Annotated in this window: 55 protein-coding genes, 1 tRNA gene, 1 other RNA gene and 1 pseudogene (2 of these 58 running past the window's edge); 45 read left to right on the top strand and 13 right to left on the bottom strand. The window is 33.3% G+C overall.

The features are described from left to right. The 4 genes from pheT to WMO14_RS03445 all read left to right on the top strand — a co-directional run. Positions 1–362, top strand: the end of a protein-coding gene (gene pheT / locus WMO14_RS03460; RefSeq protein WP_349153285.1) for a phenylalanine--tRNA ligase subunit beta. It extends 2,065 nt beyond the left edge of the window; the window shows 362 of its 2,427 coding nt (coding positions 2,066–2,427); its start codon lies off the left edge, out of view; its stop codon occupies positions 360–362. Positions 363–519: 157 nt separating this feature from the next. Beyond that, positions 520–1,551 carry a tRNA preQ1(34) S-adenosylmethionine ribosyltransferase-isomerase QueA gene (queA, locus tag WMO14_RS03455; RefSeq protein ID WP_055174128.1) on the top strand — a complete coding sequence of 344 codons (1,032 nt, stop codon included), beginning with the start codon at positions 520–522 and terminating at the stop codon, positions 1,549–1,551. A gap of 49 nt (positions 1,552–1,600) precedes the next feature. Further along, positions 1,601–1,989, top strand: an RNA gene (rnpB, locus tag WMO14_RS03450) — RNase P RNA component class A. A 165-nt stretch (positions 1,990–2,154) separates the two neighbouring features. Beyond that, positions 2,155–4,170, top strand: coding sequence for a DUF4012 domain-containing protein (locus WMO14_RS03445; RefSeq protein WP_349153284.1), 2,016 nt, complete (start codon positions 2,155–2,157; stop codon positions 4,168–4,170). A 121-nt stretch (positions 4,171–4,291) separates the two neighbouring features. Here WMO14_RS03445 and WMO14_RS03440 read toward each other — a convergent pair whose 3' ends face one another. Next, positions 4,292–4,627 (bottom strand): hypothetical protein, encoded by a 336-nt coding sequence (locus tag WMO14_RS03440; RefSeq protein ID WP_022503309.1) that lies wholly within the window; start codon positions 4,625–4,627, stop codon positions 4,292–4,294. Then, positions 4,624–6,012 (bottom strand): alanine/glycine:cation symporter family protein, encoded by a 1,389-nt coding sequence (locus tag WMO14_RS03435; protein WP_349153283.1) that lies wholly within the window; start codon positions 6,010–6,012, stop codon positions 4,624–4,626. The genes WMO14_RS03440 and WMO14_RS03435 overlap by 4 nt, the downstream gene beginning before the upstream one ends. A gap of 254 nt (positions 6,013–6,266) precedes the next feature. Here WMO14_RS03435 and WMO14_RS12930 point away from each other — a divergent pair. Next, positions 6,267–6,547, top strand: a pseudogene (locus WMO14_RS12930) (transposase); the annotation flags it as partial. A gap of 207 nt (positions 6,548–6,754) precedes the next feature. On the opposite strand, the gene WMO14_RS03425 reads toward WMO14_RS12930, so the two are convergent. Both WMO14_RS03425 and pyrB read right to left on the bottom strand, forming a co-directional pair. Next, positions 6,755–7,183 (bottom strand): aspartate carbamoyltransferase regulatory subunit, encoded by a 429-nt coding sequence (locus WMO14_RS03425; RefSeq protein ID WP_022503311.1) that lies wholly within the window; start codon positions 7,181–7,183, stop codon positions 6,755–6,757. Between the two features lie 16 nt (positions 7,184–7,199). Further along, on the bottom strand, positions 7,200–8,120 hold the full coding sequence (gene pyrB, locus WMO14_RS03420) for an aspartate carbamoyltransferase (protein WP_022503312.1): 921 nt from the start codon (positions 8,118–8,120) through the stop codon (positions 7,200–7,202). Positions 8,121–8,282: 162 nt separating this feature from the next. On the opposite strand from pyrB, the gene trpS reads away from it, so the two are divergent. Further along, positions 8,283–9,368, top strand: coding sequence for a tryptophan--tRNA ligase (gene trpS, locus WMO14_RS03415; protein ID WP_349153282.1), 1,086 nt, complete (start codon positions 8,283–8,285; stop codon positions 9,366–9,368). A 107-nt stretch (positions 9,369–9,475) separates the two neighbouring features. Here the strand turns inward: trpS and WMO14_RS03410 are convergent, their stop codons facing one another. After that, on the bottom strand, positions 9,476–10,525 hold the full coding sequence (locus WMO14_RS03410; protein WP_022503314.1) for a lactonase family protein: 1,050 nt from the start codon (positions 10,523–10,525) through the stop codon (positions 9,476–9,478). A gap of 78 nt (positions 10,526–10,603) precedes the next feature. Then, a complete protein-coding gene (locus WMO14_RS03405; protein ID WP_022503315.1) occupies positions 10,604–10,858 on the bottom strand; it encodes a PRC-barrel domain-containing protein in 255 nt (84 codons plus the stop codon). Positions 10,859–11,038: 180 nt separating this feature from the next. Here WMO14_RS03405 and WMO14_RS03400 point away from each other — a divergent pair, with 180 nt between their 5' ends. The 7 genes from WMO14_RS03400 (at position 11,039) to aroQ (ending at position 15,959) form a co-directional block, all read left to right on the top strand. Then, entirely contained in the window at positions 11,039–11,722 is a 684-nt protein-coding gene (locus WMO14_RS03400) for a zinc metallopeptidase (RefSeq protein WP_022503316.1), read from the top strand. 139 nt (positions 11,723–11,861) lie between these two features. Continuing rightward, complete coding sequence (gene sigG, locus WMO14_RS03395) at positions 11,862–12,638, top strand: RNA polymerase sporulation sigma factor SigG (RefSeq protein WP_022503317.1); 777 nt, start codon at positions 11,862–11,864, stop codon at positions 12,636–12,638. Positions 12,639–12,990: 352 nt separating this feature from the next. Beyond that, positions 12,991–13,440, top strand: coding sequence for a transcriptional regulator NrdR (gene nrdR, locus WMO14_RS03390; RefSeq protein ID WP_022503318.1), 450 nt, complete (start codon positions 12,991–12,993; stop codon positions 13,438–13,440). 67 nt (positions 13,441–13,507) lie between these two features. Continuing rightward, positions 13,508–14,029, top strand: a complete 522-nt coding sequence (locus WMO14_RS03385; protein ID WP_022503319.1) for a YqeG family HAD IIIA-type phosphatase — start codon at positions 13,508–13,510, stop codon at positions 14,027–14,029. A 109-nt stretch (positions 14,030–14,138) separates the two neighbouring features. Then, positions 14,139–15,011, top strand: a complete 873-nt coding sequence (aroE, locus tag WMO14_RS03380; RefSeq protein WP_055174136.1) for a shikimate dehydrogenase — start codon at positions 14,139–14,141, stop codon at positions 15,009–15,011. After that, positions 15,004–15,513, top strand: coding sequence for a shikimate kinase (locus WMO14_RS03375; protein ID WP_055306138.1), 510 nt, complete (start codon positions 15,004–15,006; stop codon positions 15,511–15,513). Before aroE ends, WMO14_RS03375 begins: the two co-directional genes overlap by 8 nt. A gap of 2 nt (positions 15,514–15,515) precedes the next feature. Continuing rightward, positions 15,516–15,959 (top strand): type II 3-dehydroquinate dehydratase, encoded by a 444-nt coding sequence (aroQ, locus tag WMO14_RS03370; protein WP_022503322.1) that lies wholly within the window; start codon positions 15,516–15,518, stop codon positions 15,957–15,959. A 177-nt stretch (positions 15,960–16,136) separates the two neighbouring features. On the opposite strand, the gene efp is transcribed toward aroQ, so the two are convergent. The 7 genes from efp to WMO14_RS03335 all read right to left on the bottom strand — a co-directional run bounded on the left by efp (position 16,137) and on the right by WMO14_RS03335 (position 22,470). Then, positions 16,137–16,694, bottom strand: coding sequence for an elongation factor P (efp, locus tag WMO14_RS03365; protein WP_022204406.1), 558 nt, complete (start codon positions 16,692–16,694; stop codon positions 16,137–16,139). 90 nt (positions 16,695–16,784) lie between these two features. Beyond that, a complete protein-coding gene (locus WMO14_RS03360; protein WP_022503323.1) occupies positions 16,785–17,096 on the bottom strand; it encodes a DUF1540 domain-containing protein in 312 nt (103 codons plus the stop codon). Positions 17,097–17,230: 134 nt separating this feature from the next. Beyond that, entirely contained in the window at positions 17,231–17,944 is a 714-nt protein-coding gene (lepB, locus tag WMO14_RS03355; RefSeq protein ID WP_082437063.1) for a signal peptidase I, read from the bottom strand. A 75-nt stretch (positions 17,945–18,019) separates the two neighbouring features. Next, positions 18,020–20,014 carry a molecular chaperone HtpG gene (gene htpG, locus WMO14_RS03350; protein ID WP_055306137.1) on the bottom strand — a complete coding sequence of 665 codons (1,995 nt, stop codon included), beginning with the start codon at positions 20,012–20,014 and terminating at the stop codon, positions 18,020–18,022. 205 nt (positions 20,015–20,219) lie between these two features. Continuing rightward, on the bottom strand, positions 20,220–20,723 hold the full coding sequence (locus tag WMO14_RS03345) for a DUF5721 family protein (RefSeq protein WP_055174137.1): 504 nt from the start codon (positions 20,721–20,723) through the stop codon (positions 20,220–20,222). A gap of 143 nt (positions 20,724–20,866) precedes the next feature. Then, entirely contained in the window at positions 20,867–21,685 is an 819-nt protein-coding gene (locus WMO14_RS03340) for an ABC transporter permease (protein ID WP_349153280.1), read from the bottom strand. Then, positions 21,682–22,470, bottom strand: coding sequence for an ABC transporter ATP-binding protein (locus WMO14_RS03335; protein ID WP_116443776.1), 789 nt, complete (start codon positions 22,468–22,470; stop codon positions 21,682–21,684). The genes WMO14_RS03340 and WMO14_RS03335 overlap by 4 nt, the downstream gene beginning before the upstream one ends. 174 nt (positions 22,471–22,644) lie before the next feature. Between WMO14_RS03335 and WMO14_RS03330 the strand changes: the two genes are divergently transcribed. The 32 genes from WMO14_RS03330 to WMO14_RS03175 form a co-directional block, all read left to right on the top strand. Next, positions 22,645–22,717, top strand: a tRNA-Thr gene (locus WMO14_RS03330). Positions 22,718–23,017: 300 nt separating this feature from the next. Beyond that, positions 23,018–23,761, top strand: coding sequence for a YveK family protein (locus tag WMO14_RS03325; protein WP_349153279.1), 744 nt, complete (start codon positions 23,018–23,020; stop codon positions 23,759–23,761). A 31-nt stretch (positions 23,762–23,792) separates the two neighbouring features. After that, the gene (locus tag WMO14_RS03320; protein ID WP_090141372.1) at positions 23,793–24,722 is read left to right on the top strand and encodes a CpsD/CapB family tyrosine-protein kinase; all 930 of its coding nucleotides are present in this window, start codon (positions 23,793–23,795) and stop codon (positions 24,720–24,722) included. Between the two features lie 45 nt (positions 24,723–24,767). Beyond that, positions 24,768–26,210 (top strand): exopolysaccharide biosynthesis polyprenyl glycosylphosphotransferase, encoded by a 1,443-nt coding sequence (locus tag WMO14_RS03315; protein WP_349153278.1) that lies wholly within the window; start codon positions 24,768–24,770, stop codon positions 26,208–26,210. A 24-nt stretch (positions 26,211–26,234) separates the two neighbouring features. Beyond that, entirely contained in the window at positions 26,235–27,065 is an 831-nt protein-coding gene (locus WMO14_RS03310; RefSeq protein ID WP_349153277.1) for a glycosyltransferase, read from the top strand. Next, complete coding sequence (locus tag WMO14_RS03305) at positions 27,062–28,060, top strand: DUF6625 family protein (protein ID WP_349153276.1); 999 nt, start codon at positions 27,062–27,064, stop codon at positions 28,058–28,060. The genes WMO14_RS03310 and WMO14_RS03305 overlap by 4 nt, the downstream gene beginning before the upstream one ends. A 629-nt stretch (positions 28,061–28,689) precedes the next feature. Further along, on the top strand, positions 28,690–29,838 hold the full coding sequence (locus tag WMO14_RS03300) for a glycosyltransferase (protein WP_178473595.1): 1,149 nt from the start codon (positions 28,690–28,692) through the stop codon (positions 29,836–29,838). Continuing rightward, a complete protein-coding gene (locus WMO14_RS03295) occupies positions 29,828–31,129 on the top strand; it encodes an O-antigen ligase family protein (protein WP_349153275.1) in 1,302 nt (433 codons plus the stop codon). The genes WMO14_RS03300 and WMO14_RS03295 overlap by 11 nt, the downstream gene beginning before the upstream one ends. Positions 31,130–31,248: 119 nt before the next feature. After that, the gene (locus tag WMO14_RS03290; protein WP_349153274.1) at positions 31,249–32,154 is read left to right on the top strand and encodes a glycosyltransferase; all 906 of its coding nucleotides are present in this window, start codon (positions 31,249–31,251) and stop codon (positions 32,152–32,154) included. Next, positions 32,154–32,696: a DapH/DapD/GlmU-related protein gene (locus WMO14_RS03285; protein ID WP_349153273.1), complete on the top strand. Its 543-nt coding sequence runs from the start codon at positions 32,154–32,156 to the stop codon at positions 32,694–32,696. Before WMO14_RS03290 ends, WMO14_RS03285 begins: the two co-directional genes overlap by 1 nt. Before the next feature lie 17 nt (positions 32,697–32,713). Next, positions 32,714–33,367: a DUF1919 domain-containing protein gene (locus tag WMO14_RS03280; RefSeq protein ID WP_349153272.1), complete on the top strand. Its 654-nt coding sequence runs from the start codon at positions 32,714–32,716 to the stop codon at positions 33,365–33,367. A 266-nt stretch (positions 33,368–33,633) separates the two neighbouring features. Then, complete coding sequence (locus WMO14_RS03275) at positions 33,634–34,566, top strand: acyltransferase family protein (protein ID WP_349153327.1); 933 nt, start codon at positions 33,634–33,636, stop codon at positions 34,564–34,566. 59 nt (positions 34,567–34,625) lie between these two features. Continuing rightward, positions 34,626–36,020, top strand: a complete 1,395-nt coding sequence (locus tag WMO14_RS03270) for a lipopolysaccharide biosynthesis protein (RefSeq protein ID WP_349153271.1) — start codon at positions 34,626–34,628, stop codon at positions 36,018–36,020. Between the two features lie 12 nt (positions 36,021–36,032). Then, the gene (locus WMO14_RS03265) at positions 36,033–37,319 is read left to right on the top strand and encodes a hypothetical protein (protein WP_349153270.1); all 1,287 of its coding nucleotides are present in this window, start codon (positions 36,033–36,035) and stop codon (positions 37,317–37,319) included. A gap of 352 nt (positions 37,320–37,671) precedes the next feature. Further along, positions 37,672–38,325, top strand: a complete 654-nt coding sequence (locus tag WMO14_RS03260; RefSeq protein WP_349153269.1) for an acylneuraminate cytidylyltransferase family protein — start codon at positions 37,672–37,674, stop codon at positions 38,323–38,325. Next, positions 38,322–39,362: a hydroxymethylglutaryl-CoA lyase-like TIM-barrel protein gene (locus tag WMO14_RS03255; protein ID WP_349153268.1), complete on the top strand. Its 1,041-nt coding sequence runs from the start codon at positions 38,322–38,324 to the stop codon at positions 39,360–39,362. Before WMO14_RS03260 ends, WMO14_RS03255 begins: the two co-directional genes overlap by 4 nt. A 312-nt stretch (positions 39,363–39,674) precedes the next feature. Continuing rightward, entirely contained in the window at positions 39,675–40,208 is a 534-nt protein-coding gene (locus tag WMO14_RS03250) for a thiamine pyrophosphate-binding protein (RefSeq protein WP_349153267.1), read from the top strand. Beyond that, a complete protein-coding gene (locus WMO14_RS03245; RefSeq protein WP_349153266.1) occupies positions 40,153–41,274 on the top strand; it encodes a thiamine pyrophosphate-binding protein in 1,122 nt (373 codons plus the stop codon). The genes WMO14_RS03250 and WMO14_RS03245 overlap by 56 nt, the downstream gene beginning before the upstream one ends. 30 nt (positions 41,275–41,304) lie before the next feature. Then, a complete protein-coding gene (locus WMO14_RS03240; protein WP_349153265.1) occupies positions 41,305–42,204 on the top strand; it encodes a YhcH/YjgK/YiaL family protein in 900 nt (299 codons plus the stop codon). Between the two features lie 326 nt (positions 42,205–42,530). Further along, positions 42,531–42,983 carry a sugar phosphate nucleotidyltransferase gene (locus WMO14_RS03235; RefSeq protein WP_349153264.1) on the top strand — a complete coding sequence of 151 codons (453 nt, stop codon included), beginning with the start codon at positions 42,531–42,533 and terminating at the stop codon, positions 42,981–42,983. Positions 42,984–43,011: 28 nt separating this feature from the next. After that, the gene (locus tag WMO14_RS03230; protein WP_349153263.1) at positions 43,012–43,557 is read left to right on the top strand and encodes a hypothetical protein; all 546 of its coding nucleotides are present in this window, start codon (positions 43,012–43,014) and stop codon (positions 43,555–43,557) included. A gap of 2 nt (positions 43,558–43,559) precedes the next feature. After that, a complete protein-coding gene (locus tag WMO14_RS03225; protein ID WP_349153262.1) occupies positions 43,560–43,856 on the top strand; it encodes a hypothetical protein in 297 nt (98 codons plus the stop codon). A 9-nt stretch (positions 43,857–43,865) separates the two neighbouring features. Then, positions 43,866–44,261, top strand: a complete 396-nt coding sequence (locus WMO14_RS03220) for a protein-export chaperone SecB (protein WP_116443795.1) — start codon at positions 43,866–43,868, stop codon at positions 44,259–44,261. Between the two features lie 264 nt (positions 44,262–44,525). Then, entirely contained in the window at positions 44,526–45,935 is a 1,410-nt protein-coding gene (locus WMO14_RS03215; RefSeq protein ID WP_349153261.1) for a methyl-accepting chemotaxis protein, read from the top strand. 229 nt (positions 45,936–46,164) lie between these two features. Beyond that, the gene (glmS, locus tag WMO14_RS03210; protein ID WP_349153260.1) at positions 46,165–48,003 is read left to right on the top strand and encodes a glutamine--fructose-6-phosphate transaminase (isomerizing); all 1,839 of its coding nucleotides are present in this window, start codon (positions 46,165–46,167) and stop codon (positions 48,001–48,003) included. A gap of 119 nt (positions 48,004–48,122) precedes the next feature. Continuing rightward, a complete protein-coding gene (locus WMO14_RS03205; protein WP_349153259.1) occupies positions 48,123–49,550 on the top strand; it encodes a sugar transferase in 1,428 nt (475 codons plus the stop codon). 15 nt (positions 49,551–49,565) lie between these two features. Then, positions 49,566–50,345, top strand: coding sequence for a DUF4422 domain-containing protein (locus WMO14_RS03200; RefSeq protein WP_022501504.1), 780 nt, complete (start codon positions 49,566–49,568; stop codon positions 50,343–50,345). 98 nt (positions 50,346–50,443) lie between these two features. Further along, positions 50,444–51,556, top strand: a complete 1,113-nt coding sequence (locus WMO14_RS03195; protein WP_349153258.1) for a glycosyltransferase family 1 protein — start codon at positions 50,444–50,446, stop codon at positions 51,554–51,556. Next, the gene (locus tag WMO14_RS03190) at positions 51,556–52,677 is read left to right on the top strand and encodes a glycosyltransferase (protein WP_349153257.1); all 1,122 of its coding nucleotides are present in this window, start codon (positions 51,556–51,558) and stop codon (positions 52,675–52,677) included. Before WMO14_RS03195 ends, WMO14_RS03190 begins: the two co-directional genes overlap by 1 nt. Before the next feature lie 18 nt (positions 52,678–52,695). Further along, positions 52,696–53,742 (top strand): glycosyltransferase, encoded by a 1,047-nt coding sequence (locus WMO14_RS03185; protein ID WP_055306106.1) that lies wholly within the window; start codon positions 52,696–52,698, stop codon positions 53,740–53,742. A gap of 18 nt (positions 53,743–53,760) precedes the next feature. Continuing rightward, positions 53,761–56,226, top strand: coding sequence for an oligosaccharide repeat unit polymerase (locus WMO14_RS03180; RefSeq protein ID WP_022501508.1), 2,466 nt, complete (start codon positions 53,761–53,763; stop codon positions 56,224–56,226). 18 nt (positions 56,227–56,244) lie between these two features. Next, on the top strand, positions 56,245–57,671 hold the 5' portion of the coding sequence (locus tag WMO14_RS03175) for a flippase (RefSeq protein ID WP_349153256.1). 40 nt of this gene lie beyond the right edge of the window; only the first 1,427 of its 1,467 coding nucleotides appear in the window; it begins with the start codon at positions 56,245–56,247; its stop codon lies off the right edge, out of view.

Genomic DNA, 57,671 nt, shown 5'->3' with positions numbered 1-57,671 from the left:
ACAGAACATATATTGTTGTTATTGACCTTTCAATTGTAACTAAGATGGCAAGCTTTGACAGAAAGTTTGAGGGTATTGCCAAGTTCCCAGCAGTTACAAGGGATATAAGTATGGTTATGCCTAAGTCAGTTCTTGTAGGAAAGATTGAGAAGATAATCGAGAAACGCGGCGGAAGCATACTTGAGAGTTACAAGTTATTTGATATATATGAAGGTGCCCAGATTAAAGAGGGCTACAAGTCAGTAGCATATTCAATATCTTTTAGAGCTAAGGACAGAACACTTGAGGATAAGGATATCACACCAGTAATGGAGAAGATATATAAAGACTTAAGTGATAATGGAATCGAACTTCGTATGTAGTGAGCGAAAGAAAAAGCAAGCGACTGCGTAGCAGGCATTTGCTTTTTCTGAGCCACTAACGAACGAATAGTTATGCGAAGCAGAACGATGGAGCACATAAGTGCGAATTCGTGAGTATAGTGTGCAATAGAGTGCACAATCTGAATAGAGGATTATTATGGATTTACATGATTTTTATTATGATCTGCCAGAGGAACTTATAGCACAAGACCCTCTGTCAGACCGTTCAAGCTCCAGATTGATGGTTCTTGATAAGAACACAGGAGCTATAGAACACAAGATATTTAGGGATATAACAGAATATCTTAAGCCGGGTGACTGCCTTGTAATTAATGATACTAAGGTTATACCTGCAAGACTTATCGGTGAGAAAGAAGGAACAGGTGCTGCCATTGAAGTGCTTTTGTTAAAAAGACTCGAAGACAGACAGGATACGTGGGAAGTCCTTGTTAAGCCAGGAAAGAAATGCAAGGTTGGTGCAAGGATAGTATTTGGTGGCGGAAAGCTTACAGGTGAGATTATTGATATAGTTGAGGAAGGTAACAGACTTATACAGTTTAGTTATGATGGCATATTTGAGGAAATTCTTGATGAACTAGGACAGATGCCGCTTCCACCATATATCACACATAAGCTTGAAGATAAGAACCGCTATCAGACAGTATATGCCAAGCACGAGGGTTCAGCAGCAGCACCTACGGCAGGACTACATTTTACAAAAGAACTGCTTAAACAGATAGAAGATATGGGAGTGAAGATTGCAAGAGTTACTCTTCACGTAGGTCTTGGAACATTCAGACCAGTTAAGGTTGAGAATATACTTGATCATCATATGCACTCAGAATTCTATCAGGTTGATAAAGAAGCAGCAGATATAATTAATAATACCAAGGCTAATGGTGGAAGAGTTATTGCTGTAGGAACTACAAGCACAAGAACTCTTGAATCAGTAGCTGATGAAAATGGACATATACCAGTTAAGAGTGGCTGGACAGAAATATTTATATATCCAGGTTATAAGTTTAAGGCAATAGATTGTCTTATAACTAATTTCCATCTCCCAGAATCAACTCTTGTAATGCTTGTGTCAGCACTTGCAGGAAGAGAAAATGTTCTTAATGCTTATGAAGTTGCAGTAAAAGAACGTTACAGATTCTTTAGTTTTGGGGATGCTATGTTCATTAAGTAGGCGTTAGATGTTTACAAAGTTACAATTAACTTAATAATACTAATAAGTGTGAGTAGTACAGATGATCGCGGCTGCAAGTGTCGAAAGACCGCAGGTGAGGAAAGTCCGGGCTTCGCAGGGCAGGATGCCGGATAACGTCCGGTGGAGGTGACTCCAAGGCTAGTGCAACAGAAATATACCGCCAGTGCTTAACACTTAGTGTTGAGCTTATTGGTAAGGGTGGAAAGGCAGTGTAAGAGACTACCGTGGTATTGGTAACAATACTGGCTATGTAAACCCCATTCGAAGCAAGACCAAATATAAAGCGATACGGCTGCCCGTCGTGCTTTTAGGTAGGTTGCTTGAGCCTGCTGGTAACAGCAGGTCTAGATAGATGATCATCAGTAGTCAGGTCAAAGCCTGGCTGGACATAACCCGGCTTATAGTACTGCTCATATTTTTTTATTTAATAGGAAATTCCAATATAATTTCCTATTAAATAAAAGGCACTATGTGCCAGTTATGCGCACTCGCGTGAAGCTGTAGTTTGTCGCAAGCGACAGCACTCGTCGCGAGAATGTGCTTAGCACATTCTTTTTTATAATAGGAAATGGATGGATAGTAATGAACAATAATGATTATAAAGATAACAATGAGAACTTAAACAGTGAGAACACTGTGGATAATAAAAGCAGCCAGAACAGTGGTCATAGAAGAAGCAATGTCCAGCATACTGGCAGTAATACAGCTAACAATAACAGCCGTCACAATGTAAGAGAGGGAAGTAACAATAATTCAGAACATCACAGCAGCAATAGTAGTGAAGGACACCACATCCACCATAGCAGTGGGGAACATCACAGCCACAGTGGTAAGAAGAGATTAACAAAACAGCAGAAAAAGAAACGTACTATAACAATTGTTTCAATAGTAGCTGCGGTTGTTGTTATTATAGGAATTATGGGTGTTAAAGGCTTATCTGATGCCAAGGGAATGTTAAAGAATGCTAATGAATTAAAGACAGAGATGAATGATATGCTTGGAGCTGTAAAAGCCCAGGATGCTGAGGCAGCTAATACAGCAGTATTAAAGCTTGACAATACAACTTATAAGATAAGCAAGACATTATCAAGCCCATTGTGGAAGATGGCAAGCCACATTCCGGTTGCAGGAAAGTATGTTAAGTCAGTAGATACACTTATAGGACTTGTTGAAGATGCATCAGATGATATTATAAAGCCGGCAGTAGCAACAATATCAGAATACCCTATGTCAGGTCTTAAAGTAGGTGATGGTTTTAGTGTAACAACAATTAATGCCTATCTTGATCTTTTAGAGCAGATACAGCCAGTGGTTAATAATATGACTGCTAAGATGAACAAGGTTGCACTTCCGGGAAGTATGGGAACAATGATATCTTCTTATAGTGATAAGATAACATCACTTATGAGTATGTACACAGATTATGAAGATTACATTCCATTAATGAAAGCATTTATCGGCGATGGAAGTGATAAGGTATATCTTCTTGCTGCACAGAATACAGCAGAGATAAGAGCTGCAGGTGGTTTCCCAGGTTCAATCGGAACAATAAGGGTTGAAGATGGTGTAATGTCAATTGGAGATTTTAATCCTGTTAATGATGTATTGGCAACATATCCACCAGATGAAGCTAATGTTACTAGAAAAGAATTAAAGATATTCAATGATACGTTAATCTATTCAAGAGATGCAAGTTTTAACCCTGATTTTGAAAGAGCTGCTCAGATATGGGCTTTGGCTTATGAAGCTAAGCACGGTGAGAGCGTTGATGGTGTGCTCTCACTTACACCGACTATTATACAGAAGGTTCTTAGAATATCAGGACCAATTACACTTCCTGATGGAACAGAGCTTAATGGTGATAATGCCGTATCAGTATTACAGTATGAGCTTTATTATAAATATCTTAGCGACAGAGGCACTAATGTTGATTATAATGAAGCTAATGAATATGTTGATGGTCTTTTTGCAGAGACAGCCAAGCAGGCAATGGCAGTATTGGTATCAGGCTTTGATTTTAAGAGAATTAATGAATATGTAGATATGTTTAATGAAGGTGTTGAAGAGAACACAATTATGCTCTGGTTCGTAGATGAGCAGGAAGAGCAGTATGCTAAGGATGCAGGCTGTTCAGGAAATCTTAATGATGACCCGGCTAATCCAGAAGCAGGAGTGTTCTTTAGCTTATATGAGCCTTGTAAATTAGGCTGGTTCTTAAATATTGATACAGAGATGAGTGAGCCTGTTATTAATGCAGATGGAACAAGAAGCTATGATATTACTGTGACATTAACTAATACAATTAAAAGAAGCAATATAACAAGAGCAGGTGGCTATATTCTTGGTGGATTCGATGGTGGAATAAGAGGATTTGTTCATTTATTTGCACCAGCAGGTGGTACTATAGGTAACTTTGAGACTAATAATGGCCTTAAGATAACAACTGATGAGTATGATAATCTTGAGGTTGGTTATAATGTTGATCTTGTAGTAGAAGCAGGTTCACCACAGGTAATAAAGTATACAGTAACAACAGCAGAAGGCGTTGATATACCACTTAAGATTCGCACAACACCTACATTACAGGCATACAGATAAAACAAGTAAGTATTGAATATTTTAGAAAGTGTTATGAAGGCAGGTTGTAGTGTATACAGCCTGTTGATTATATGGTATATATGAAATAAAAGGGGATGTGAAAAAACTCGATTGAGTTTTTTCACATCCCCAAAAAATGTTCGAAAATTACCCCTGGTATATCAGAAGTTTCATCGTCAGCACTTGAAAAATACAATTTCTTTCCATAAGAAAATCTGTAGATGAGATATCTTGACGATTTCGCAACCTGTTTGTAACGTCCGGAAACTTTTTGATACAATACCGTATTAAGTGTATTGTCATTATGCTTTTCCATATAGGTTCTGCCATTTGATTTGAACGTCCGTGATGATGCCTGCACCGTTGTCGTCCTGACATTGGTTATCGCAAAACATCCCAGAACCATAAACAATAACAACAGACATAGTTTCAAATGCTTTCTCTTTGTGTTTTTCATTTTCTTTTTTCTTTTTCGTATTCTTTCAGTTCTTTCAGAGCCTTCTCACCCTGTGGGTAAAGAATGATGATATTAAAGATCGTCATCAGTCCGATTCCAACATCACCAAGATCCCACACAAATGTATATGCTGCAAGGCCGCCGATGAACAGCATCACAAGCGCCAGTACTTTGTATGCAGTCTGTGAAGCCCAGTTATCTCCGAAAAGATATGCAACATTGCATCTCGCATAAAAAAGGATGCCCAGAAACGTCGAAAAACTGAATAAAAACAGCGTCGCCGCAATAAAGATCACACCAAAACGGCCAAGATGATGTTCCATTGCTGTCTGCAGAAGATCCATTCCGGATAGTCCTGTAACTTTTTCTTCCGGCGCAAGCAGCATGATAAATGCTGTACAACTGCAGATCACGATCGTATCCACAAATACCCCGAGCGCCTGTACCAATCCGGCTTTGACCGGCTGGTCACATTCTGCCGCTGCTGCCGCACACGGAGCAGATCCGGAACCTGCTTCATTCGAAAACAGTCCACGTTTGATTCCATTCATTAGGACTGCGCCAAAACCGCCGGCTGCTGCCTGTCGGAATCCAAATGCTTCCTCAAAAATTCTTGCAAAAACACCCGGCAAACTTCCAAGATTCATCACAATGATCAGAATCGTGATTGCAAAATAGCATACCGCCATGACCGGCACTACCATATCCAGGATCTTAACTGTCGCATCTTTACGAAGCACTATCACAGCAGCCACAGCAACAAGTACTACCGTCATATAGATCGGCGGAATGGAAAATGCATTTTTAAATGAAGAAACAACAGAATTGCTGATCACTTGACTGATACCGCACCAGCAGATCAGACCGGAGATTGCAAACAACACAGAAATCATCACTTTGTTTCTCTTTTTCTTCTGTTTTTCTTCTACATATGCATGAATATAATACGCCGGACCGCCGCGGTAACCTCCGTACAGCGGATCTTTTTCTTTATAAAGCTGTGCCAGTGTCGCTTCAATAAAAGCTGTTGATGAACCGATAATTGCCGTCACCCACATCCAGAAAACCGCACCGGCTCCACCTGCCGAAATTGCTGCAACAACACCGACCAGATTTCCCATACCGACACGGGTTGCAGTCGAAACGATCAGTGTCTGAAATGAAGACAGACTGTTTTTTTCTTGTTTCTTCTCAACCAGTGCCTGCACCATATCCGGGAACAGGCGAATCGGCAGAAAACGCGTCCGAACCGTAAAATAAATTCCTGTAGGAATCAGTAATATAATCAGAAGCGAAATCCCCAGAGTGCTGCCGCCCGGCAGTGGAATCTGCACCAGATCTCCCCACAGAAAACTATATACTTTCTCAATCAGAGTAACTATCATACTTTAAACCCTCTTCCATACTCACAACATCCGGGATACATGCTGCTCACGTCATCTACAACAGCCTGATTCCCGGACAAATTCCATAATAGTATAGCCCATATTAACCCTTAAACGCAAGTACTTTTAGGGTTTAAAGTCAAAAACTTTAAATAATTAAAGCTTTCAACTATGTTTGAAGCCTACAGCATCGTTTAACATGGAATTTCATCAAGTATTGTTTGCATTATCTAAATACCATTGGTTCACTGGTAACTAAGTATGTACCGGATTATCTGAATGAAATCGTTGAGCAGCTAGTACTTTTATGGGAACTGGATACAAGTACATTTGTTTACGGAAGTGGAAAGCGAAAATCCAAAGAACAGCGTCATTATGAACACTTGACTTTCGGAATTATGAAAAACGACCGTTGGTACAAGAAAATTGTCCGAAGAGGTATTCATTCAGTCAAACTGGAAGTTTTATTTGTGGCGATAGGCCACAATCTATATAAATATCAGAAAAAAAGATGAGAAACAGAACTGCCGCATAGATTCAAAAAAAGAATTTCTATGGGGTAGGGGAAGTGCGCTTTCTTTGCGCATGATTTCAGTCATTTATACACAACAGGTACAAAAAGGGAGATGCGAAAAAACTCAATCGAGTTTTTTCACATCCCCTTTTTACTATATAATCAGGAGATTACATTAGAACTTCAAGCTTATATAATAAAGCTGTACGAATGTTGTATTGGGGGATATTATTTACCAGTATATTTCTCTTCACAGTATTTACATCTGTATACCTGCTTAACAGGGTCAGAAAGAACAAATACATGGTCAAGACCCTGTTCAATAGAAGTAATACATCTAGGATTCTTACATTTGATAACATTAGTAATCTGCTTTGGTAATGAAAGTGATTTCTTATCTACTATCTGTCCGTCTTTAATAATATTAACAGTGATATTATGATCGATAAATCCTAATACATCTAAATCAACAAGGTCAAGTCCGCCCTCAATCTTGATAATATCCTTTCTTCCCATTTTACTGCTTCTTGCATTCTTGATAATAGCAACCTGACAGTCGAGTTCGCCAAGACCAAGGTTATTATATATCATCATTGATTTGCCGGCTTCAATATGGTCTAGTACAAAGCCTTCATTAAGTTGTCCTACATTTAACATAATTACCCTCCTATATTTACTTGTTATTAAGACCAAGAAGTGTCATAATAAGAGCCATTCTTACATATACACCGAATTGTACCTGTTTAAAGTAAGCAGCTCTTGGGTCATCATCTATATCTACTGATATTTCATTAACACGAGGAAGTGGGTGAAGAACATACATATCCTCTTTTGCAAGAGCCATTTTTGACTTATCAAGTATATAGAAATCTTTCATTCTGAGGTATTCATCTTCTGAGAAGAATCTTTCACGCTGTACTCTTGTCATATATAATATGTTAAGCTCAGGCATAGCATCTTCTAGGTTTTCCATTTCAATGAATTCAGCCTGGTTGGCTTTTAATACATCATCTCTTATATAATCAGGTATTCTTAATTCCTTAGGAGATATAAGCACGAATTTGACATTTTTATATCTTACGAGTGAATTGATAAGTGAATGAACAGTTCTTCCGAACTTAAGGTCACCACAAAGGCCTATTGTAAAGTTGTCAAGAGAACCGCGGAGTTCCCTTATAGTCATAAGATCTGTAAGTGTCTGTGTTGGGTGCTGGTGTCCGCCATCACCTGCATTGATTACAGGTATAGAAGACTTGCTTGCTGCAACCATAGGAGCACCTTCTTTTGGGTGGCGCATAGCACATATGTCTGCATAGCAGGAAATTACCCGTATAGTATCAGCCACGCTTTCGCCCTTTGATGCTGAACTTGAGTTAGCAGAAGAAAAACCTAATACAGACCCTCCAAGATTGAGCATTGCTGCTTCAAAACTAAGACGGGTTCTTGTACTAGGTTCATAAAATAAAGTTGCTAACTTTTTACCATCACATACATGGCTGTATTTTTTAGGATCTTTAGAAATGTCTCTTGCAAGATTAAGTAAATCTTCAAGTTCTGTGACACTTAAGTCTAGTGGACTAAGTAAATGTTTCATTAATTGTTCCTCCACAAGTATATATTATTGTGCTCTTGGCACTCTGTTATATATATTACTATTAATTAGATTAATTCTCAATTGTTATTTTAAAAAAAATGTGATAAAATTATGAATATTTGTGATATGCATAGATGCGTTGCATAAGAATGGAGGAGCAATATGTCTAAGATAATATTAACAGGTGACCGTCCAACAGGAAAGCTTCATGTTGGTCATTATGTTGGTTCATTAAAGAGAAGAGTAGAATTACAGAATTCAGGTGAATACGATAAGATATTTATTATGATAGCAGATGCTCAGGCACTTACAGATAATGCTGATAATCCTGAGAAGGTACGCCAGAACATAATAGAGGTTGCACTTGATTATCTTTCAGTCGGTTTAGACCCAGCTAAGTCTGATATATTTATTCAGTCACAGATTTCACAGCTTACAGAGCTTACATTTTATTATATGAATCTTGTTACAGTTTCAAGACTTCAGAGAAACCCAACAGTTAAGTCAGAGATCCAGATGCGTAACTTTGAAGCGAGCATACCGGTTGGATTTTTCTGCTATCCAATAAGCCAGGCCGCTGATATAACAGCATTTAAGGCTACAACAGTTCCGGCAGGTGAGGATCAGGAGCCGATGATTGAACAGACAAGAGAGATTGTAAGAAAGTTCAATTCAGTATATGGAGATACATTGGTAGAACCACAGATACTTCTTCCGGATAATAAAGTATGTTTAAGACTTCCAGGTACAGATGGCAAAGCTAAGATGAGTAAGTCGCTTGGTAACTGCATATATCTTTCTGATACAGAAGAAGATGTTAAGAAAAAGGTTATGAGTATGTATACAGATCCAGATCATATTAAGGTATCGGATCCTGGTAAGATAGAAGGTAATACTGTATTTACATATCTTGATGCATTCAGTAAGGAAGAAGACTTTGGATTATTCTTACCAGAGTATAATAACCTTGATGAATTAAAAGACCACTATAAGAGAGGTGGACTTGGTGATGTTAAGGTTAAGAAGTTCCTTTTAAATGTTCTTAACAAGGAATTAGAGCCAATCAGAAATAGAAGACACGAATATGAGAAGGATATTCCTTATGTATACGAGATACTTAAACAGGGAACTAAGAATGCTTATGAGGTAGCAGAACAGACATTAAGCGAAGTTAAGGCTGCTATGAAGATTAATTACTTTGATGATGTTCAGCTTATAAAGGCACAGTCAGAAAAGTACAGCGGATAATAAAAAGGCACTGTGCCATATATGTATTCAGGATGAGAATGCATATAGCACAGTGCCTTTTGCTTTGATAAAGGCTTGGTCTGGACTTATGGCCAAGCCTTCATTAATTAATCTAACTTTTTAATAACCATATTGTTAGGACGTGATATTTTAAGTTCTTTGCCATTCATAACAATAAGTCCTTTGGTATAGTCTACAGTAAATATTGTTATTGAGTTGCCTTCATTATTCATGGATAAAAGGTGCTTGTCATCAGGAAAAAGGCATATGTACTTAGGATAATCACCACTTACAGGAAGTGAGTTAAGTGTAATTATCTTTCCTGTAGTCTTGTCCACAGAATATATTGTAGCAGTGTTATCACCGGCATTAGAGCAGATTAAGTTATTGCCTGAATTAGTAAGGCATATGTCTGAAGCTGCACTGTTAGACTTATGGTCGCGTCTTACAGTGAATATATTCTGAATCATCTCAAATCTGTTCTTATCAGAAGAAGCATCATAAGAATATACGTTAATATAATTCTTTAATTCACATACAACATAAGCGAATCGTCCATCTTCTGAGAATATCATCTTTCTTGGAGCAGATTCAAGCTGTGAACGTATAATATCAAAAAGCTTGAGCTTTCCAGTTGTATGGTTGAATTCATAAAGCTTAATCTGGTCAATTCCAAGATCACATACACATAAAAGTTCTTCATCAGGTGTAAAGCAGGTATGACTTATATGGGGTCTGAAATTACGTTCAGCAACGCTTCCAAGACCCTTATGAAATACCTCATCAGCTATATCGCCTAAAGAACCATCAGCATTAATATGCATTACAGTAATCTTGCCATCGTGATAGCCGGAAATAACAAGAAAACGGTTATCCTTAGTTACAGAAATATGACAGCCTCTCATTCCGTTGATAGAAGCAACATTCATAAGTTCAAGAGAACCATCTTCAGTAATAGCAAATGAAGAAATACCCTGATCACATATTGCGTATAAATACTTCTTATTAGAAGATAATGTTATATATGAGGGATTATCAATTGTAACCTCACATCTTTCAGTTATTCGTCCCTTTTCAACGTCCATATCATATATATGAATACCTTTGCTGCTTTCGTGGGTATAAGTACCTGCATAAGCCACATATCTATCGTTCATAAGTAACCTCCAATCAAAATATAACGTATAGTCAAGATAAGTTAAATAACCGTGTACTCACTAAATTATATGTATATATTAGCATTTTTCTTTATGTTTATCAAGGCAGACATTGACAAGGATAATGTCACGCCCAATAGATTTGATACATCTGAAAGGTATGACATACACAAATTCACGTCCAAAGAAGCCGCAAAGCCGTCCAGGACCAGGAATTATTATAGAATTGATACAGCCATTTTTAGGGTCAAAGTCAATATCAATAACACAGCCTATAATACAGCAGTCCTCTTCGTTGATAACCTGCTTGTTTTTTAGTTCAAATATCTTCATACAACACCTCATTTTATATAATTATACTTAATATAAAATATGTATTTTTAAAGGGGAAAGTGCATATAACAGGTATAATAATGAAATATTAATGAACAAATGTGTTATGGGTTTGACACACAGATTGGCATAGGCTATCATATTAAATAATAAAATTGATAATTCGATGGAGGAAAATATATGTATTATTTCTATGATGCAACATATATACTCGTTATTATAGGTGCAATAATAAGTCTTATAGCATCTATGAATGTTAAATCGACATTTAACAGATATGATAAGTATAACAGCCGTTCAGGGCTTACAGGTGCTATGGCAGCACAGGAAATATTAAGAGCGGCAGGAATTACTAATGTAAGAATTGAGAGAGTAAGCGGTAATCTTACAGACCATTATTCACCAAAGGAAGGAGTTCTTAGATTATCAGATTCTGTATACAATTCAACATCAGTAGCAGCTATAGGCGTGGCCGCCCATGAGTGTGGACATGCTATGCAGTATGACGAAGAATATTTTCCAATTAAGATAAGAGCAGCTGTAATACCGATAGCTAATATTGGTTCAGCTCTTTCATGGCCAATAATTCTTTTAGGTTTATTCCTTGGAGCTACAGGACTTATGCAGCTTGGAGTAGTGCTTTTCTCACTTGTTGTAGTATTCCAGCTTCTTACTCTCCCGGTTGAATTTGATGCTTCCGCAAGAGCATTAAGAACCTTAAGAGAACGTAATATGCTTGAGTCAAGTGAACTTACCGGTGCAAGAAAGGTGCTTACAGCAGCAGCATTAACATATGTAGCGGCACTTCTTACATCTATTCTTCAGCTTTTAAGACTTGTTCTTCTTACAAGAAGAGATGATTAATATTAAATATGTATATAATTGCCAGTTCACAACAGTATAAAAGTACATTTATGTGGTAATGCTTGTAATATAAGCGAACTTAAATGTATGCCTTTCCACTAAAGATAAATGTTCGCAATGTCTTTAGGAGGAAAGGTTAATGGCTGGTGTAAAAGTTACGATATGTGGTGTTAATACGCAGGAGCTGCCTCTGCTTAGTGCGAAGGAGAAGAAAGAGCTTTTATTAAAGATAAAGGCTGGTGACCAGACAGCAAGAGAGAGATTTATTAAAGGTAATCTCCGTCTGGTATTAAGCATTGTTGGCAGATTTTCTAACAGTAATGAAAATGTGGATGATTTATTCCAGATTGGCTGTATAGGTCTTATAAAATCAATAGACAATTTTGATGTATCGCAGGGCGTGCAGTTCTCAACTTATGCAGTTCCAATGATTACTGGGGAGATTAAGAGGTATCTTCGTGATAACAGTGCAATAAGAGTGAGCCGTTCATTAAAGGATATGGCTTATAAGGCACTTTATACAAAAGAACAGCTATTAAAGAGCAGGCAGAAGGAACCGACAATATCGGAGATTGCAAGTGAGATAGGAGCATCTAAGGAGGATATTGTTATAGCACTTGAGGCTGTATCCCCAACTGTTTCATTGTATGAACCGGTATTTAATGAAGGCGGGGATACATTATATGTCATAGACCAGATTAAAGATAAAGCAGATGGAGAAGAGAATTGGGTTACACATCTGGCATTGGACTCTGCCTTTGCAAAGTTAAGCGGGCGTGAACAGCAGATAATAAGAAAGCGTTTTTATGAATATAAGACACAGATGGAGATAGCCGAAGAGATTGGAATATCACAGGCACAGGTAAGCAGGCTTGAAAAATGTGCTCTTAAGAATATGAAGAAGCATATGTCTTAACAGCATAGCAAGTATTAATAAAATAATAAATAAATAAATAAAGGGCTGTCGCATAAAGTAGAATTTATAATAGGAAGATAATAACAGGTTGATAATGTCTTTATATTATAGATTATATTTGGTGCGGCAGCCCTGATATTTTATGTTATGTGTATTGTATATGGTATTATTATTGTATGTCTTTACAGTCAGAAAGGCTTTTTGCCTGTTCAGAAAGGCTTTTGACTTTAATATAGATTGATTATTAATTAGTGCTATAGTGTGTTTATGGAATATTTTATAGATATTTTGACATAACAGCACCAGTGGGCTATAATTCTAGTAGTTTATTGTATTTAGGGGAGGTTTGTGAATGAAGTGCCCATATTGCGGAAAAGAGAATACAAGAGTAATAGATTCAAGACCTACAGATGACAGCTCTATAAGAAGACGCCGTCAGTGTGATGAATGTGGAAAGCGTTTTACCACATACGAGAAAGTAGAGACACTTCCTCTTATAGTTGTGAAGAAAGATAATAACAGAGAACCTTATGACAGGGAAAAGATAGTGGCTGGAATAGTCAGGTCGTGCCATAAGCGTCCGATATCAATGAAACAGATTAATGATATGGTAGATGACATTGAGGGACAGATATTTAATATGGAGGAGAAAGAGATACCTACAACAACGATAGGTTCTATTGTTATGGATAAGTTAAAGGATTTAGATGAAGTTGCATATGTAAGATTTGCTTCTGTATACAGGGAGTTTAAGGATGTTAATACATTTATGGACGAAATCAAGAAAATACTTAAAAAGTAGTAAATACTTAAAAGCAACAAATGCTTAAGAACAGCAGAAAAGCTGATAAGAAAGGTAGTAATTACAGATGTTTAAAAGATTTTATCCGGATATGTATATAGATTCTGCATACGATATAGATTATAAGGGACTTTATGATAAAGGTTACAGGGGAATTATATTTGATGTTGACAACACGCTTGTTGAACACGGAGCACCGGTTACTGAGCGTGCAAAGAAGCTGTTCGGTGATTTAAAGGCTATGGGATATAATACCTGCATAATATCCAATAATAAAGAATACAGGGTTAAGCCGCTTGCAGATGAGGTTGGTTCATTATATGTAAGCAAGGCAGGAAAGCCATCTCCTAAGAATTATGTTAAAGCTATGGAGTATATGAATACTGATAAGTCTGACACATATTTTGTGGGGGATCAGTTGTTCACAGATGTGTGGGGTGCTAACAGGGCAGGAATTAAGTCTGTTCTTGTAAAGCCGATAGACAAGCACGAGGAGATACAGATAATTCTAAAAAGAAGGCTTGAATGGATAGTTCTGCATTTTTATAAGAAGCATATTAAAAGAGAAGGCGGAAAAGCAGGTTTCTAATACATATAGGTTTAATATAATTTCAAGATATATATTTATTGTGATTTCATAATATATGAATTTATCTGTACTTTAGATATAAGCTCATAAGAAAGGAAGTAAGATTTTAATGATAGATATTAATGGTACAACAAGAGTGTGCGGTCTTATAGGTAATCCGGTGGGACATTCAATTTCCCCGGTGATACATAACAGCCTTGCACAGCTTATGGATATGAATATGGTGTATACAACCTTCAAGGTTGAAAAGGGTGATGTTGTCACAGCAGTAAAGGGAGCTTATGCACTTAACATATTAGGACTTAATGTAACAGTTCCACACAAGCAGGCTGTTATGGAGTCACTTGTGGATATTGATCCGCTTGCTAAAGCTATAGGAGCTGTTAATACGCTTGTAAGAACAGATAAGGGCTATAAAGGCTATAATACAGATATATTGGGACTTGAAAGAGAACTTATAGACGAGGGAGTTGTGCTTTTAGGCAGCCGTTGTGTAATTCTTGGTGCAGGCGGAGCGGCAAGAGCAATAGCATTTTTATGTGCAAAGAGCGGTGCTAAAGAAATATATATGCTTAACAGGACTAAGGAAAAGGCTTACGATATAGCCAAAGCAGTTAATGATTATTTCGGTAAAGAATGTATAAAGCCTATGCTTATAAGTGAGTATGATAAGCTGGAAGCTGATGATTACGTTGTGATACAGACCACAAGCGTTGGACTTTATCCTAATGTGGATGATGTTGTAATTGATGATGAAGCATTTTATAAGAAGGTAAAAGTCGGAGTTGATATTATATATAATCCTAGTGAAACACGTTTTATGAAAATGTGTAAAAATGCCGGAAAGCCAGCCTGCAACGGTTTAAAAATGCTTTTATACCAAGGGGTTGCGGCGTATGAGTTATGGAATGATGTAAGTGTCACAAAAGAACAGGCGGATAAAGTGTATAATAAGATGAAAGAGGAACTTGGAATTGAATAATATTGTACTTATTGGATTTATGGGAAGTGGAAAGACGACATTTGGCCGCTGGGTTTCAAGACGACATAATAGAAAGTTCTATGATACAGATGAGTATATCGAGAAAAAGCAGAATACAACAATAAGCGAAATCTTTGCAACGAAGGGAGAGGAAGCTTTCAGGGATATGGAGACAGAGACGGTAAAAGAGTTATCAGATACTCTTGATAACTGCGTCATATCTGTTGGTGGCGGACTTGTGTTAAGAGAGGTCAATAGGGAGCTTTTAAGAAAGCTTGGAACAGTAGTATATCTTAAAGCTTCTGAGGAGGAACTTTGCAAAAGGTTGAGCAAGGACACCAAACGTCCATTATTACAGGGCGGTGGGCTTCACGAGAAGATACATAACCTTATGGAGCAGAGAGAAGATATATATCTGGATGCGGCTGATATGATAGTTGATACGCAGAAGATGTCATTTGAACAGATGTATACAGCAATCATTAAGAATATGGAGGATTAGCAATGAAGATACTTGTTATTAACGGACCTAATATTAATTTCCTTGGAATAAGAGAAAAAGGAATATATGGCAATGATAATTATGACACGCTTGTTGATATGATTAACAAGAAAGCAGAGGAACTTAATGTTAAAGTTGAGGTATTCCAGAGCAACCATGAGGGTGCAATTATAGATAAGCTTCAGGAAGCTTATTACAATGATGTTGATGGTATTGTAATTAATCCGGGGGCATTTACACATTACAGCTATGCAGTAAGAGATGCACTTGCTTCGATAGCTGCAATACCGAAGATAGAAGTACATATATCCAATGTTCATACAAGAGAAGAATTCAGACATACATCTGTTACAGTTCCAGTATGTCAGGGACAGGTTGTAGGACTTGGACTTAGAGGTTATCTGTATGCGATGGAAGCATTAACAGATATGACGAAGAGTAATTAATAGAGGATAATCATTATAAAGAAGAACCTATAGCACGATTTGGCTATAGGTTCTTCTTTATAATGGGCAGAATAAAAAGAGCCTGTACACCGATGAAAGTGTACAGGCTCTTTTTAAGAACTTATTATGTTAAAATATAATAAATATCTTATAAATCTTAACCTTTAATCTGATTAACTAAACACGTGAAATATATTCACCTGTTCTTGTATCAATCTTAATTGTATCACCCTGGTTAACAAATAATGGAACTAAAATCTTAGCACCTGTTTCAAGGATAGCTGGCTTTGTAGCACCTGTAGCTGTATCACCCTTAACACCTGGTTCAGATTCTGTAATCTGAAGTTCAACAGTGATAGGTGGCTCAATAGAGAATACGTTACCGTTGTGTGAACAGAGCTTAACCATTTCGTTCTCTTTAACGAACTTAAGTGAATCACCAACATTCTCAGCAGATAATGCAATCTGTTCAAATGTCTCTGTATCCATAAAGTTGTAAAGATCACCATCTGAGTAAAGATACTGATATTCTCTCTTCTCAATATGAGCGAGGTCAAACTTTTCTGTAGGTCTGAAAGACTTTTCAACAACACCACCACTCACGATATTCTTTAACTTTGTTCTAACGAAAGCAGCACCCTTACCAGGCTTTACATGCTGGAATTCAATAATCTGCCAAATGTTATTATCCATCTGAATTGTTAAACCATTCTTAAAATCTCCTGCGCTTACCATTCTTTGGTATACCTCCTAATTATCATAACTATTATAATTTTATAATAAAATGAATAATTTGGCAACCTCTTTTTTGTTTATGTTAATTTATTATTTGGATTTAAAGGTTGAACAGACCGTATCGTCAGCATTTACGGCTGTTATGCCTGATATATCAACGTGGTCAGCCTGACAAGCTTCGTTATTGTTATACACGCAGTTATGTGCGGCACACTTTATCTGAAGATTAAGCTTAGGTGAAGCAGTATTATTCTTAGCAGAGCCATCTTTGTAAGAATAGCTTCCACAGCAAGTTTCACTGCACTCACAGGCATTACTTCCCTTTACATCAATACCATTAAGGCAGCAGCAGTTATCATCATTGTGTACACAGCTACAAGCGTTACAGCTTAAATTAGTCATAATAAATTACCTCCTGTTAATCTTTAACTTAAGTGTCTGGTAAATGCTTTAATAAATAGAACATTTGCAATACACAGTAGTAGTATTAACAGGAGGTGATTTATTATACGTTACATTATAAATTGTATGAAATTTTAACTGATTCTGCTAAAGGAAATGCGTCCCTTTTCACCGCTGTAATAACGGATAAGCACCTTGGCAATTATCTTTTCTTTCTTAACATATGTGTTAGTCCAGTATCTTGAGTCTTTGGAGTTATTACGATTATCACCAAGCATAAAATAACAGCCGTCAGGAACAATATAAGTGTGTGTTTCGCCGTCATCATATATATATTCTTTGATATATGGCTCATCAAGCTCATCACCATTGATGTATACATGCCCTTCCTTAATCTGGACTATTTCATTAGGAAGACCAATAACACGCTTAACATAATTCTCTGACTCATTATCAGGATATTTAAAGATTATAACGTCACCGCGCTTTGGTTCGCTGAACTTGTAAGCAAGCCTGAAACCGAAAAGGCGGTCGCCTTCCCATATTGTATCTCTCATAGAGCCAGATGGAACTTCGGCATTAATGATTATGAAATTGGTGCAGAGCAGGGCAATGATAGCTGCAAATATTACAATTTTAATGAAACTGAAGGCTTCTGATACTATAAATTTAACAACAGAATACTCCTGCTTCTTATTATTATCTGTATGTCTGCTGATATTATCAGAACGGCTGTAAGAATAATCATCATTGTCATCATCGTCATCTTCAATATCATCATAATCATCATCAAAATCGATATAATCTAAATCATCTTCATCAGGTGTATTGTTGTTATTAGTAGTCATACGTTAGTCCCCAATCTAATTGATATACGGGGCGAATGAATTCACCCCGTATATCCTATCATATGTTAAATTGTATTATTTTGCAAGTAATTCCATAATCTTATTACTTCTTGCAATGAATTCAGTCATCTGGTTTCCTGTAAGTGGAGCGTGGCTTATAAGTGCAAGGTCGTAAAGCTGTTTACAGATAATATCAGTATTCTCACCATCTTTATTGTTAAGAACATACTGAACAAGACTGTTGTTAGCATTAAGAATTAAAGTCTGTCCTGTAGAACCAAACATAGCCGGATCCATTCCTGACATACCGTACATCTTCATCATATCCTGCATACGTCTATCCTGCTCGGAAAGAGTAATCATAGAAGATACAGAAGCATCCTTTAACTTTTCAACCTTGATATTAAGATTATCATTGTTAAGTGCTTTCTTAAATGTAGCTGTAAGGCTTTCAGTTGCATCCTTTAATTCATCTTCGCTTGTTTCTTCCTTGAATATATCAGAAAGGTCAGTATCAATTCTTGCAAATTTAAGACCCTCGTTCTTGCCTTCAAGATGAGTGATGAATGGCTGGTCAATATTGTGAGTAAGAATGATAGCATCCATATTCTCTTTCTTAAACATATTGATATACTGGCTCTGTTCCTTCTCATCAGTTACATAGAAGACTGTATTCTCGTGCTTTTCCTTGTTAGCTTCAAGGTAATCCTTAAGTGTTAAATACTTGCCTTCAAGGTTCTTGAATATAATGTAATCATTCATCTTCTCAGCGAACTTTTCATCTTTTAAGCAGCCAAATTTGATGAATGGGTTGATGTCATCCCAATATTTCTCATAGTTCTCACGGTTAGTCTTGCACATACCAGAAAGCTTGTCAGCAACCTTTTTAGTAATGTAATCAGAAATCTTCTTAACAAAGCCATCATTCTGGAGTGCAGAACGTGATACGTTAAGAGGAAGATCTGGACAATCAATAACACCCTTTAAGAGAAGAAGGAATTCAGGAATAACTTCCTTGATGTTATCTGCAACGAATACCTGATTATTGTAAAGCTTAATTGTTCCTTCAATTGACTCGTATTCTGTATTAATCTTAGGGAAGTAAAGTATACCCTTTAAGTTAAAAGGATAGTCCATATTAAGGTGAATCCAGAATAAAGGCTCTTTATAATCGTTAAATACCTTGCGGTAGAATTCCTTATATTCATCCTCAGTACATTCGTTAGGGTGTTTAGTCCAGAGAGGGTGGATATCATTGATAGCAACAGGTCTTTTAACAATCTTAGCCATCTTCTTTGCTGGAACTTTTTCGACTGTCTCTTTAGTGCCGTCCTCTTTTTCAACTTCTTCTGTAACAGCTTCCTTGATAAATGTATCAAGAACAGTATCCTTATCTGTTACTTCTTCCTCTGGAATCTCTTCTGTCTGTTCGCCGGCATCTTCATTAGTAAGGAAGATTGGTACTGGCATAAATGAGCAGTACTTTTCAACTACTTCACGAGCCTTGTATTCATTGGCGAATTCGTAGCTGTCTTCATTTAAGTAAAGAGTGATAGTAGTACCAGGAGTTGCAGCTGTTCCATCAGACATATCATACTCTGTACCGCCGTCACATTCCCAGTGAACAGCCTTAGCACCTTCCTTAAAAGAAAGAGTATCAATAGTAACCTTATCAGCTACCATAAATGCTGAGTAGAAACCAAGTCCGAAGTGACCGATAATCTGGTCATCATTAGCCTTGTCCTTATATTTTTCAAGAAATGCTTCTGCACCAGAGAAAGCAATCTGGTTAATATATTCTTCAACTTCACCATCAGTCATACCAATACCATTATCAATAATCTTGATAGTCTTATTATTAGCACTTACTTTAACATCAATCTTATATTCAATATCATCAGGTGCTTCATATTCACCAATCATATCAAGCTTCTTAAGCTTGGTTATGGCATCGCAGCCGTTAGATATAAGCTCTCTGTAGAAAATATCGTGGTCAGAGTACATCCATTTTTTAATTATTGGAAAAATATTGTCACTGTTAATAGATAAACTTCCGTGTGTATTAGACATAATTATTATCTCCTATCTTTTAATATTCATTAGATGTAAAGAATAAATATATGTATCTTTATATCCTTAATTAAGTCTAAGTTTAATATTGTTAAAAGTGGAAGTCAAGCAGAAATTAGCACTCAAATCTAATGAGTGCTAACAAAAATTGATATAATACAGTAAAATCAAGGCTTTAGAAAAATATTAAATATTAATAAACTTACTATAATTCTTCAAAATCAAGACCGGCATTAGCAAGAAAAGTCTTAACATACTTGTCGAAAGCTGTATCAAGCTGCTTATCTAATGTAAATACATTAAGAGAAGTTCCTGTAATAATATCTACATGACCTTCCTGATACTTCATATTAATAAAAAGACCATTAACATTCTCAGGCATAACAGCGATGTTATTCTTTGCGATAATATCTGTGACAAGTTCATAAGAGGCAAGCATAACAAGCTTCATAGCAGCAGGAACTTTATTACCCTTAATAAGACTAAAACAGAATGGCTTAATATTACCCCATTCTGAATAAGACTTTTCGTTATTATTAAGATTATCCCATTCTTCATCAGAATAATATTCCTTGTTAATCTGTCCATTAATAGTGTATGAACACGCAGTCTTTATTGTGGCTTCTGACAGAAGCATTCTATCGAAGGTATCCTTGATAAGCAGCTGGGACATAAATACTTTAGTGTCCTTAATGCGGAGTGAAATCATTAAATCCTCATTTCTGCGCCAGCGGGGCGCGTGATAATCTATAGTAATGCCATTAATTATAAGCTATATGAGTATACAATAAACTGTATGCGATATAAAGCATAATTTGTATATTTGCAGTATACTATGAAAAGATAAAAATGTCAATCACGAAACATTTTCTCTATGACATCAACAAGTTTGAATAGAACAGTTGAGATAATGCAGAGTATAACAATGCTCATAGATACATAAGTCATCTTGAATACCTGCGAACCATATATAATAAGGTAGCCAAGTCCCTTATCAGCGGCTAAGAATTCGCCAATTATTACACCAACAAGGCAAAGACCGATGTTGACCTTCATATTGCTTATTATTATCTGCTTAGAACCGGGAAGTATGAGTTTCTTAAGAATATCTTTCTTAGTACCGCCGAGTGTCTTAATAAGAATGATTTTCTCCTTGTCAATTTCTAAAAATCCGGTATATATGTTAATTATCATACCAAATATAGATACAGATATAGCAGTTATGATAATAGCTTTCATATTATTGCCAAGCCAGACAATTATCATAGGGGCAAGTGCTGATTTGGGCAGGCTGTTAAGCACAATAAGGAAAGGCTCAAGGCAGTCTGATAAGCCTTTCCACAGCCAGAGAAGAATCGCTGCTCCCATTCCGACAATTATAATAAGGAAGAAAGATAAAAATGTTTCAAAAAGTGTCGTCCATATATGAATGAATATGCTGTTATCTTTAGCCATAGCAATAAAAGTTGTGCATATTCTTGATGGTGAGCTGAATATAAATGGATTAAGAATACCAGTACGGGTTGATATTTCCCAGGCGGCAATAAATGCCATTAAAATCAAAAATCTTAATACAGTTATGGAGATTTTATATAATCTTATGTGGTTAAGATATTGTGTACGGGAGTTAGAGATGTCTTTTTTATTGATTGCTTTGATAGATTTATTCATTGTATATCCTCCCATATTTCATTAAAATATCCTGCAAATTCAGGAGCCTGTCTTGAAGTAAATGGTGTCCGGTCAGGAATGGAAAGGTTGATATTAACAACTTTTTTAATATGTGCAGGCCTGTGTGAAAGAATAACGACACAATCGCCCATAGAGATAGCCTCCGATATATCGTGAGTAACAAGAATGGCTGTTTTTTTCTGCTCTTTAATGATTTTGCCGATATCATCAGACACTTCAAGCCTCGTCTGGTAATCAAGAGCGGAAAATGGTTCATCAAGCAGAAGAATATCCGGGTTAAGTGCAAGGGTTCTTATTAATGCCGCACGCTGACGCATGCCTCCGGATAATTCAGAAGGATGGACATTGCAAAACTGGTATAGGCCATACTCTTTTAGCATATTGTCAACATTTTCTAAATGTTCCTTATCTTTAAGATGATTAATTTCAAGACCGAGTGTCACATTTTTATAAATAGTGCGCCATTCAAATAAAGTATCTTTCTGTGGCATAAATCCAATTCTTGGAGATACAGCATTATCGTGTAGAATATCCTCATTAAAAACAACCTCACCCTTCTGTGGCGAAAGAAGCCCGCATATGATGGAAAGCAAGGTCGATTTGCCACAGCCGGAAGGCCCGACTATAGATGTAAAAGACTGTGGCATAATATCAAGATAGATATTATCAAGTGCAGGAATTTCGCTTTTCGGCGTATTATATGCAAAGGAAATACCTTTAAGCGATAACAGAGGAGGGGATGAATTGGTGGGGAGAGCTTTCATAAATAACCTCTTGGTATAAGTATTGTTATTATAATTTATGCGGCGGGGGTGGAAATGTGAAAAGGTGTATGGTATTAACAAGAACCAGAAGTCGCAGTGATTTATTCTGATAAGGAAAATTGGATAATTCCTCCTTTACAATTCCACCAAATAAGAGTACAATAATTTAGGTATGCTACTATGGCTCAGTAGGTAGAGCAACTGATTCGTAATCAGTAGGTCGCCGGTTCGATTCCGGCTAGTAGCTTGTAACAGTGAAACTTGCGAGAATGTCAGACAGGATATTCTCGCATTTTTTTAGGTGTGATTTGCAGTGTATGCTGATAATAATATAGAATGTTCTTTTTTAAAAACATTTTCCCGCAAATCACATAAAAAACAAGTCAATCATCTCGAAACCAGCTAAAATCAAGGGGGTGGGTAAGACATTTAATCAAAAAAAGAGATGGAAGTAGGCCTTGTTGACATTATTAGACAAGGTTCGTATAATTGTACAGAATAATAAACGCCAGAGTAAGTATTCAAGGCGCAAAGGATAGGAGATAATATGGAAACAAATATCAGACAAGATAACAACGAAGAAGTAGAAATTGATATTATGCAGATCATAAGGATGCTGTTATCAAAGATATGGATAGTAATTGTAGCAGGTGTTGCGACAGCAATAGTTGCATTTGGAATAACAGAGATAGCAATTACACCTCAGTACCAGTCATCCATCAAATTATATATAATCAACAGACAGAATGGCACTACTACAACACTTAGTGATATTCAGTCATCAACACAGCTTGTTAAAGATTATAAAGTTCTTGTGACAAGCCTTCCAGTAGTAGAACAGGTAGTTAAAGACCTTGATCTTGATATAACACCAGATGCACTCGTTGGCAAGATTTCTTGTGAAATCGAGACAGATTCACGAGTTCTTCAGGTAACAGTTACAGATACAGACCCTAAGAGAGCTAAAGAAATAGTAGATGCAATCGCAGATGTATCTGCTAAGCAGATAACATCAGTAATGCAGATTGAAGGCGTTAATGTAATTGAATATGGACGTGTTGCAAATGCACCATCAAGTCCTAATGTTAAGAAGAATACAATGCTTGGTGCAATAGCAGGTATTGTAATAGCAATAGCAGTGCTTGTAGTCAACTTCATTCTTGATGATAGAATTAAGACATCAGATGATGTTGAAAAATATCTTGGCATAACTAATCTTTCACTTATTCCATTAACTGAAGAAGAATATAATGGACAGCCAAGCAGTAAGAAAAAGAAAACAAGAAAATAGGTAAACAAGAGAGTGTGAAAGGATTAAAAATATGCAGACAATTAATATAGAAACTAACCAGCAGGATGATTATCAGGTAAGAGAAAGCTATAGAAATTTAAGAACTAACATATTCTTAAGTGGTAAAGATACAAAGGTAGTAATGTTTACAAGCTGTGGACCTAATGAAGGTAAATCAACAGTAACAATGAACCTTGCTTCATCAATAGCAGATGGCGGCAAGAGAGTGTTATTCATTGACTGTGATTTAAGAAAGTCAGTTCTTGTAGGACGTTACAGAGTTAAGAAGGGTGTTAAGGGATTGACACATTTTCTTTCAGGACAGAACACATTAGAAGAAGTAATATATCAGACAAATGTGCCGGATATGGACGTTATTCTTGCTGGTCCGGTGCCACCTAACCCATCAGAGCTTCTTGACAGCCCATTATTCAAAGAGACTGTAAGACAGATGAGAGAAAAGTATGATTATGTAATCATCGATACACCACCTCTTGGAAGTGTTATCGATGCAGCTATTGTTGCACAGGTATGTGATGGTGCGGTTCTTGTAATCGCAGCTAACCAGGTAAGCTATAAGTTTGCTCAGAATGTAATGGGACAGCTTAAAAAGACAAAAGTTAAGATAATCGGAAGTGTTCTTAATAAGGTTGATTTATCAGAAAATGGTTACTATGGAAGATACTACGGCAAGTATTACGGTAAATACTACGGCAGCTATTATGGACATTATAACAGCGAGGAGTCACCAGATAAATCATTCGAGAAAGCTAGAAATGCTTCATCAGCAAGAAAGAATACTAACAATGCTTCTAAGCCAGTCAAAAGACAGGCAGGAAGTGTTGGCGAGGTAGCCGCAAGAAAGAAAGCTAATGTGGCAGGAAACAACACTGGTGTAAGAAAGAAGCCATCGGCAGATGAGTTTGATGGAGATTTTCTTATGGATTATGATGAGAAATAAATAACAATAATATATAGATAAATATAAGATTGGAACGAGGATAAGATGAAAGAAAATAAGGGCAGGATGAGTAGAAATAAAAATGTAAGTATGTATGTAGGGGCATTTAATATAATAATGCTCCTGATACTTACATTGCATTTTGCATATATGTGGAATAATGTATATAATACAATGCTTAAGACACCATTTATGGGAAGTGGTAATAAGCTTATGGTATTCACAATCTTTCTCCTTATCTTTGTTACATATAAAATGTGGGGCGGATTTAAGCTTGGATACATTAAACTTGTTAATCTTGTATTCTCACAGTTCCTTGCACTTATAACAACGGCAATTGGAGAATATCTTATAATAGCTTTAACAGCGGGACGAGTTGACAGTATGGGACGACTTGCAGGTCTGATAGCTGTTTCAACATTGATTGATTTAGTGTTCTGCGTATTGTATGACCTTGTTGGGATAAGGATATACGGAATGATATTCCCACCAATAAAATTATTACAGATTAACGGTGTTCATAAAAATCATTTACGTTATAAAATATCTAACAGAAGTGATAAATACGAAGTTTGTGAAGAAATATCATATAAAGAGGCATCAGATGTAATATATAATAAAATACTTCAATATGAAGCAGTTCTTCTTAATGATATTCCAAACAACGAGAGAAAAGAAATACTTAAATTCTGCTTTGAAAAAGATATTCCAGTATATTATACACCTAAGATACAGGATATACTTGTAAGAGGTTCAGAAGAGATTAATCTGTTCGATTCACCATTATTCCTTGCTAAAAATGTTGGAATGACAACAGGACAGGCATTTGTTAAAAGAACTATTGATATTGTAGGTTCAACATTAGGACTTATTATATTATCACCGGTATTCCTTATAACAGCAATATGTATAAAGTTAGAGGACGGCGGTTCAGTGTTCTTTATGCAGGACAGATGTACATACGATGGCAAGGTGTTTAGAATACATAAATTCAGAAGTATGAAAGAAGATGCGGAAAAAGATGGCAAGCCGCATCCAGCAACTTCTGATGACGACAGAATAACTAAGGTAGGTAAATTCATAAGAGCAACAAGAATAGATGAACTTCCTCAGCTTGTTGATATATGGGCAGGCAATATGAGTATTGTAGGACCAAGACCAGAAAGAGTTGAGCATGTTGCTAAATATACACAAGATATTCCGGAATTTGGCTACAGACTTAAGGTCAAAGGCGGACTTACAGGTTATGCACAGGTATATGGCAGATACAATACAACATCTTACGATAAGCTTAAGATGGATCTTATATATGTTGTAAACTATTCACTTATGCTTGATTTCCAGATAGTGCTTGAAACTGTAAAAATAATATTCAGCAAGGAAAGCACAGAGGGCTTTACAGAAGAGAATAGCAAGATAATGAATGAATATGGACAGGAGCTGGAAGCTGCAAGACAGGAGATTGCGGCGACTAGGGAAGATAATTAGAGGATAAAGAAAAGGTGTTATATTATGTATAAGTATAGTGTTTTAATGTCTGTATATTTTAAAGATGATGCTGATAATTTGAGACTAGCAATTGATAGTATGCTTAATCAAACAGTTAAACCTGAACAATATGTAGTTGTTGAAGATGGAAAACTTACATCTGAATTAAATACGGTAATTGATGAATATGAGAACCAATATCCTGAATTATTTACAATAGTAAAAATAGCACAGAATAAAGGACTTGCTAATGCACTAAATGAGGGAATAAAGGTATGCAGGAATGAATTAGTTGCAAGGATGGATGCTGATGATATTTCATTACCAGAACGTTGCGAAAAAGAGCTGGAGTGTTTTGAGTTATACCCTGATTTGGATATATGTGGATGTCAGATAGATGAATTTTATGATGATGTAAGAAATATAAGAACTTCAAGAGTAGTGCCAACTAATTTTAATGATATAAAAAAATTTATGAGAAAACGACAGCCATTCAATCATCCGACAGTTATATATAAAAAGGAAAAGGTTATAGAATATGGTGGATATAGTTTGTTGAAAAGAAAAGAGGATTTTGATTTATTTTCTAAAATGATCACAAACAATTGTCGAGCAATTAATTTAGAAGAACATTTATATTTGTATAGAGCAAATGACAGCAATTATAAAAGAAGAAAAAACTTTGAAAATTATAAGAGTGCATTAAATGTATATGTACGACACATAAAAAGAGGTGGTTGTACTATAATTGACTTTATTATAATATGTATAGCTGAAACGATTTTTTTTATAATGCCTCTATCATTTATGAGAAAAATATCAGATAAATTCTTGAGGGAAAAGGTGAAAAAATGAAATATATAGTATTTTGTCCATATTTTGGAAAATTACCAGCTCACTTTAATCTATGGCTAAAATCTTGTTCTTATAATAAAAGTTTTGAATTTGTTGTCATAACAGATGATTGTATCGAAGATATTATACCAGTAAATGTTAAATATATAAAAATGACATTTGAACAATTTAAAAAAGTGATACAGAGAAAGTTTGAGTTTCCTATTGCACTTGATAATCCTTATAAACTATGTGATTTTAAACCTACATATGGTTATGTCTTTGAGGAAGATATATTAAATTATGATTATTGGGGTTATTGTGATGTAGATTTGATTTTTGGTGATTTAGAAAAATTTATGCCTGATAAAATATATGATAAAATATCATATTTAGGACATTTAACATTATATAGAAATGATATAAATATAAATCATTGTTTTAAACAATGTGATAAAGGAGTCCTTTCTTATAGAGATATATTAGGATCTAATATGCACTTCGGATATGATGAAATTGGAGAATATGGAATAAATAGTAAATTTATTTCAAAAGGTTATACGATATATCATTTGGAGCAAAGTATTGCTGATATATATTGTTATAATAAAAATATGACATTAACATATAAAAAAAATAATGATTTTATGCATATTAAGGGAAAAAGAATTTTTTCGTTTGAAGAGGGAAAAATATATTCCTGGACGTTATCTCAATCAAAAGAAATAGAAAAACAAGAATACGCATATATACATTTTCAGAAACGCAAAATGATATGTAATATAAAAAATGTAGATAAATTTTTGGTTTTGCCGCATAAGTTTATAAATTATATGGATATAAATGAAAAAATAATTAAGGACAGTCAAGAAAAAGGAGTATATTTATTAAGTGTTAAAATAAAAATAAAAGCTTTCTTTCATTTGTTGCATAGAATTATTATTATTATTAAAATTAAGCATACGAATAAAATAGATAAGTTTGATGTTAATAAGCAGAAGATAGTCAAAAAATAAAGAATATATCAAATAAATTATCTAAATAGCAAATTAAAAAGTATATATTATATATGTAATATTCAATCATAAAATGTTGTGGAGTCATCTTCAATGGTATAACCTTGCTAAATAATTAGATTAGGTATATGTGCAGTTGTAGGAAAGTTTTCTCTATTATTTATAAAAATGCTTTAAGAAAGTTTTATTGTACCCACCAGTATCTCAACATTTGCCAATAACAGGAAATCAAGATGTTTCTTGTGTTGGATAAATCATTTGCAACTTGTACCAAAGCTTGCTTAAAATAAGGACGAGTATGGGAAATCTAGTGTATTTATTGCTTTGAATATTAAATTGGAGAGTCAGAATCTTGTCTAAAAAACGAGGATTTTGCTTGTTACGAGAAAAGGCATATTACTTCTTATTTTTAAAAGTTGAGATACTATGCTTTTTCTAAATATAAAAATAAGATTCTAATTAATAACTACTGGTTGCTTATATTCATCTAAGTTATTCGACTATATATTTTCTGTAGTATGTTATTTTTATAGATGAATAATATCAGAAAGAAGATAAATTGGAAAAGTGAAAAAATCAAGATGTTTTATAATGTATTGGTGATTCACGCAGAAAGGCGGATTATAAATATGAAAATTGTAATTACAGTTGCAACTTATTATCCATTAGTTGATGGGGTACAAAATATAACAGAATACTACGCTGAGGGGTTAAGTGCGTTAGGGAATGATGTAACAGTTGTAACAGGTATACATAAGACATTGAAGCAGTATGAAACTTATAAAAATGTTAGGATAATTAGACATAATATATACACAAAAAGAGGAAAATATTATGGCGATATCAAAGGCTATATTGATTTAATATATGAACTTTCAAACAATGCAGATATACTTATAAATGTATGTACACAAACGGCAACAACAGATTGTATATTAAAGAAATTGAAAAATATCAAATGTAAAAAGGTTTTATATATGCACGGAATGGCTGATTTTAGATTTCCACGTATACCATTGGTAAAATTATATGATGTAAAAAGATGGTTATTTAATATAATACGATGGAAACCACAATATGCTATTTGGAAAAAGTATATAGTGAATTATGATATGATAATTCATTTACATAAAGAAGATCAGTCTTATAAATATACAAAATTATGTGGAGTTGATAATAATATAGTGCTTGAAAATGGAGCTGATTTTGATTGTGAAGTTGATAAAAATACAGAAAAATTGTATTGGCTTTGTCTATCAAATTATTCATACGATAAAAATCAGGAATTAGTATTGAAAGCTTACTTAAAATCAAATACAAAATTAGATATGATGTTTATAGGAACCTGTGAAAATGAATATTTAAAAAAATTAAAAAAAATGATTGAAAATAACAATAGCAACAAAAACGTTCATTTTAGATATAATTTAACAAGAGAAGAGACAATTAGAGCGTTAAAGAATTCTTATGGATTAATAACAGGTAGTAAGGTTGAAAAATATCCTGTAGTTATAAGTGAGGCTATGAAATGTGGTATTCCTTTTATTTCAACGGATACAGGCATAGTAAGGTATCTTCCTGGAGGATTGATAGCAAATAATCAAAAAGCCATAATTAATGCAATGGATAAGTTGGAAAATGATAAAGAATTCAGAAAAGAAAAAGTTATAGAAGCGAATATGTATGCTCAACAAAATCAAAATATGTTATATAATATTAAATATTTAAATGATAGATTATATAGACTATCTAATGAGGAGATTGGCTATGAAAATTAGCATTAAAGATGATTTATCACGTTTTAAATACATAGTTTTATTTATACTTTTTATATTAGGAAATAGTAAAAATGTTTTATTTGCTTATTTAGCATTTATATTTATTTTACTTTGCATTTTAATTGAATCTAAAGAAGAAAATATATATATGATTTTTTTTCTGCTACCTAATATTAGAATATTAGATGCTACAGGTATAACATCATTAATTAATGTTGCGGTTTTTTTTGCAAGTTTAAAATATATTTTAATATCAAAACGATTAAATAAAAAAAATTTAATTGTCGCATTGTTTTTTTTGATTTGGGAATTATTGCATTTATTTTATATGGGGAATTATATTGAGGGAATTATTCAGGCAATAAATATTTCATTTGATATTTACATATTTCTTACATTGTCAAAAGATGCTAATTTAATACTGAAATTTGATAAAAGTTATTATTCAATGATTGCCGGAATTTTTAATTCAGCTGCAGTATTTTTGATTGTTAATCCTAGTAAATTTAATATGTTATTTAGTACATCATATAGATTAGATGCTTATGGTAATGATCCTAATTATTATTCCATTTATATATTGATTTGTATATGTTGTTTGCTTATTACTATTCATAAGTCACAAAATAAAAATAGAGATAGTTTACTTGTTTTTATATTAGCATTTATCGGTTTATTAACAGCTAGTAAGATGTATGTTTTTTGTTTATTAGGAACATTTTTTGTGTATTTTTTATCATTGATAAATAAGATGGAAAAAAAGCATTTCAAAGCATTTGCAAGGATAATATTATTAGGTAGTGCTATTTTTGTATTGTTCAGAAAAATAATAATTATGTTTATAAATAAATTTATAAAAAGATTCAATGAGAATTTTTATAATAACAAAATAAGTAATTTAACGACAGGAAGAACTGATAATTTAACTAATTATTTAAAAGTTATGGGAAATGATTTCTATGGATTATTGATAGGTAGGGGACTCTCATATTATCGTTTCTATAGAAGCAAAGGATATAGTATATTAGTGGCACATAATACTTATTTTGATATGATTCTGTCTATGGGAATAATAGGAAGTTTGATTTTTATTGTTTTAATAGGTATAAGTTTAAATGGTTATTTAATAGATATAAAAATGAGTAATTTTATCTTATTAATTCCATTATTAGTATTTTTTATAGAATTATTTGGGCTTAGTTGTTTTTCTACAGATATGATGTGGTATATGTTAGTATTAGCAATACAACCTATATTAAAAAAATATAACAATATAGACAGTAACTATTAAAAGATAACCATAAATTGCCCGTTTTAATATTGGTATTAAAATAGGCTAATAAAGTAATATATATTAGAAAGAAAGGAAAAGAGTGATAGTTAGCTTATTAATTATCATACGAGGTATAAATGGAAAAAGTAATTGTATTGATGTCAACTTATAATGGTGAAAAATATATTAAACAGCAAGTTGATTCAATACTTAATCAAGAGAATGTAAGTGTTGAATTGGTTGTAAGAGATGACGGATCTAATGATAATACGATTAGTATATTAAAAGAATATGAAAAGGCTGGAAAATTAATCTGGTATACAGGTGATAATAAAGGAGCAGCATATAGCTTTTTTGATTTAATGGAATATGCAAAAAATAGGTATGATGATTATTGTTATTTTGCTTTATCAGATCAAGATGATATATGGAAAAAACAAAAATTATATAGGGCTATTACGGAACTTAAAGAAAATGATTCACAATTATATTATTGTTCCAAACAATTATTAAGCGATAATAAAGAAGTTAATGGTAGGATAGTTAAAATATTTCCAATGGATAAAGAAGAGCATATTATACGTAATTGTGCAGGAGGGTGTACAATGGTTATGTCATATTATATGCTAGGTTTAGTTTGTATGTATAGACCCAAGTGGGTTGAAATGCATGATTCGTGGATAGCAAGAGTTGCATATTTTAATGATATTAATTTTGTTGAAGATGAAGAAGCAATGATAATGTACAGAATACATAACGATAATGTATGTGGAACATATACAAATTTATATGAAAAAATAAGAAACAAGTTGAAATATGATATTAAACAGAAAAATGTTATAAAACGGACAGCAAGTGAGTTATTGCAAGGTTACAATCAAAATTTAAGTTGTGACAATAAAGAAATATTAAATTTGATTGCTAATTATGATTGTAATTTTTATAGTAAAATTAATTTGTTAAAAAAATATAGAAAATGTAAATTTACAACTAAACAGAGAAAAGTTGATTTTGTGTTAAAAGTTATTTGGGGGAGGATTTGATGAAAATAAAAAGATTACTTTTGATGTTAAGAGGTGAAATACTAAAAAAGAAACTTCTTCGATGCGGAAAACATATAAGAATAGAAAAAGATTATGAAATATATGGACAAAAGAATATAATCATAGGTGATAATTTTTATGCCAATAAGGGATTAAGATTAGAGGCATATGCAAGTGATAAAAGAAAGAATCCAATTATAGATATAGGAGATAATGTTTCGCTAGGACAAAACTGTCATATAGGAGGTATAAATAGTATAAAAATCGAGAAAGGTGTATTAATTGGGAGTAAGGTATATATAACAGATCATATGCATGGTAACCCTCACAAACATTATGATATTCCACCGGCAAAGAGAGAATTATATTCTAAAGGGAGTGTTTTGATAGGAGAAAATACATGGATTGGAGATAATGTAGTCGTACTACCAGGTGTAAAAATAGGAAAAAATGTAATTATTGGAGCAAATGCAGTAGTAACGAAAGATATTAGTGATAATGTAACAGCAGTAGGGGTTCCAGCTAGAACTATAGAATATTAAGAAAGAGAATAAAATTTATGATTTCGAAAATCAAGCGAATGGTAAAGTCGATTAGAGATAATTTAAGAAAAAATATAATATATAAATCAAAGAGAAAAGAATTACTTAATAAAGAGCCTTCTATTATAAGCTGTGATTGTTTGGGAGGATTGGTGAGTCATGATTTAGGATTACAATTTAGGAGTCCAACTATAAATATGTATATGACGGCTTCAGATTATATAAAATTTATATACAATATTAAAACCTATATTGATATTAATATGTTAAAAGATGATGAAAAAAGTTATAAAGAAGGATATCCGGTTGCTAAACTAGGAGATATATATCTATATTTAGTTCATTATAAAAGCGTAGAAGAGGCACAGATTAAATGGAATGATAGAAAAAAAAGAATAAACTGGGATAATATATTTTTTATAATGAATGATAGAAATGGATGTACATATAAAGAAAAACAATTATTTAGTGATTTTATTTTGTCTAATAATTATAAAGGGGTATTTTTTACATCAGATAAATTGGAAAATATGAATATACCATGTGTATATATTAATGATAAAGATAAAAAAGGCTATATTCCCGACTTGACGAGATATACTGGATTGTTACACAGAGGTTATGATATATATAATTGGACCCAATTTTTAAATTCGTCATATAACTTATAATATATATTATGAAGAAACTAATGGAGTGTTAATTTAATAATTTAATAAGAGTTAAGGTGGGTCTTATTTGTAAGTTTGTTAAATCGTGTTATGATAATGATGAAAAAAGGACGTTTGGAAAGGAAAAATGATTTGAAATGGTAAAGATAAAAAATGACAATTACAAGACAAGAATATTATCTTTGGATGCATTGAGAATTTTATTCTGCATAACGATTGTTTTAAATCATTGTGTTTTTTTAAAACAGTAAGAAGAAGGAAAATATATTTATGAGAAAATATTTCATAATGGAGCTTTTGGAGTGACATTTTTCTTTTTGGTTTCGGCGTTTCTTACTTATCGAATTTATTCGGAAAGCGGTATTAAGAATGTATATACTTTTTTGAAAAAGAATGTATCCAAATTCTATATTCTATATATGGTAACACACATAGTAGTTGCGACTTATCTGGTGATAAATGGGGCATCAATTATTAAAACTATGCTAAAATTGTTATTAGCTGCTACATTGATGCAGTCTATGACAATAGTGGGGGCAACAATCTTAAATGGTGCTTGTTGGTACTTGTCTACATTGACTGTTTTATATTTTTTTACACCTTTTATCATACATTTTGTGAAAAGTTTGAATAAGAAACAGGTATACGGATATTCAATTTTAATGATTGCAATTATATTTTGTATTCATTTTTTAGTAAACATTCTCACAGGAAATATTATTTCGTCTCAAATAGCTATAAATCTGACATACACATTTCCAATATATTGGATACCAGCCTATACACTAGGAATGTTAGCTAACAGATGGAGTTTTCCAGATAAGGTTAATAGTACGGTTATCGAAGTGATATGTGTTATTGTAGGAATAGTGGTATATCTATTAGGGATAAACGGTCCTGATTTTATTATTGAATATAGGAATTTAGCTTATGTAATTTGTATACTTCCAATTATTTATTTTTTCTCAAAAGAAGAGGGGATAATTTCTAGGTCGTTAGCAAAGTCTAAGACTACAAAAATTGTTTCTCTAACAATGGAAGTTTATATGATTCATTATGTTGTAATCATTTGTACAGCAGATATATTGGAGCGTATGTCAAGTACGCTTGTAGGAGGGGCTTTTTGTGTTGTTATAGTTTTTGTTATAACAATTATGTTTTCCGCTGTTTGGAAGAAATTTTATAGGAAAATATGTTAATGATATCTACATATTATTGTTTGTTGTGTGAAAAATAAAGGAGTTGTAAAAAGAAAACTATGCTAGAAAAGAAAAGTATGAAAAAAGCAGGTACCTATTATATGTTTGGTACTTTATTTAATAAAGGTATTGCGTTTATTACAGTCCCTATCTTTACTAGAATTTTAACTGTGGCAGATTATGGAGTAGTTACAACCTATAACGCTTGGGAGTCCATCGCTGCAACATTTATGAGTTTGGCATTATATATGGCAATCAGGGCCTCTTTTATTGATTATGAAGATGAGACAGAAGATTATTTATCTTCTATACTCATTTTTACACTGATTTATGGCAGTATACTTACAGTAATTATTTGGTTGATTGCTAGTTTTATATTATCGGCTCAATATATAATAATAGTTGTTTTTTGCTTGTTGCATTCTTTAGGAGCTGCGTTAATTGAAAATGTGTCAATGTATTTGATGATGAATTTCTGTTATAAATTTAGAACCGCTATTATGGTGCTTCCAAATTTGATTTCTACGACTATTGCAGTAGTATTAATTAAATGGGCATTGAAATCAAAACTGTATATGGGCAGGATTGTTCCAACAGCAGTGGTGTTTTTTATTTTTGGCATTTCAGTTGCTTTGTATTTCTTACCTAAAGGAAAGATTAAATTAAATAAAGAATATATTATGTATGGTCTAAAGATTTCATTACCATTAGTTTTACATGGCATTGCACTTAGCATTTTATCTCAATCAGATCGTACTATGATTACGATGCTTAGAAATGCAACAGAAACAGGAATCTATGGATTAATTTATAATTTTAGTATGGTTGCTACTGTAATAACAACAGCATTTGATGGAATGTGGGTCCCTTATTTCACTAGAAAGATGAAAGAAAAAGCGTATGCTGATATAAACAGAATTTGTATAAAGTATATTGAGTTAATGACCATTGCAATGATAGGTGTGGTCTTATTAGCACCAGAAGTTGTGAAAATTATGGCTACAGAATCTTATTGGGATGGAATTAAAGTAATTCCACCAATTGTACTTTCAAATTACTTGATTTTTATTTATACTCTCTATGTGAATGTGGAGCATTATTATAAAAAAACAGTGTTTATTTCAATAAATACAATTATAGCTGCTGTGGTTAACATAGCACTTAACTATTTTTTTATATTGCAATGGGGATATGTTGGAGCAGCTTATACGACACTGATGTCTTATGGATTATCGTTGATTTTGCATTGTATATATTCTAGAAGGTTGAACGACAGGGTAATTCCATTTAAGATTATTGTGTTGCCCTCTATTATGATTGTTGCGGTTGTTTTATGCTTTTATATTTTTATTAATATGTGGATGATTCGTTGGGGAATCGCCTTTGGTTGTTTAGCTGTTTTAGTAATTAATGAGCGAGAATTTTTGTTAAATCTTGTTAGAAATGATAATTAGGAAGTGATAAGAATGTATAATCCGATAACAGAAAAAGATAAACAGATGATAGCATATCATAAAGCTTTGGAAAATGTGAATTTATCATTGTTTCCAGGTATGAATTCGAAACAAATATTATTTAATGAATGTTTGTATTGTCAGATGAATAAGGGAAAGAATTGGTTAAAAATAGTTATAAAAAATTTGTTTTTTGTACATGAGAAGATGGAAATGGATCTGAAATCTTCCCCAATATTATGTTTATATACAAAAAATTATAGAAATGACCATGACGGATACTGGGAAAAGATAAAGGCTGATATAGTGTCATATAATACTATAACTTTTCTTACGAAACTATCTTATCATATAGATTGGAAAAATTTGCATAAAAAATTAGATTGGTTTTTTATATCGATGCGAGAACTTTCTTGTATTTCTAATATAAAGGATAGAGTTTATATGTCGGTTATGTTGGCAGCTAGAAAATGGATGTTTGAGGAAGTTAAAAAATTAGAATTAAAGCCAAAACTTGTTATGACTTATTTCGACTCAGGTCCAGATGAAAATGTTCTAGTGCAATATTTCAAACAACAGGGAGCGATTACAGTAACTAATCAGCACGGCATAGGAATATTTAAATCTTGGAATTATGATTTAATGAACCAGAGTCAGATACTTAATTTTAAGTCGGATTTCTTTTTGGCTAGGTCAGAAAAACAAAAAGAAGAATTTGAAAGAGCTGGTTTTGATGGAAATAGGATTATTGTTGTTGGGTATATAGGTAATAAAGAATTGCGAGTAAAATTGAATCATACAGGGGTGTTGGGATTGTTTTTAGATACTCCTAGTATGCCTTTGAGCGAACAAGCAAGTATTACTTTAATAAAATTTGTAGAAGACATTTCAAAAAAAATGAAATTTAAATATATTGTGAAGTGCCATCCTAATGATGATGTTCATAAATATAAAAAAATGGTATCTGAAAAATGTATTGGCATTTACGGCAAAGAAATTAGTGTGCAGGAGTCATTTGAGATGGTAGATATAGGAATAGTACATACATCTTCTACATATGTAGATGCGTACGAATATGGAATACGGTGTTTGAAATACTGCTCAGATGCATATTTTCCAATTTCGGTTAAAGAAGATGAATTTAGAACCTGCGAAGAATTGGAAAATAAATTGAATTTGTGGAATGTTAAACCAGAAAATGAGAAGGAAGAATATATATTGAGTATTAGAAGAATGTATGCTGGTAAATGGAAAGATGGCAATATTCGGAATGTAATAGAAAAATTATTGGTTTTATAACTCTAATAAAATTAAATGGCGAAAGAGTTAAAAATAGGAAATATGATTAGACAGGAAAGGAATGTGATTTATTATGTAGGGAAGACTAATGATTTAAATTAGAAACTGTAGATATTTATGTACCTAGAATTTACTGTTTATATAGGGAATTATGTGGCGTTTATGTATTTACAGAAGAGATATTTAAAAACACTGATTACTGTATTTAATTTAAATCATATATGCGAGATATCAGAGATTGAATTGATTGACGGATATTATCCAGAATATTTTGATTATTGCTACTACTTATTCAAAAATTATAAGGAAATAATTCGATTGAATAAATCGTCTTAAAGGAAGGACTATTAAAATGAAAACAGTTGCCTTAATTCCAATTAAATTAGGTTCAAAAAGAGTTCCAGGAAAGAACATTAAGCCTTTTTTTGATGGAACACCATTAATGCATTTTATTCAGAAAGCTTGCTTAGAGGCAAAGAATATTGATGAGGTTTATATCTATTGTTCTGATGATGCAGTTATTCCATATGTTATACCGGGGGTAAAATACCTTAAACGCCCAGAGTATCTTGATGGAGATGGAATAAATGCTAATGATTTTATTAAAGAATTTATGAATACAATAGATGCAGATATTTATGTAAATGCACATACCACATCACCATTTGCCAAGGTTTCTACTATTGAAGAATGTGTAGACAAAGTGGCAAGTGGGGAGTATGATTCTGCTTTCTGTGCTGAAGCATTAAGAACATTTATGTGGGAGAATGGGAAACCAATCAACTTTGATCCAGACCATTTTCCTCGTACACAGGATCTTCCATTGATTTATGGAGAAACGTCTATTGCCTATGTGTTTACTAAAGCTTCTTTCTTAAAACATAACAGAAGACTAGGATCACATCCATTTATTAAGGAAGTAGATAAAATTGAAGCTATGGATATTGACTATCCTGAAGATTTCGAAATATGTAATGCAATATATAAGGAGATGTTGAAAAAATGAGTATACAAATAACAGATTGTACAATTCGAGATGGAGGATATCTTTTTAATAAGAATTCTAATCCAGAATTTGTAAAAGGTATTATGAAAGGTTTAGCTGAAGCGGGGATAGATTTTGTTGAGACTGGTTTTCTACAGACAAATGTTACAGGAGAAACTTTAGTATATGCAGATTCAGTAGATGCAAGAAAGTATCTTCCAGAAAATAGAAAAAATACACAATTTCTTGGATTTTGTGATAATAGCAGATATTCATTAGAAAATTTGGATGATTATGATGGTAAATCATTCAAATGGTTAAGAATTTCATTTGCACAGCATGAAATTGATGCTGCTATTGATTTTTGCAAAGGTGCTAAAGAAAAGGGATATCTTGTACAGTTTAATCCGATGGATTCTATCAGCTATACATATGAAGAACGATCTTCATTAATTGAAAAAGTTAATGAAGCGAAACCCGCCGCATTTTCAATAGTTGATACTTTTGGCGCAATGGATATGACGGATTTAGTTAGTATATTTAGACAGGTTGATAGCCTGTTGGATAAGAATATTAGGATTGGTCTTCATTCGCACGATAACCTTGGACTTTCATGTGCGTTAGCTGAAAGAATGATAGAACTAGCAGAAGAAAGTGGTAGAGATATTATTGTTGATGGCTCACTTTTTGGAATGGGAAGAGGGGCTGGAAATGCAAAAACAGAGCTTCTTGCGGATTATATTAATAAACATTGTGGGGGGCATTATGATCTTCAAAAACTACTTGAGACAATTGATACATATATTATCCCAATACTTGGTGAAGTGCATTATGGATATGATCTGCATATGTATGTTTGTGGTACAAAGCATTCTCATGTGGATAATGTTTATCATTTAAAGAAAGCTTATAATTGTACAGCTAACGAGATGTTTGATGTAGTAGAAGCACTTTCACCTCAGCAAAGAACGAGATATGGAACTGGTTACTCAAAGACAGATTTTTCTGCTTTAGATAAAATATATTATGATTATAAAAAAGGTGCAAAAAGTGAATAAAATGTATTGATACATTTTATTGTAGTTTTTTATTTCGTTGGTTGAAATTTTGAAAAAGATATAACATTTGCCATAGTGCTTAAGAAAGTATTTGAATTGATTATGATTATAATAGGTGACAGTCAGGTTTGTGTGCTCTAGTATTTGACAGAAATGTTACCGATTTTAGCTAAAGTTGTAAAAACGTCAGTTAAAGTGTATGGATCGATATTGTTTATTTATGTTGTGATATTTTGTTTTAGAAAGATGTACTATGGTACAAACGTATGCAAATCAAATTTTTGAGAGATTACTTAGAAAGGTTGGTATTTAATGAACTGTTCAGAATACTTAGTCGATTATCTTATTAAAAAAGGTGTTGCCGATGTATTTGGCTATTCTGGAGGATATATTGTACCTTTTATGGATGCTTTATATGCTAGAAAGGATGAAATAAAAATACATGTTTGCTATAATGAGCAGGGATGTGCTTATGCAGCGGATGGTTATGCTAGAATGAGCGGAAATCTTGGTGTATATTTTACAACTTCTGGACCAGGTGCAGTTAATGCGTTCGGTGGGTTAGCTGATGCTTGGTTTGATGGCATACCACTTATGGGAATAAGTGGTAATGTTCCCACAAATGAGCAAAGAGGTTTTTCAGGTGTTCGTCAGAATGGTTTTCAGGAGATGGAAATTGTTTCTATGACGAAGCATATAACGAAGTATTCTGTATCTCCCAATCATGCAGAAACATTTCCGGATATTGTTTCAAGAGCTTATAAATTGGCTACTACAGGAAGAAAAGGGGGTGTGGTCATTGATTTTCCATACGACATACAGAAAACCAGTATTGATTGTAGGTAATGGTGCAAGATCAGCGGGCATATCTGAGCTTATTTATGAATTTATAATAAAGACTCATATACCAGTGCTTACTACAATGAATACTGTGGATATGATTCAGGATGAATATAGAATTGGTTTCATTGGCACATATGGAAATCGCGTTGCTAATATGATATTAAATGAATGTGATGTGGTTATTTCTGTTGGAGCCCGTCTTGGTTTAAGACAAATTGGTCACAAAAAAGAATTGTTTGCTCCGAAAGCAAAATTGATTCGTTGTGATGTTGATCAATATGAACTTGCTAGGATAATCAAGGAAGACGAAGAGGATTATACTATGGATGCTAAGGCATTTATGAAACAATTGTTAGCTGAGGATATTCGTGATTATACAGAGTGGTGGAATAATTGTATGGAAGCAAAGAAGCTTTTAGATGATTATGATGATACTGATGGAAATAAATTAATGAAAAAGATTTCAGAATTGCTTCCTAAAAATCCGATTGTCACGGTTGATATTGGTCAGACAGTTTGTTGGGCAGCACAGTCTCTTTCTTTTAAAGGAACAGAAGGTAGAATAATTATTGGAGGAAGCTATGGCGCAATGGGTATTGGTCTTCCGTATGCGATAGGATCCTCTATCAGTATGAATAATGGAATTACATACTGTATTACTGGTGATGGTGGGCTACAGATGAATATTCAAGAGCTAGAAACGGTGAGAAGAGAAAAGCTGCCAATAAAGATTCTTGTAGTTAATAATAAAGAACTTGGTAAGATTAGTGAAATTCAACGCGGGTCTTATAATGATAGATATTGTATAACAACCGCAGAAAGTGGATATACTGTTCCGGATTTTGTGAAGATTGCCAATGCTTATGGTATTAAAGCTGCCAATGTTAGTAATTATGAAAGATTAGATGAATATAAAAACTGGATGTTGGATGACGAACCTTGTTTGCTAAATATTATGCTTACTTCTGGAACACTTCTTATACCTAAGATTAAGTGGGAAACTTGTACAATTAAGCCAGATCTTGATGAAGAAATGCAAAAAAAAATAAATGCATTAATAAATGCGTGAATAAAAGAATGTCAGCATTGGAGGTTAGATATGATTAAATATTTAATTATGGATGTAGATGGTACGCTCACTGATGGTAAGATATATATGGGACCAAATGGAGAGACTATGAAGTCATTCTCTGTTAAGGATGGTATGGTAATAAACTGTATTTTAAAACCTATGAATATCGTACCTGTTATTATCACAGCTAGAAATAGTTCTATTGTTCAAAATAGATGTGATGAACTTGGTATAAAAGAAGTATACCAAGGTAAACTTAATAAACTTATTACACTAAAAGAAATTGTAGGTGAAGATGGTCTTGGTGTTTGTGCTTATTTTGGAGATGATATCCTTGATTTAAAATGTATGCATCCTATTAAAGAAGCTGGCGGTATAGTCGCATGCCCTGCTGATGCTGTGAAAGAAGTTAAAGCTGTTGCTGATTATGTATGTATCAACAAAGCTGGAGAGGGAGCTCTTAGAGAATTTGCTGAATGGCTTGTTTCTGATAGAAGCAATGATAATGAAATAAAAGATAGAATTGAATCAGCGGTTAAATATCTAAAAAAATTAAAAGTTTCAGAAGCAGATGTTGGTAAAAGAGTAGATGTAAATGATAACTTTTATTATAGTGTGCAGAGTTATGATACAAGACCAACGGAAGAGTGTAAACTTGAGTCGCACAGAAAGTATATTGATATTCAAGTTATGATTTCAGGTGAAGAAAGTATGGATATAGCAGATATATCTAGGCTTACTTTGAAAGAAGAATATAACGAAGAAAAAGATGTTATGTTTTGGAATATACCAACTAGAATGAGTAAAACTACGTTGCTTTCTGGAGATTGTATTGTTCTTTATCCAGAAACAGCTCATAGAGGTGCACAAAATATAGAAGAAACTAAACATGTGCTGAAGATTGTTGGTAAGGTTAATATAGATTAGAAAAGTGTATAATAATGTAATTATAATTGACATAAAAAATGGATAAAAGTAACATTCTGTTAGAAAACAATTATTTATGTTTGTATGATATTGGACAAAATAATTATTTGCGAAGCAGTCTTGTACTTAAGATAACATCGACATATAGTATTTCTTAGATATAATATGTCGATGTTATCAAATCCAAAAAAGTCTTAACAGACTTCAAAAAGATATTGGTTGTTGAGTGATTTTCGCGGTATTTAGTTGATATGTGAAGTAGGAAGATTGTAATCTTCCTGCGTTAATCCAGCAAAGTATTTTTTGAAATATTATGTTTTTTATACTTGTTTTTGACAGGTGCAGATAAAAATGTATGCGAAGATGGAGTGCTTGTTCTTGCGGGTGACAACCTTTTGGATTTCTCTATTAAAGGATTTCTTGATTTCTACAAAGAGAAAAATGCAACCTGCATAATGAGACATTATGAGCCATCGTTAGAAAAGTTACAGCGAACAGGCGTTGTTGAAGTTGATTCTTCTGATAAGGTTATTTCAATGGAAGAAAAGCCTAAAGAACCAAAGAGCAACTGGGCTGTGCCACCATTTTATATTTATGGCAAAGAGGATTTACCGGTTATTGTTGATTGTGTCAATGACGAGGAGATTAATCTTGATGCACCGGGTGGATTTATTGAATGGTTCTGCAAGAAACGTGAAGTTTATGCGTATGAAATGCCTGGTGAGAGATATGATATAGGTAATAGGGAAAGTCTGGAGTGGATTAGGGATAATTACTAATAATGAACTAATGATTTGAGGGGTGCATATGGAGGCAAAGGTAATATTATTTCATAGTAATGAATCTGATAAATGTAAAGCATTTATAAATAATGATGTAAGTTTGATTACAAGTAAAAATGGAAAAGATGATATTTGGTTAGGTGATGGTATGTATTTTTGGGATAATAAGGGGAATGTTGATTGGTGGAATAGTAAGCAACGTAACAGGAAACCAAATGAAACTTTTTCAATTGTAAGGGTTAATGTAAATGCTGACAATATATTAGATTTAACAGATTATGATGTTTATATGAAACTAAAGTATGCATGGGAAAAACTAGCAGAAAAAATGCAATGTAATCAGGAATTACCTTTGGGAAATAAGTTGAATATGCTATTTTCTATAGATTCATTTTCTCAAAAATATGATATAATTAAAGTGTTTGGAAAGTATAATAATACACCAGCATATGGTATATTTTCATATGATTATAAAGCTAATAAAGCAGAACCAACGATTGGTGTAAAATGTATATATAATATCAAAAATTCAAAGTGCATTTTAGAAAAAGAGTTATATAAGGAGGTTTAATTATGGGTAAAATTGATAGTTTGGAATTCCTTGATTCTTTTATAGAACAAATAGATAGTTTAACAGATGAAGAGGTTGAAATGTATAAAAAAAATTATCAAAATGAGTTGAATAATAAAATTCAACAACAGCAATTTGATTTTATACCTCCATTTAACGAAAATGATATTGATATAAAAGAAAGCAAGACAACATTACTAAATGATTATAGTTATAATAAATTAGATGTTTTTTATAAAGGTGTTGATAATAATATTAATGAGAACATTGACAAAACAACATTTGTTTATGCAGCATAGGGGGTATTTATGGTAAGAAGTGGTTTTCAATTTGCAAATCCAATATTAGAGAGGGTTAGCTTTGTTACTAATAATAAATTTGATAGCGATAAATTTGAAGGGATTGATATAGAATCTCAAACAAGTGTTGAAATGCATGAAGAAAATACAGCGAAAGTGTCTTTAAATGTTATAGTAGGAAGCAGTGAAGATAATCAGCCATTCAATATTGATATAGTAATGAGTGCTAAATTCAGATGGAGAGATACTATAGATATAGCTAAAGTTAAGGAATTATTAAAAGTTAATGGTGCTTCTGTATTGTTATCGTATATAAGACCTATAGTCGCTAACTTGACTAATAGTTCTCAGTATTCAGTATTAAATATTCCATTTATGGATTTTACACAATCTGATAGTAAGTGAAGTACCTAGTTAATCATACATTATACAAAAATATCAGACAAATTTTTATTTTTGTATGGTAAATATACTTGAATTATGATATTATTACAATATCGGTGTTATATAGACTTGAATAATTTAATAAATGGTTCGAAGATACGATGTTTTACAGATATTTATAGCTTGTTCTACGTTAATCAGGACTGTAGTAGTATGTCTGTTGCTGGGAAATGGGAGTTGTATTTTATAACCCGCTGTTGTGCGTATATAGGAGAATGAAAGTATATGTTTAGAAAAAAGACAGAAGAGAACTTATTGCCAGAAGGTGATGTCAGGCGAATGATTGAGGCAATTGACAATATAGCCTCAGGTGATTTTAATGAGATAGATGCGACGGATTTTAATAATCCGTTGTATGCAGATAAGCTTAATTCAATGCTTAAAGCGGTTAAGCAGGTTAATAATCCAGTTGTTATGCGACTTAATGAAACTATGGAGATTCTTGGCGATAATACTTTGATTAAAGATACACTTAATCAGGTAGAAACACAGACTAAGTCGATACAGCATATGGAGAATGCCAGCCAGCATCTTGAGAGTTCTATAGAGAACATTTCTATGGCTATGGGACATATCCGTGATAATGCCCACGATATAATATCAGTGTCTCATAATGTAACGGTAGATATGAACGATAGTATCAAAGCCGTTAATGTGTCATCTAAGAAGATTCAGTCTATCAATAATAAAGTTCAGGATTTTAAGGGTAAGATTGGTAAGATTGAAGCGATTGTAGACCTTGTTAAGAAGGTATCTAACCAGAGTAATCTTTTGGCTTTAAATGCTTCTGTTGAAGCTGCAAGAGCCGGAGAAGCAGGAAGAGGCTTTGCCGTTGTTGCTGATCAGGTAAGATTATTATCTAATAATACAGCAGAGTCTGCTGGAAGTATAGTCAAGTATGTTAAAGAATTAAGAGATAATATAGATGAGCTTGCAAAAGCAATGGATGAGACTACCATAAGCCTTGGTGAAGGGAATGAAAAGGTAGAGAAGTCACTTGAAGTTATGCAGCAGATGAACAGCCAGATTGATGACATAAGTGAGAAGGTTGACAGTGTCTTTAATGACATAGATACACAGACAGGTGTTACAAAGTCATTTTCTAAGCAGATAGAGAATATTTCACAGAGCTACAGCATACTGTCTGATGACTGCCTTAAATCAGGACAGAGGGTATTCAAGGTGGGCAGATATCTTGATAAGACAAGAAGTGATCTTGTAAGAGGCTGTTCTAAGATTACACAGCAGGATTGGATGAGAGTGTTTGAAGTGGATCATTATATTCTTACATGGAGAGTATATAACAATATCGTAGGATTTGAACATCTTTTAAAGAAGCAGGTAGATGATCCGTCACGTTGTAAACTTGGTAAATGGATTGCACAGTTAAAGGATGATAAGATTGTAAATAGTTCTGAATTCAAGCAGCTTGTAAAGGCACATAATGATTTGCATCATTATGCAGAGCTTTCATGGCATGCTAATGAAGAAGGAGATAAAGAAAAGGCAATGCAGTATTTTAATGATACATATAATGCTTTTTCACAATTTGATGAGGCAATCAATAAGCTTCAGAAGAAAATGCAGCAGCTTGGTTATAATGATATAACTGCTATTGTGGCGTTTGAAAAGTAATTAATAGGAAGAGTTAATAATAAGGATTAGTATAAAAGTTAATAATAGGGATTAATAATAAGAGTTGATGCAGGGTGAAATATAGTCATAACACACAGTGGACGTGAAAAGGAGAAGTTAAGCTGAAATTGAAATATGGACTTAAAATAAATATTCTATACTCTTGTAATTAGGAACGGAATAATATATTATAAAGTGATATGAATTTTTAAAAGAGAGGAATATATCTATGTGTGGAATAGTTGGATATGTAGGTAATGAACAGGCAGCACCAATACTTCTTAACGGTCTTGCAAAGCTTGAATATAGAGGGTACGATTCGGCAGGTATTGCAGTTCGTGACGGCGAAAGTCCGGTTGAGGTTGTTAAGGCGAAGGGAAGGCTTAAGGCATTAGAGGAAAAGACCAATAATGGTCTTGCCATTAAAGGGACTTGCGGTATTGGACATACAAGATGGGCAACACATGGTGAGCCTTCTGAGAATAATGCACATCCTCATATATCAGATGATTATAATGTTGTTGGCGTACATAATGGAATTATTGAGAATTATCAGGAATTAAAGGATAAGCTTGTTAAGAATGGATACGAGTTCTATTCATCAACAGATACAGAAGTGGCTATTAAGCTTATAGATTATTATTATAAGAAATATGAGCATACACCTGTAGATGCTATTAACCATGCTATGGTTCGTATCCGTGGTTCTTACGCATTTGCAATTATGTTCAAGGAATATCCTGATGAAATATATGTAGCAAGAAAAGACAGCCCAATGATACTTGGTGTCAGTGATGGCAACTGCTATGTTGGCTCTGATGTACCGGCTATACTTAATTATACAAGAAATGTATATTATATTGGCAATATGGAGATTGGACGTCTTGCAGATGGTAATATAACATTTTATAACCTTGATGGTGATGAGATAGAAAAAGAGCTTGTAGAGATTAAATGGGATGCTGAGGCAGCAGAAAAAGGTGGATATGAGCATTTTATGATGAAAGAAATCCACGAACAGCCAAAGGCAATTGCTGATACACTTAATTCTGTATTAAAGGACGGGAAGCTTGATTTATCAGCAGTAGAGCTTTCAGATGAAGAGATTAAGAAGATTTCACAGATATATATCGTAGCCTGTGGTTCGGCATATCACGTTGGCGTAGTTGCACAGTATGTTATGGAAGATCTGGCTAAGATACCGGTAAGAGTAGAACTCGCTTCTGAGTTCAGATACAGAAAGCCTTTGTTAGATCCTGATGGACTTGTGATTGTTATAAGCCAGTCAGGTGAAACAGCAGACAGTCTTGCGGCATTAAGGCTTGCTAAGGATAAGGGACTTAGGACACTTGGCATTGTCAATGTAGTTGGAAGTTCAATTGCAAGAGAAGCAGATAATGTATTCTATACACTTGCCGGTCCGGAGATTTCAGTTGCTACAACTAAGGCTTACAGTACACAGCTTATAGCCGCTTACTGCCTTGCAATTCAGTTTGCCAGAGTAAGAGGTGAGATAACAGATGATGTGTACAGCACATATTTAGAAGAACTTAAGACTATACCTGATAAGATTGAGAAGATTCTTGAAGATAAGGAAAGAATTCAGTGGTTTGCCGCAAAGGTTGCCAATTCAAAGGATATATTCTTTATAGGAAGAGGAATTGATTACGCAGTCAGTCTTGAAGGAAGCCTTAAGCTTAAGGAGATATCTTATATTCATTCAGAAGCGTATGCCGCTGGTGAATTAAAGCACGGAACTATAAGTCTTATTGAAGATAATATTCTTGTTATTGGTGTGCTTACACAGAGTGAGCTTTATGAGAAGACGATAAGCAATATGGTTGAGTGCAAGAGCCGTGGTGCATATCTTATGGGACTTACTACATATGGAAAGTATGAAGTTGAGGATACAGTTGAATTTACTGTATACATTCCAAAGATAGATGAACATTTTGCAGCATCACTTGCTGTTGTGCCACTTCAGTTACTTGGTTATTATGTAAGTGTAGCTAAGGGACTTGATGTAGATAAGCCAAGAAATCTTGCTAAATCAGTTACAGTGGAATAAAATGAACTATATCCGTTCCACATAATAGAGTGGGACGGATTTTTACATTATTGACAATTATGTCGAATATAGTATAATTATTCAGATTGCATAAATAATAATATACTATCAGGGGGCTTATGACGAATATTAACAGAACTAAGGAAAGTATACAGAATATACTTATATTTTTTACAGATGCAATAGCGATAGTGTTATCGTATTATGTTGCAGGAATAATCTGGCTGGGGTTATATTGGGGAATGAATAACAGACAGATTTTTAGTGAACTTAATAATAACTGCGTATCAATACTGGTTGCGACAGTTATTACAGCAGTATTTTATAATGTCAAGAATGATTTTATAAGCAGAGGTTATTTTGAAGAATTCAGGTCTGTAGTATGCAAGAGTGCACTGTTTGCTGCTATACTCGCTGTCTATGAATTATTAAGAAGAGATGCAGAAGGCATCCAGAGAGGTATATATATTGTTACAGTTATCGTTGCAATAGTTATTATGTATGTATCAAGACTGCTTGTTAAGGCATATCTTAAATCACATAACGAAAGCAAGAGGGCAAGCCGTGTCATAATGGTTACAGTTAAGGACAGGGCTAATAATACACTTTCAAAGATTGATGAGAAGGACGACTGGTTAAGAAAGATAGACGGAATTGTAATTATGGATGAGAATATGACAGGTCAGGATATCAATGGAGTTCCTGTTGTCGCAGATATCCATACTATGATGAAGTTTATTAAGAATGAAATCGTTGATGAAGTCTACATAGATGTTACAGATCGCATAAGAGAACGTATCAAGCCTATGGTTATGGAACTTGAGGATATGGGTGTTACTGTACATCTTAAGATTGAAGTATTAGATGTATACAGGGATTTCGATGCGAAGCTTGGTTATCTTGGAAGTATTCCAGTTATTACATTTGCTAACAGGATATATAGCTGGAAGTCTTTATTCGTAAAGAGATGTATTGACATAGTTGGAGCTATCGTGGGTCTTGTATTTATGACAATTGCGATGATATTTGTTGCACCAGCTATTAAGATTGAGTCAAAAGGTCCATTATTCTTTAAGCAGAAGCGTGTAGGAAAGAATGGACGTTATTTCTATATTTATAAGTTCCGTTCAATGTATATTGATGCCGAGGAACGTAAGAAAGAACTTATGGCACAGAATGAGATGAATGGTCTTATGTTCAAGATGAAGGATGACCCTAGAATTACCAAAGTTGGTAAGTTCATAAGAAAGACAAGTATAGACGAGCTTCCTCAGTTTATTAATGTGTTAAAGGGAGATATGAGCCTTGTCGGAACAAGACCACCTACGGTGGGTGAGTTCAAGCAGTATAAAGGACACCACAAGAGAAGACTGTCTATGAAGCCGGGTATTACAGGAATGTGGCAGGCATATGGACGAAATAGTGTTATGGACTTTGATGAAGTTGTAAAGATGGATTTGGAGTATATCGATAACTGGAGCATACTTCTTGATATCAAGATTTTATTCAAGACAGTTGCAACTGTATTTACGAATCACGGAACATAATCAGAGAGGAATATGATGGGAAAAGATATAAAGGTAATAGTGGCTGCTCATAAGAAGTATGAAATGCCTAAGGATAAAATGTATGTACCAGTTCAGGTTGGTGCAGAAGGAAAGAAGGATATAGGTTATACCAAAGATAATACAGGTGATAACATATCATCTAAGAATTCTATGTATTGCGAGCTTACTGGTCTGTATTGGGCGTGGAAGAATCTTGATGCTGATTATATTGGTCTTGCACATTATAGAAGACACTTCAAAGGAAAGAAGAAGTCAGACAATATAATGGATAATATATTGTCATATGAGGAAGCATCCAACCTGTTAGATAAGTGTGATGTAATAGTGCCAAAGAAGAGAAATTATATGATTGAAACAATCTACAGCCATTATGAACACACTCATCATATAGAAACATTAGATTGTACAAGAGAAGTTATAGCTGAGTTATATCCGGAATATCTTGCAACATTTGATGCTAATATGAAAAAGACATATATGCACGCATTTAATATGTTTATTATGAGCAGAGAAAATGTTAATAATTATTGCAAATGGTTATTTGATATTTTATTTGAAGTGGAAAAAAGACTTGGCGATAAAGAATATGATGCATTTCAGGCTAGATATCCAGGCAGATTAAGTGAGCTTCTTTTTGATGTCTGGATGAATAAGAATGGTTTAAATTACAAAGAAGTACCATTTATGTATACTGAAAAAATTAATAAAATCAAGAAAGTAAAGTCATTTCTTGCCGCTAAATTCTTAAAGAAGAAGTACAGCGGAAGTTTTTAAAAAGTTATAGAGTTTATGATAATCCCTTAATAGTCAAATTTACTATGAGGGATTATTTTAAAGTGCAAAAGTTATGACAGATTGAAAGGAATAGTTTAATGAGCATAAAGGTATTAGTATTTGGAATGACAGATAATCCAGGAGGAATGGAAAGCTGTGTAATGAATTATTATAGAAATATAGATTGGAGTGATGTCCAGTTTGATTTTTTATGTAATTGGGAAAATATGGTGTATGCAGATGAAGTTACAGCTAAGGGGTCTAAGATATACACAATACCACAGAAAAGCAAAGACTATAAAGCATATAAGAAAGCACTTGATGATTTCTTTAAAGCACATAAAGGTGAATATGATGTGTTCTGGTATAATACTTGTACATTAACTAATATTGATTACCTTGTATATGCTAAAAAATATGGAATTAAGAAAAGAATTATCCATGCACATAATTCTGGCAATGAAACTTCAAAGTTAAGAGGAATATTCCACTATCTTAATAAGACAAGACTCAGCCAATATGCAACTGATTATTGGAGCTGTTCAATGGTGGCATCAGAGTATTTTTATAATGAGAATATAATTAACTCACCAAAACATCATATAATTAACAATGCTATCCAGACTAAAGATTATGCTTTTGATGAAGCTGTTAGAAATGAGATTAGAAAAGAATATAAGCTGGAAGATAAGTATGTTATAGGGCATGTAGGAAGGTTTCAGTATCAGAAAAATCACGAATTCCTTGTTGATGTTTTTAATGAATATTTAAAGCTTGATAATAAGGCTGTATTAATGTTAGTAGGTCAGGGCGAAGGCGAGGAAGCAATCAGACAGAAGGTTGCAGATTTGGGAATGACCGAGAATGTAATGTTTATGGGAGTCCGTTCAGATGTTAATAAACTGCTTCAGGCTATGGATATTTTTGTATTGCCATCACATTTTGAAGGATTACCATTAGTATTAGTAGAAGCACAGTCAGCAGGTCTTCCTTGTTATGTATCTAAAGATGTAATAACAAAAGAGTCAGATGTAACAGGTAATATTGAATTTATATCCTTAGATGATGGCGACAAAAAATGGGCACAGATTATATATGATAATAAGAAAAGTGATGATAGAAATAAATATACACAGTTAGTAATAGATGCTGGATTTGATATAAGTACGGAGACGGGTAAGTTTATATCATACTTAAGGGAGCAACAATAATGAGAATATTAGTGATTGGACAAAGTGATAATCCGGGTGGTGTTGAAACTGTTATTAAAAGATATTATGAAACTGTTAAAGATGACGTGCAGTTTGATTTAATGGTATTTACGGATATATGCTATGATGAAGAATATTACAGAGAACATAATAGTAATATTATTTTTATAAAAAGCGCACAGTTTAGACAGCCATTTAAGTATAAAAAAGAAATAAAGACTTTTTTTGAACAAAACAGGGGAATATATAGTGCAATATGGTTTAACTGTTGTGATTTGGCTAATTGTGGTTATATAATGAAACAGGCAAAAAAAGCAGGAATAAAGAAAAGAATTATCCATGCGCATAATAATCAGTTAATGCATACAGGAAAGAAAAGAAAATTTTATGAATTAGTACACAATTACTGGAAGAATAATATAGACAGATATGCAACAGATTATTGGGCGTGTTCAGAATTAGCAGGAGAATTCTTCTACAAAAAGTCAATATTAGAAAGTGATAATTATAGAATAATTAATAATGCCATAGAAGTTAAGAAATATTGCAGAAATACAAAGATAAGAGATAAAGTAAGAACAGAACTTGGCATTGGGAATAATGATATAGTTGTAGGACACGTAGGAAGATTTCAATATCAGAAAAATCACGAACTGCTTATTGATATATATAATTCATTTCATAAGAAATATTCTGACAGCAGACTGCTTCTTGTTGGACAGGGTGTTGAAGAAGCGGCAATAAAGGATAAGGTTAACAAGTTAAAGCTTGAAGAAAATGTTATGTTTTTGGGCATAAGAAGTGATGTCAATGAAATAATGCAGGCAATGGATGTATTTGTGCTTCCTTCAAGATTTGAGGGGTTAGGAATTGTTCTTATAGAAGCACAGGCGGCGGGACTTCCTTGTGTTACTTCTAAGAATGTTGTGCCTGATATTGTAAATGTTACTGGAAATGTTGAATTTGTAGGACTTGATGAGCCTGTTGACCGATGGGTAGAAGCTATTGAGGCGCAGATGAATAAAGCTGTAGATTACGAACAAAGCAGTATTAAAGTTTCACAGGCAGGCTATGATATCGAGGTTGAAGGTGACAAATTTAAGCATTTTATTGAAGATTAAATGAAAGAGGATATGCTAATGAGTGATAAGTATTACATAAAAATACAGATTGACGAATCAAAAAATGCAAGTTCAAAGGCAGTTAATGACTGTAATCAGATTCTTGATAATAATGGAGTAAAGCCATACTATTTAAAGATTAAAAAGCAGGGTAATAAATATATTAAGAAGATTAATAATTATCTTGAGTTAAACAAGATTAACAGAATACCTAAAGGTTCGTTACTGTTTGTTCCACATCCAATTTACCTTAATAAGAAATATATAGATATATTAAAGAAAGCAAGACAGACAAGAAATATAAAGCTGGCGTTTATTATTCACGATCTGGATTCATTAAGAAAGATGTTTCCAGAATCAGCGGCAGATTTTGAATATATGGATAATACAATGTATGGGATAGCTGATTATGTTGTATCTCATAATGAAAGTATGGTGCAGTATTTAGTAAGCAAAGGTGTTGATAAGAGCAGGATATATAATCTTAGGATATTTGATTATCTGACAGAAAGTAATCCTTCTGATAAGGAGATTAAATACTCAAAGACATTAAATATAGCAGGAAATCTTGATACTAATAAGTGTAAGTACATAAAAGGTCTTAATGATTTAGACAAATCAGTTAAAGTTAATTTATATGGTCTTAATTTTAATAAAGATATTTTAAATTCTAAATCAATTGATTATAAGGGAGCATTTCCGGCTGATGAGATACCATCTAAGTTAAATGAAGGGTTTGGTCTTGTATGGGACGGAGAGGGTATTGACGGCTGTACAGGAAATACAGGAGATTATCTGAGGTATAATAATCCTCATAAGCTATCTTTATATCTTGTGTCAGGTCTGCCTGTGGTAATATGGAGTGAGGCGGCAGAGGCTCAGTTTGTTAAAGATAATAATGTAGGAATTGTTGTTAACTCAATTGATGATTTTTCTAACGCTTTTGATGAATTAAGCGAACAGCAATATTATGAAATGGTAGAGAATGCTAGAAAGATTTCTGGGAAGCTTAGAAATGGTGAGTATTTGTTAGATGTAGTGAAGAAGATTAATGCGGTATTATAGTGTAAAGGAGATATTTTTATGATTTATATTCTGGTTCTTTTTTTCCTGATTATGACTATCTTAACATACAAGTTATTTAAGGGAGAAATTGCAAATCCAGCATTTATATATTGTTTTATGTATTTTATAAGTTCTTTTTGTACTATGTGTAATGTTAAAGAGTGGAATATACATTTGGCTAATAAGACATTTTTAATATTATTTATAGGAACGATTGAGTTTGTTGCTGTTGTATGGTTAGTTGAGAAATTATTCAGATCTAAATGTACAGTTGAACATAAGAATGAAGAGTTTGCTGCAATTAATAAATATATTATGGCACTGTTAATTGTATATTCTATAGTTGTTATAGCATTGACAATATATAATGTATTAAAGATTGCTGATGCTTTTGGAACATATAATTCATTCACACAGGCACAGGCTTTATTTAAAGCACACACTTCATATAGTAATGATGCGTCACTGCCACATTATTTGAGCCTGATGTTTAAATTGTTAGAATTATCATCATATTACTGTATTATAGCTTATGTTAAATATGTTGTATATTCTGACAGAAAAGAAAAAAAGAGAATTATAGTAACCAAGTTATATTATTTAATTCCGTGTTTATTATATATAATAAAAGAATTGATATGTTCAAGCAGAATTTCCATATTAAGTATGTGCGTTGGAGCGGTTACAATAGCAATAATTTTATGGAGCCAGAAGAAGAACTGGAAAAGCAGAATTGCATTTAAAAATATTGGAATAATTGTAGCAGTAGGTGTAGTTGGAATGGTCCTTTTCTATTTGAGTGCTTCTTTAATAGGAAGATCTAATGATAAGAATTTGTTTAAATATGTAACAACTTATGCTGGTGGTTCTATAGAATGTTTAAATCATTATGTAATATTTCCAATAGAAGGTGAAAAGTCAGATATAGTTGGTAATGAAACGTTTTATACTTTATTACAGTCATTAGATAAGTATAAGATAACACATACTAATATTGCAGAGAAACAGACGGCACACTTAAGTTTCAGATATTACTATGATTCAATGATTGGAAATGTGTATACAGCATATCGAAGATGGCATCATGATTTTGGCTGGATAGGAATAATTGTACTGAATGGAATAATGGCTGCTGTATTTGCTGTAGGATATTATATACATAAATACAAACCAAATATGAAATTTAATGAATTGATTACGGTTGTATATATGTATTTAGCATATTGTGTTTATATGCACTGTATTGATAGTTATTTCTACACGACAGTATTTCAGATTACGTTTATAACTAATTTTGTTATATTTACAATTCTATATTTTATATTATACAAGTCAAAGCTTGCTGTTATAGAAAAGCCAGCTATAGAAGAAAAATGTACAGACGGGAAGATAAATGTATTAATGATTCTTCCGGGATTGAATGTGTGTGGAGGAATGGAATCCTTTATAATGAATTATTATAGAAATATAGATAAGGATAAGTTCCAATTCGATTTTCTTGTTCATAATATAGGAGATAATTCATATGCTGATGAAGTTAAATCACTTGGTGGAAATATATATAAAATGCCTCCATTTGGTTTAAAGACTTTAAAACAGATAAAGAATGAATATATCAGGATAATTAAGAGTAAAAAGTATCATATTGTACATTGTAATATGGCAAATGCTGCATTTATTTATCTTAAATATGCTGAGAAATATGGAGTCCCTGTAAGAATTTTACATAGCCACCAGAATAAGGCGGCAGATCAGTTATCACACGCAATTAGAAATATACCATTAATATTCTGGGGAAAAGACTATGCTAACTGTAATGTAGCTTGTTCTAATCAGGCAGGTGACTATTTATTTGGAAAAAATAATTATGGCTTGATTTCTAACTGCATTGATTATGATAATTATGCTTTTGATATTAATGTAAGACAACAGGCAAGACAGGAATTAAGATTAGGGGAAGCTTTTGTTATTGGTAATACAGGGAGACTTTGCCCTCAAAAAAACCAGAGCTTTTTATTAGATATTTTTAAGGAATATATAAAGCTTAACCCTGATACAAAGCTGTTAATTGTAGGAGAGGGCGAAGATGAGGAAAAGCTTAAAAGTAAGGCTGATGAATATGGAATAAGTGAGAAAGTTATTTTCACAGGTGCGAGAGCTGATATTAACAGATTACTTCAGGCAATGGATATATTCGTATTTCCATCATTATATGAGGGACTTGGAATATCGGTATTGGAAGCACAGGCAAGCGGCTTATACAGTTTATGTTCTTTAGGTGTTCCTAAGACAGCACAGATATCAGAATTATTTGAGCGTATGGATTTAAAGCAGGATGCATCAATATGGAGTAAAGAAATAGATACAATTCATATGAAGCAGACAGATAGAAACAATGTAGTGCTGGATAATAAATATGATGTTAAGAAATGTTCATCAGAATTATCAGAATTATATGTATCTGAAATAAAGACCTGTATTTAAAGAAAATAGGTGAGCATTATGAAAAATAAACAGAAATCATTAAAACTAAATTTTATAATGAATGCGATACTTACGATGTCCAGCTTTTTGTTTCCACTTATTACATTTCCGTATGTGTCAAGAGTTCTGCTTCCGGCTGGAACAGGCAGGGTTTCATTTGCCAATTCGGTAGTAACGTATTTTGTTATGATATCACAGCTTGGTATTCCAACTTATGGTATAAGGGCTTGTGCGGTTGTAAGAGATGATGAAGAAAAGTTAAAAAAGACGGTGTATGAATTATTCATAATTAATGTTGTTATGAGTATTCTGGCGTATGTAGTATTCTTTATTGCATTAGCAAGTGTGCCAAGGTTAAGAGCCGACAGAAAGCTGTTTCTTATAACAAGTACACTGATATTCTTTAATACAATAGGTGTTGAGTGGCTGTATAAAGCACTTGAGCAGTATACATATATAACAATACGTTCAATAATATTTAAGTTTATTGCACTTATTGCAATGTTTGTATTAGTAAGAAATGTTGATGATTATGTTATATATGGAGGGATTTCTATATTTGCAGCTTCGGCATCTAATGTGTTTAATTTTATCAGGTTGAGGAAAATAATAGGAACAAAGAAAGTAACTAATCTTAATTTTAAAAAGCATTTCAAGCCGGTATTTACATTTTTTATAATATCCTGTGCGACAACAATATACACTAATCTGGATAATGTAATGCTTGGATTTATGAAAGATGATGTTGAAGTTGGATATTACAATGCCGCAACAAAGATAAAGAATATTCTTGTGAGTATTGTAACATCATTAGGAACGGTGCTTATGCCAAGAGCTTCCTATTATATACAGCAGGAAATGTGGGACGAGTTCTATAAGCTTTCCAAGAAAGCAATCAAATTTGTTCTGCTTGCGGCAACATCTATGATGATATATTTTATGATATTTGCAAGAGAAGGCGTGCTTTTCCTGTCAGGAGAAGCATTTGGCGGAGCAGTAGTTCCTATGATTATAGTTATGCCAACGCTTTTATTTATCGGTTTAACTAATATTATGGGTATACAGATGCTTATTCCTATGGGAAAGGAAAATGCTGTTATGATATCAACTTTTGCAGGAGCAATAGTTGATTTGATACTTAATGCAATATTTATTCCATTTTTAGATTCATCTGGTGCTGCTATTGGAACACTGGTTGCAGAATTGGTTGTTCTTATTGTACAAATGGTATATCTTAAGAAAGATGTAAAGTATCTGTATTCTAATCAAAGTTATTTTAAGATTATAATTGCATTAGCAATATCAACAGTTGTAGCATTAGCTGTAAAGCATTTTATATCAGGAGTGTTTATAAAACTTGTAGTATCAGCAGTGTTATTTTTTGGTGTGTATGTTGTTATGCTTTATATTATGAAAGAAGAAGTTGTTAGTGAGAATTTGAATAA

The organism is Lachnospira rogosae (ex Hitch et al. 2025), from assembly GCF_040096455.1.
In the GTDB taxonomy this organism is placed as follows: Bacteria; Bacillota; Clostridia; order Lachnospirales; family Lachnospiraceae; genus Lachnospira; species Lachnospira rogosae.
This window is presented reverse-complemented; position numbering and strand designations above follow the sequence as displayed.

Bases quoted from the DNA above. Each gene is read 5' to 3' on its own strand.
- queA (WP_055174128.1), top strand. From the start codon at position 520: ATGGATTTACATGATTTTTATTATGATCTGCCAGAGGAACTTATAGCA.
- WMO14_RS03445 (WP_349153284.1), top strand. From the start codon at position 2,155: ATGAACAATAATGATTATAAAGATAACAATGAGAACTTAAACAGTGAG.
- WMO14_RS03440 (WP_022503309.1), bottom strand. From the start codon at position 4,627: ATGAAAAACACAAAGAGAAAGCATTTGAAACTATGTCTGTTGTTATTG.
- WMO14_RS03435 (WP_349153283.1), bottom strand. From the start codon at position 6,012: ATGATAGTTACTCTGATTGAGAAAGTATATAGTTTTCTGTGGGGAGAT.
- WMO14_RS03425 (WP_022503311.1), bottom strand. From the start codon at position 7,183: ATGTTAAATGTAGGACAACTTAATGAAGGCTTTGTACTAGACCATATT.
- pyrB (WP_022503312.1), bottom strand. From the start codon at position 8,120: ATGAAACATTTACTTAGTCCACTAGACTTAAGTGTCACAGAACTTGAA.
- trpS (WP_349153282.1), top strand. From the start codon at position 8,283: ATGTCTAAGATAATATTAACAGGTGACCGTCCAACAGGAAAGCTTCAT.
- WMO14_RS03410 (WP_022503314.1), bottom strand. From the start codon at position 10,525: ATGAACGATAGATATGTGGCTTATGCAGGTACTTATACCCACGAAAGC.
- WMO14_RS03405 (WP_022503315.1), bottom strand. From the start codon at position 10,858: ATGAAGATATTTGAACTAAAAAACAAGCAGGTTATCAACGAAGAGGAC.
- WMO14_RS03400 (WP_022503316.1), top strand. From the start codon at position 11,039: ATGTATTATTTCTATGATGCAACATATATACTCGTTATTATAGGTGCA.
- sigG (WP_022503317.1), top strand. From the start codon at position 11,862: ATGGCTGGTGTAAAAGTTACGATATGTGGTGTTAATACGCAGGAGCTG.
- nrdR (WP_022503318.1), top strand. From the start codon at position 12,991: ATGAAGTGCCCATATTGCGGAAAAGAGAATACAAGAGTAATAGATTCA.
- WMO14_RS03385 (WP_022503319.1), top strand. From the start codon at position 13,508: ATGTTTAAAAGATTTTATCCGGATATGTATATAGATTCTGCATACGAT.
- aroE (WP_055174136.1), top strand. From the start codon at position 14,139: ATGATAGATATTAATGGTACAACAAGAGTGTGCGGTCTTATAGGTAAT.
- aroQ (WP_022503322.1), top strand. From the start codon at position 15,516: ATGAAGATACTTGTTATTAACGGACCTAATATTAATTTCCTTGGAATA.
- efp (WP_022204406.1), bottom strand. From the start codon at position 16,694: ATGGTAAGCGCAGGAGATTTTAAGAATGGTTTAACAATTCAGATGGAT.
- WMO14_RS03360 (WP_022503323.1), bottom strand. From the start codon at position 17,096: ATGACTAATTTAAGCTGTAACGCTTGTAGCTGTGTACACAATGATGAT.
- lepB (WP_082437063.1), bottom strand. From the start codon at position 17,944: ATGACTACTAATAACAACAATACACCTGATGAAGATGATTTAGATTAT.
- htpG (WP_055306137.1), bottom strand. From the start codon at position 20,014: ATGTCTAATACACACGGAAGTTTATCTATTAACAGTGACAATATTTTT.
- WMO14_RS03345 (WP_055174137.1), bottom strand. From the start codon at position 20,723: ATGATTTCACTCCGCATTAAGGACACTAAAGTATTTATGTCCCAGCTG.
- WMO14_RS03340 (WP_349153280.1), bottom strand. From the start codon at position 21,685: ATGAATAAATCTATCAAAGCAATCAATAAAAAAGACATCTCTAACTCC.
- WMO14_RS03335 (WP_116443776.1), bottom strand. From the start codon at position 22,470: ATGAAAGCTCTCCCCACCAATTCATCCCCTCCTCTGTTATCGCTTAAA.
- WMO14_RS03325 (WP_349153279.1), top strand. From the start codon at position 23,018: ATGGAAACAAATATCAGACAAGATAACAACGAAGAAGTAGAAATTGAT.
- WMO14_RS03320 (WP_090141372.1), top strand. From the start codon at position 23,793: ATGCAGACAATTAATATAGAAACTAACCAGCAGGATGATTATCAGGTA.
- WMO14_RS03315 (WP_349153278.1), top strand. From the start codon at position 24,768: ATGAAAGAAAATAAGGGCAGGATGAGTAGAAATAAAAATGTAAGTATG.
- WMO14_RS03310 (WP_349153277.1), top strand. From the start codon at position 26,235: ATGTATAAGTATAGTGTTTTAATGTCTGTATATTTTAAAGATGATGCT.
- WMO14_RS03305 (WP_349153276.1), top strand. From the start codon at position 27,062: ATGAAATATATAGTATTTTGTCCATATTTTGGAAAATTACCAGCTCAC.
- WMO14_RS03300 (WP_178473595.1), top strand. From the start codon at position 28,690: ATGAAAATTGTAATTACAGTTGCAACTTATTATCCATTAGTTGATGGG.
- WMO14_RS03295 (WP_349153275.1), top strand. From the start codon at position 29,828: ATGAAAATTAGCATTAAAGATGATTTATCACGTTTTAAATACATAGTT.
- WMO14_RS03290 (WP_349153274.1), top strand. From the start codon at position 31,249: ATGGAAAAAGTAATTGTATTGATGTCAACTTATAATGGTGAAAAATAT.
- WMO14_RS03285 (WP_349153273.1), top strand. From the start codon at position 32,154: ATGAAAATAAAAAGATTACTTTTGATGTTAAGAGGTGAAATACTAAAA.
- WMO14_RS03280 (WP_349153272.1), top strand. From the start codon at position 32,714: ATGATTTCGAAAATCAAGCGAATGGTAAAGTCGATTAGAGATAATTTA.
- WMO14_RS03270 (WP_349153271.1), top strand. From the start codon at position 34,626: ATGCTAGAAAAGAAAAGTATGAAAAAAGCAGGTACCTATTATATGTTT.
- WMO14_RS03265 (WP_349153270.1), top strand. From the start codon at position 36,033: ATGTATAATCCGATAACAGAAAAAGATAAACAGATGATAGCATATCAT.
- WMO14_RS03260 (WP_349153269.1), top strand. From the start codon at position 37,672: ATGAAAACAGTTGCCTTAATTCCAATTAAATTAGGTTCAAAAAGAGTT.
- WMO14_RS03255 (WP_349153268.1), top strand. From the start codon at position 38,322: ATGAGTATACAAATAACAGATTGTACAATTCGAGATGGAGGATATCTT.
- WMO14_RS03250 (WP_349153267.1), top strand. From the start codon at position 39,675: ATGAACTGTTCAGAATACTTAGTCGATTATCTTATTAAAAAAGGTGTT.
- WMO14_RS03240 (WP_349153265.1), top strand. From the start codon at position 41,305: ATGATTAAATATTTAATTATGGATGTAGATGGTACGCTCACTGATGGT.
- WMO14_RS03230 (WP_349153263.1), top strand. From the start codon at position 43,012: ATGGAGGCAAAGGTAATATTATTTCATAGTAATGAATCTGATAAATGT.
- WMO14_RS03225 (WP_349153262.1), top strand. From the start codon at position 43,560: ATGGGTAAAATTGATAGTTTGGAATTCCTTGATTCTTTTATAGAACAA.
- WMO14_RS03220 (WP_116443795.1), top strand. From the start codon at position 43,866: ATGGTAAGAAGTGGTTTTCAATTTGCAAATCCAATATTAGAGAGGGTT.
- WMO14_RS03215 (WP_349153261.1), top strand. From the start codon at position 44,526: ATGTTTAGAAAAAAGACAGAAGAGAACTTATTGCCAGAAGGTGATGTC.
- glmS (WP_349153260.1), top strand. From the start codon at position 46,165: ATGTGTGGAATAGTTGGATATGTAGGTAATGAACAGGCAGCACCAATA.
- WMO14_RS03205 (WP_349153259.1), top strand. From the start codon at position 48,123: ATGACGAATATTAACAGAACTAAGGAAAGTATACAGAATATACTTATA.
- WMO14_RS03200 (WP_022501504.1), top strand. From the start codon at position 49,566: ATGGGAAAAGATATAAAGGTAATAGTGGCTGCTCATAAGAAGTATGAA.
- WMO14_RS03195 (WP_349153258.1), top strand. From the start codon at position 50,444: ATGAGCATAAAGGTATTAGTATTTGGAATGACAGATAATCCAGGAGGA.
- WMO14_RS03190 (WP_349153257.1), top strand. From the start codon at position 51,556: ATGAGAATATTAGTGATTGGACAAAGTGATAATCCGGGTGGTGTTGAA.
- WMO14_RS03185 (WP_055306106.1), top strand. From the start codon at position 52,696: ATGAGTGATAAGTATTACATAAAAATACAGATTGACGAATCAAAAAAT.
- WMO14_RS03180 (WP_022501508.1), top strand. From the start codon at position 53,761: ATGATTTATATTCTGGTTCTTTTTTTCCTGATTATGACTATCTTAACA.